Raw genomic sequence first — 57,671 nt, forward strand, 5'->3', positions numbered from 1 at the left:
GGGCTCGTCGGCGTCGTTCAGCAATTGCTCGACCGACTCGCGTTCACTCTCGGTGAGTGCGTCGAGGGCGTACGGGTACGCCAGCTCGAGCAGGTCGTCTTCGTGGTGCTCAGGCATCGTTCATCGATCCTGCCAAACAGTTCCGCAGTCGTTTCAGACCATCACGGATGCGGGTTTTGACGGTGGACAGGGGAATGCCGAAGTGGTCGGCCACCTCGGCATAGGTGCGCCCGCCGTAGTAGGCGAGCGCCAGCGCGTCACGCTGGGTATCGGTGAGCGAGCCCAGGCAGTCGACCACCGCGCGCTCCTCCGAGCGCTGCCCCACGGTCTCGGCCACGATATCGTGGTCGCGACCCAGTTCGCGCTGCCCGTACGCGAGATCGCGTGTGGTGGAGCGGATTTCGAGACGCACCCGGTCGACGGCCCGGCGATGGGTGAGCATCATCAGCCAGCCGATGGGACTGGCGAGTCGTTCGTCGTACTGCGACGCCGTATTCCAGACGTACAGGAAGACCTCCTGGGTGATCTCCTCGGCCGCGCTGTCGCGGCGCAGTACGCGCAGGGCCAACCCGAAGACCCGATCGTGGGTGGATCGGTAGAACTGGGTGAAGGCGTCGCGATCTCCCGAGGCGATATCGGCGAGCAATATCGTCAATCGGTTCGCGACCTCGTCAGCGGTCTGTTGTTCCGCCATCAGCGATGGTTCTCCATGGTTTGTCGCATGCTTCCCGCGAGACTAGTGGTACTCATCGTGTCCCAGGAAGCATCCCAGCGGTATTCAGCGTGGCGGGCGTGGAAAGAAGTAGGCGGTGCGGCGCCGGTAGTCCTGATATCCCGGGCGGTCGCCCATGGTGCGCTCGAGCAGCCGCGCGCCGGTGCCGCGAATCAGAATGTACGACATCAGCGCCGGGCACAGGACGGTGAGTACACCCGGCCAGGCGCTGGCCGCGATCAGCCAGATTCCCCACCACACACAGGCGTCGCCGAAGTAGTTGGGATGCCGGGTCCACGCCCACAGGCCACGATCCATGATCTTGCCGCGATTGCGTGGATCCGCCCGGAATCGCCGGAGCTGCCGGTCGCCGACCGCCTCGAAGAGGAATCCCAGCAGCCAGATGGCCACACCCGCGATCAACACCACCCGGGACAGGCCCCGGGTCGGCCCGGCCACCGCGGACACCTGGATGGGCAGCGAGATCAACCATTGCGACGCGCCCTGGATGAGGAAGATGCGCCGAAAGGCCACCCCGGCCCCGCCGCCGTGCCGCTCCAGCAGTTCGGCATAGCGCGGATCCTCGCCGTGCCCGGCGGTACGGCGATGCATATGCCAGCTCAGCCGTAATCCCCACACGGACACCAGGATCAGCAGTGACAACCGGCGGAACCCATCCCCGTCCCCGAGCACCGCCGCCAGGAGGGCGACCAGGACGAATCCCAGACCCCAGATGACATCGACGACGTTGTACCGCCCGATCCGCCGCCCGATCACATACGTAATGCCTTGCAGCACAGCCAGAACCAGCAGGGCGAGCAGGGCGATCCAGGAGAGGTTCGCGATGCTCATCGGTGCTCCCGGGGACGATCGAGGACGAAATGCCGGACATCGAGGTAACGGGACCGGAATCCGGCCTCGGAGTACGCGAGATAGAACTGCCACACCCGCCGGAAGTACGCGTCGAAACCGAGTGCGTCGACCTCGGCGCGACGGCTGTCGAAGCGTTCGCGCCAGAGCCGCAGCGTCTCCGCGTAGTGCGTCCCGAAGCCGTACTGGTGGCGCACCCGCAGCCGGGTATGCCGGGCCGCGGTGGCTTCGATGGCCGCGGCCGAGGGCAGGAAACCGCCCGGGAAAATGTACTTCTGAATCCAGGTGTACGTGCCGCGGGTGGCGAGCATGCGCCGATGCGGCATGGTGATCGCCTGTAGGGCGATGCTGCCGCCGGGTGCGAGCAGCCGGTCCAGGCATTGGAAATAGGTCGGCCAGTACCGGTATCCGACCGCCTCGATCATCTCCACCGAGACGATGGCGTCGTAACTGCCGTGAATTTCGCGGTAGTCCCGCAATTCGATGCGGACCGTATCGGAGAATCCGGCCGCCGCCACGCGCAGACGGGCCAGCTCCAATTGCCGGGCGGAGAGCGTCACCGAATGCACGATGGCCCCGCGCGCGGCCGCCCGCACACTCAATTCGCCCCAGCCGGTGCCGATTTCGAGTACCCGGCTGCCCGACCGCACTCCGGCGGCGTCCAGCAGCCGGTCGATCTTATGGCGCTGGGCATCGGCCAGCCGCTCCCACGACACCAGCCCGCGCTCGAGCTCGGCGTCCTCGAACAGCGCCGCCGAGTAGGTCATCGTGTCATCGAGGAACAGCTGGAAGAGCTCATTGGACAGGTCGTAGTGGTGCTCGATATTGGTGCGCGCATTGGCCGCGGTGCCTCGTTCACCGGCCGGTGGTGCGGGTAGCAGCGCCCGGAACCGTTGCAGCGGAGCGGGAATCAGCCGGGTGAGATCGGTGGCCAGCACCGTGAGTACCGCCGCCGGGTCCGGTGCGGTCCATTCGCCGGCGGTATAGGACTCGCCGAAGCCGATCAGTCCGTACCGGCCGATCCGGGCGAAGAAGGCGGCCGGATCGCGAATGATCATGCGCGGCAGCGGCTCCCGGTCCGCCTGGGCTCCCAGAACGGTTCCGTCGGGGAGTTCGACCCGCAGCGGCAGGCGGCGCACCGCGCGCCGGAACAGCGCGGCCGTGCCGCCCGCGAGCAGCCGGGCGCACAGGCCACGCGGGACGGGAGGGTGGGCGTCACCGGTGGTGGTGACGAGGCACGAACTGGTCACGGAGCTGTCCTTCGGGTCGATTCGGCGAGTGGTCGCGGTGCGATCGGGACTCCTCGCGCCCACAGCGCGATGCCCTGTCGGCGGATACGGGCCGCGATCAGCCACGGTGCGAGCGGGGTGCGCACCTGGGCGCGCAGCACGGTGCGCGTGCTGACCGGTACTCGGTGGCCGCGCATCGAGGCCAGGAACGGCGGCTGTCCATCGCGTCGCAGCGCGATGGACAGGGCCACGGTGTCGCCGGGCTCGGGCAGGCGCAGCAGGTAGTACCCGTCCACCTCGTTGAAGGGCGATACATAGAATCGCTTGTCCACCGCGGCGCGACCGAGCTCATCGGTGCGCAGCAGGTAGGCGTGGCGTTCGCCGTAGGTGTTGTGCACTTCGGCGATGACACACTGCACTTCGCCCGCGGGGTTATGACACCAGAAGACGGTCAGCGGGTCGAAGACATAGCCCAGTGCCCGCGCGTTCATCAGCGCGGTGATCCGGCCGTGGCAGTGCACCCCGTGTCCGGCCAGGAAGTCGTCCACCCGATCGCGCAGTGTGTCGCCGGTGCCGGGTGTGAGATGGTCGCGGGCGCGGAAGGAGACCAGGGGCCGCAGGGCGATCGGCACCGCGGGTGGGTTCTCGATATCGAAATACCAGCTGTAGCCGCGATATTCGAATTCGTGCCGCACCGGCGCGCGGCGACTGTGCCGAATGCGGGTGAGGTACAGCGCGGGTGCGCCGGTCATCGCGCGCTCACCGTCTCGGCCGCTCGCCCGGTCGCATGCACCGGCCATCGGCCGCCGAGATGTTCGGCCGCGCGCAGTCCGGAGAGCGCGCCGTCCTCGTGGAAGCCCCAGCCGTGATAGGCCCCCGCGAATGCCACGCGCGCGGTGTGGATCTCACGCAGTCGAGCCTGCGCGGCGATCGAATCGAGGGTGTAGATCGGGTGCTCGTAGGTCATTCGCGCGATGACCCGCGCGGGATCGACCAGGTGTTCGCCGCCGAGGGTCACCAGGAATCTGCGATCGGTGATGTGGTCCAGACCCATCAGCCGGGTGAGGTCGTAGGTCACCACCACGCCCGCGGTGGGTTCGTCCGGTACCAGGTAGTTCCAGGCCGCCCGCGCGCGCTGCGAACGCGGCAGCAGCGATTCGTCGGTGTGCAGCTGCGCCGGATTCACCGAATACGGCATGGCGCTCAATACCGCTCGCGTCAACGGCGGTGGATCGGTGAGCAGGGTGAGCGCCTGCTCCGGATGGGTCGCGATCACCGCGGCGTCGAAGCGCCGGGTGGTGGATCGGTCGGTGACCAGCACACCGTCCGCGAGCTCGGTGATCGCGAGTACCGCGGTGCCGGTGCGAATCTCATCGAGCCGATCGGCGATCTTCTCCACGTAGCGGGCGGATCCGCCGACCACGGTGCGCCAGGTGGGGGAGCCGTGCACGCTGAGCATGCCGTGGTGGTCCAGGAATCGGAACAGGTATTCGGCGGGATACGCGCCGGTCATCCCGGGTTCGCAGGACCACACCGCCGCGACCAGCGGGGTCACGAAGTAGTCGGTGAAATAGCCGCTGAAGCGGTGCCGTCGCAGGAATTCGGCCAGGGTGAGCCCGGAGTCGGCCTGCCGCAACACCTCTCGCGCGGCCCGGTGAAACCGCGGCACCTCGGCCAGCAAGCGCAGATACCGTGGTGTCCCGAGCGCTCGGAGCGTCGGGAAGAGTCCCGAGAGCCCGCGGGCCCCGGCGTACTCCAGTGCGGGCGCGTCCGCCCGGACCGACATCGACATCTCGGTCTCGCGGGTCTGCACCCCGAGTTCGGCGAACAGCCGAGTAAGCGTCGGATAGGTGTGGTCGTTGTGCACGATGAATCCGGAGTCCACCCCGACCCGCCGACCGGGTGCGAGCTCCACGTCATGGGTGTGCGCGTGTCCGCCCAGGCGGGTGTCGCGTTCGTAGAGCGTCACCCGATCATGTTTGGCCAGCACGTGGGCCGCCGTGAGTCCGGCGACTCCGCTGCCGATCACGGCGATATCGCGTCTCGAGTCCATACCTCGACTTCGACATGCGCGGGCACCCGGTTTGGATTCGGCCGGAGTTTTTTCGGTGGGGACCAAACCACCGCTCGGGTCTGGGCGAAACCCTTTCGTAGTCGTAGAAGTCAGACGGCTACCGGGGCCCTGAGCCCGCCCCGTGCACGCAGGTCACCGGCCGGTCCAGTCCACCCCGACCCCATCCGGCCGGTGACCGCGTCGGGAGCCGGGGGATCCCGCCGTATCTCTTACTACCCACGCCCGCATACCGGGCCTACCCACGAAGGACACGAACGATCATGAACCTGACACAGCGCACCCTGGCCATGACCATCGCCCTGACCGCCGCGGCCGCGGGCATCTCCGCCTGTTCCAATGACACCTCGGGCTCGGGCGGCAGCTCGACCAGCATCATGGCCCCCTCCGGCTCCGCGGCACCCGCCGCGAACCTGGTTGGCCCGGGGTGCAAGGAATACGCCCAGCAGGTGCCCACCGGCGCCGGATCGGTGAGCGGGATGGCCCAGGATCCGGTGGCGGTCGCGGCCTCGCACAATCCGTTGCTCACCACGCTGGTCTCGGCCGTCTCCGGTCAGCTCAATCCGCAGGTCAATCTCGTCGACACCCTCGACGGCGGACAGTTCACCGTCTTCGCCCCGGTGGATGCCGCCTTCGCGAAGATCCCGGCGGCCACCGTCGATTCGCTCAAGACCGATTCGGCCACCCTCACCAAGATCCTGACCTATCACGTGGTGCCCGGTCAGATCGCGCCCGATCAGATCGCCGGTGCGCACAAGACGGTTGAGGGCGCGCAGGTGACCGTCACCGGGAGCGGGGACAACCTCAAAGTCGGTGACGCCGCGGTCATCTGCGGTGGCGTCCGTACCGCGAACGCGACGGTCTACATGATCGACAGCGTTCTCATGCCGCCCGCCTGATCGGCCGGTGCACCGTCATGGTCGCTCAGATTCATCACGTCGTCAGGAGGCGAGGGGCAGATGTCGACGCCGCGAATTCCGTTCACCCCGGCCGGAACTGGAGGAATAGCGCAGGTGCCAGCGTGACAGAGGAAGAGAATTCGCGAGTCGTACCACTGTTCCGGGACCTGGGCGGCGACTTCACCGCCGGCGATTCCGCGGCCGGGCCGAGCTGTCCCACCGGCGGAATCGCCCGGGACGAACAGCTGACCCGGCGGCTGAGCGGCCTGGTCGTAGCGGTGGGCGGTGGTGATCGCGAGGCCTTCACCGAGCTGTACCGGCTCACCAGTCATCGGGTCTTCGGCCTCGCGCTACGTATGTCGCGCAATCGCGCGACGGCGGAGGAGGTCACGCAGGAGGTGTATCTCCAGGCGTGGTCATTGGCGGATCGCTATGACGAGCGCATGTCGAGCCCGATGGGGTGGCTCATGATGCTGACCCATCGGCGCGCGGTGGACCGCATTCGGGTCGAGCACTCCGCCGCCAATCGTGAACTCGTCTACGGACAACTACATATGGGCCGCGATCACGATGTCGTACTCGAGGCCGTCGAACAACGGATGGACGAGTCGGACGTATTGCGCTGCCTGGCGACATTGACTCCGCTGCAACGGGAGACGATCGCGCTGGCCTACTACGGCGGTCATACCTACAGCGAGGTCGCCGACCAACTGGGCACCCCGGTGCCCACCGTGAAGACCCGCATTCGTGACGGTCTGAAGCGCCTAGCGGCCTGCCTGACAGGAGGTGACCTACCATGAGCGCCATCGAGCGGCCCGGGATCGAGCCGGGCAGCGATCTGCTCGAGCTCGCTTACCCCTATGCGATCGACGCGGTGACCGACGGCGAACGCGCGGAGATCGAGCTGCGCCGCGCCCGCGCCGATCGGCTGACCGTGGCCGAATTCGACGCCATCGTGAGCTGGGTTCGGGAGACCATGGCCGATCTCAGTATCGCCGACTCCTGTTCCGCCCCAGCCGGTCTCGAGGATCGGCTGCTGCGCGCGCTGGACGCCGCCGCGCCGCCGCCCGGGCGTAGCGATCGGCGTCGTACCCTGCCGCATCGAGTGAACTGGCTCGCCGCCGCGGCGGTGGTGATCGTGGCGCTCGGAATGGGACTGGGGTTCCTGGTCTTTCGCTCCGGCGAGCACACCGCCCCCGATGCCCTTTCGGCCGTGCTGATCGATCGGCAACCGGATACCACGATTCGATTCGTTCCGGTCAGCTCCGGAGGCGAACTCGAGATTCACACCTCCGCAACGCTTTCCGCCGCCTCGGTGCGCTTGCGCGCGGTCCCGGAGCCGCCGTCGGGGCACACCTACCAGATGTGGCTGGTGTCGCTCGGCGGTGTTCCGCGCTCCACCGCCGTGTTCGATGCGATCGTCGGCGACCCGGTGGTCATGGCGTTCCGGCCGGTGGACACCCTCGCGGTCACGGTGGAGCCGCTCGGCGGATCACCGCAGCCCACGACCGCCCCGATCGCCAGCCTCAACCTCCTCGCATGAACGCGGTCAGAGGTTATTCGGCCGCGGGCCGCCGACGGCTGCGTGGCGCCGCAGCCGGATTGCTCGCGGCGGCAACGGTATTGGGTATCGGACACCTGGTGGCGGTGCTGATCGATCCGGCCGCCTCGCCGTTCTACGTGCTGGGCGCGACGATGGTCGATCACACGCCACATGCCTTGAAAGATGCTGCGATTCGGCGCTTCGGCAGTCATGACAAGCTCGCGCTGTTCGTCTCGATGGCCGCGGTCATGGCCTTGGGCGCGATGCTCGCGGGCCTGCTGGAGCGGCGGCGGCCGATCGGCAGCGCGCTGCTGATCGGATTGGGCGTGGTGACCGTGGCCGCGGCGATGGCGCGGCCCACCGCGACGCCCTGGTTCGCGGTGCCGACCATAGTCGGCATTCTCGCGGGCATCGTGGCACTGCGCGTACTGACCACCGGATCGCCCACGCTGCGCACCCCAGAGCCGAACTCCCTGTCCCGCCGCCGATTTCTGCTTTCCGCGGCGGCTGTCGGCGCGCTCGCGGTGAGTGCCGCGGCGACCGGGAAATGGCTGGGCACGCGATTGCACGATATCGTCGCCGACCGGGCACGCTTTGTGCTCCCGCGAACGGCACGTCCGGCACCGGCGGTCGCGGAGGCGGTTCAGCCGCCCGTCGACGGGATCACCCCGTTCCTCACCTCCGCCGATCGCTTCTACCGGGTCGACACGGCCTTGCAGGTGCCCGCGCTCAGCAGCGGCGACTGGCGACTGCGGATACACGGAATGACCGATCGCACAGTGGAATTCGATATGGATCGGCTGCGCACGCTCCCCGCGGTCGAGCGCATCGTCACCCTCACCTGTGTGTCGAACGAGGTCGGCGGTGAGCTGGCCGGTACCGCCCGCTGGCTCGGCTATCCGCTGGCCGATCTGCTCGCCGCGGCCGGTGTGCATCCGGACGCCGATATGCTGCTCTCCCGCAGTATCGACGGATTCACCGCGGGCACACCGGTATCGGCCATCCTGGACGGTCGCGACGCCCTGCTCGCCATCGGGATGAACGGTGCGCCGCTGCCGATCGTGCACGGCTACCCCGCCCGGCTGATCGTGCCCGGACTCTACGGCTATGTCTCGGCTACCAAATGGGTGGTGGATCTGGAGTTGACGCGGTTCGACGCCGCGCGCGCCTACTGGACCGATCGCGGCTGGGCCGATCGCGCCCCGATCAAGACCGCCTCGCGCATCGACGTCCCCGCGGCCTTCGCGACCGTCCCGGCCGGACCGGTGACGGTCGCGGGCACCGCCTGGGCGCAGCGGCGCGGCATCGCGGGGGTGCAGGTGCGGGTCGACGACGAGCCGTGGCAGTCCGCGACCCTGGCCGCCGAATATTCGATCGACACCTGGCGGCAGTGGACCTGGCAATGGAACGCGACCCCGGGTAATCACACGCTGCGGGTGCGCGCCGTCGACGGTCGGGGTGAGCCCCAGACCGAGCAGCGCACACCGCCCTTCCCGAGTGGTTCCACCGGCTGGCACAGCCGCGTGGTGACGGTCCGATAATCGCTCTGTTTGTCTGAATTGACCGATTCCCCAACGGATTTCACTTATCGACCAATCCGGCCGTGCGGTCTGGACGACTTCCTCTGGAGCTTTGCAGAAATGTTGCTGCATGCCCTAAGGGCACCGTCCAGATCCTCTATCGGCGATTGGAGTGTTCTATGACCGCACTGACCTCGGAGCCCGCGGGTCGTGACGCATCGGACACCGTCTTTTCTTTTCCCTTGTCCGAAGCGCAAATTGGGATATGGAACGCGCAACACATCGCACCCGACCGGCCCCTGACGGTCGCGCAGTACGTCGCGATCCACGGAGATTTCGATGTGGCGCGACTGGCACAGGCCATGCGCCTGTGTGCTGGCGATTTGCAGAGCCTTCGACTGCGTATCGTCGAGGTGGACGGCAGTCCGCGCCAGCTGGTGGGGCCGGACGAACCGGTCGATATCGCGCGCCACGACTTCCGTTCCTGCGATGAGCCGCGGGCGGCCGCCATGGACTGGATGCGCCGCGATGCCGCCGTCTCGATACCGCTGCTCGGCGAGCGCCTCTTCACCAGTGCCGTCCTGCGCACCGGCGCGGACGAATACCTGTGGTACGCCAAGATGCATCACATCGCCATCGACGGTTACGGCGCCATGCTGCTGGTGGCGCGCATCGCCGAACATTACAACGCGCTCACCGACGGCAGCGCGCCGAGCCCGCTGTCCGCGGGCGAGCTGTACGCCATCTACGAGTCCGAACGCGCCTACCGGGATTCGCCCGATTTCACCGAGGATCAGCGCTACTGGCGCGGGCGTCTGAACGCCATCGGCGCGATCTTCAGCCTCAGCGACCGCTACGGTCCCGCCGAGACCGATCGCCGCATCGAGAGCGGTGTGCTGGATCCCGCTCGTATCGCCGAACTCGATTCGGTGCGTGCCCGATTCGGCGCTTCCCGCCCCGCCCTGCTGACCGCCGGCGTGGCCGCGTACCTGGCCGCGGTCACCGGACGCTCGGAGGTCACCCTCTCTCTGCCGGTCACCGCCCGTACTACGCCGGAGCTGCGTATGTCCGCCGGGTACGTCTCGAATGTGGTGCCCGTGCGGGTCGAGATCGCCGCCGAGACCACCGTGGCCGAGTTGGTCGGCGCGGTCGATCCGAGCATTCGTGACGCGCTGCGGCATCAGCGCTATCGGCACGAGGATATGCAGCGAGATCGGGGCGTGGCGGGGGAGCACCGCAGCCTGTTCGGTCCCGTAGTCAATATCATGCTGTTCCACAACGGAATTCGCTTCGGCCCCGCCGAGGCGACCATGCATCTGCTCTCCACCGGTCCGGTGGAGGATCTCTCGATCAATATCTACAACGGCGCCGGACCCGGCGAGCTGCATATCGACTTCATCGGCAACCCCGCGCGCTACACCGCGGACGAACTGCGTGCCCACCACCGCCGGTTTCTGGACTACCTCGCCGAATTCCTCCGCACCGCACCGGAAACGAACCTCTCACGGGTGACGGTCATGGGTCCGGCGGAACGTGAGCTGGTACTGCGGGATTGGGCGCTCACACCGTCGCTGGTGCGCGATGGCGACCAGACGCTGGCCGATCGATTCGACGCGACGGTCGCCGAGCACGGCACCGCGACGGCGGTGCGCTGTGACGGGGTGGGGCTGAGCTACCGGGAACTCGATGAACGGGCGAATCGACTGGCTCGCACACTGATCGAGCACGGGGTCGGCCCCGAAGCCCTGGTCGCGGTGGCGCTGCCGCGTTCGCCGGACCTCATTGTCGCGCTCTTGGCCGTGGTGAAGGCCGGTGGCGGTTATCTGCCGATCGATCCGGCCTATCCGGCGGACCGCATCGCGTACATGCTCGAGGACGCGCGGCCCGCGTGCGTGATCACCACCGCGCAGCTGCGAACGGGATTCCCGGCGGGACTGCCGCTGATCGACGTGGCGGCCGTCGACCAGACCGCGAACGGCGCACCCATTACCGCCGCCGAGCGCACGGGCGCACTCACACCGGGCAATATCGCCTATGTCATCTACACCTCCGGCTCCACCGGCCGCCCCAAGGGTGTGCAGATCCCGCACGCCAATGTGCTGACCCTGTTCGGAAATACCGCCGCCGCTTACGAATTCGATCGGCACGACGTGTGGACCCTGTTCCACTCCTACGCCTTCGACTTCTCGGTGTGGGAGCTGTGGGGCCCGCTGTTGCACGGCGGCACCCTGGTGGTCGTGGACTACGAGACCTCGCGCTCGCCCGAGTTGTTCCTGGCGCTGTTGCGGCGCGAGCGCGTGACCGTGCTGAACCAGACACCCTCGGCGTTCGCCCAGTTGGTGGCCGCCGACCGGATCGAGGCCGAGCTCGACCCGCTGGCGCCGCCACTGTCGTTGCGCTACATCATCTTCGGCGGTGAGGAGCTGGAGCCGCGCCGCTTGGCCGACTGGTATCGGCGGCACGACGGACCCGGCGCGCCGCGCCTGATCAACATGTACGGCATCACCGAGACGACCGTGCACGTCACCTACCGCGCACTGGACCGCGCGGCGGCCAACTCCGGAGGCGGCGGAATCGGCCGTGCCATACCGGGACTCGGCATTCTGCTGCTGGATACCCGATTGCGGCCCGCGCCGATCGGGGTCGCGGGTGAGATCTACGTCAGCGGTGCGCAACTCGCCCGCGGCTATCTCGGCCGGCCCGCGCTGACCGCGGCGCGTTTCGTGGCCGATCCGTACGGGGCGCCGGGCACACGCCTGTACCGATCCGGCGACCTCGGCCGCTGGAGCGCCTCCGGCGAACTCGAATACCTCGGACGCGCGGACGATCAGGTGAAGGTGCGCGGTTTCCGCATCGAACTCGGTGAGATCGAGGCCGCGCTGCTGGCGCTGGAGCAGATCCGCCAAGCCGCGGTGATCGTGCGGCGCGGTGACGCCGGCGCGGCCGATATCGTCGCCTACCTGGTCACCGAACCCGGTGCGGCCCTGGATATCCCGCAACTTCGCGGTGCCCTCGGGCAGCATCTGCCGGAATACATGGTGCCCGCGGCGTACGTGGTGCTCGAGGCGTTGCCGCTCACCGCCAATGGCAAACTCGACCGGCGGGCGCTGCCCGAACCCGTCGCGGTGACCGCCGCGTACCGGCCCGCGCGCACCCAGGCCGAGCGTACGGTGGCCGCGGTGCTGGCCGAGGTGCTCGATATCGCGCGCGTCGGTCTGGACGACGGTTTCTTCGCCCTCGGCGGCAACTCCCTGAGCGCGACCCGGGTGGCGGCGAGGATCGGCGCGGAAGTCGGTGTCGCGGTACCGGTTCGACTGGTGCTCGAGGAGACCACGGTGGCGGGACTGGCGGCCCGGGTGGCGCTGTTGCTGCCCGGGACCGCCGGTGCCGAGTTGAGCGCCCGTCCGCGGCCGCCGCGCATTCCACTGTCCCCGGCGCAACAACGAGTGTGGTTCATCAACCGTTTCGATCCGGACGCATACACGTACAACATTCCGTTCGCGGTGCGGATGCTCGGCGAACTTGATTGCGACGCTTTGGGTTCGGCGGTGGCGGACCTCATCGAACGCCATGAGCCGCTGCGCACCGTGTTCCCGGAGGACGTGGACGGCCCGCACCAGGTGATCCGGTCCGCCGCCGAGGTCCGCACCGACCTGACTCCGGTCGAGGTGACCGCGGCGCGCCTCGATGATCACCTGCATGCCTTCGCCTCTCGGGGTTTCGAGTTGACCACCGAGACCGCGCTGCGGGTTCGCCTGGTGCGGATCGGCGAGCGCGAGCATGTGCTGGCGGTGGTCATCCATCACATCGCAGGTGACGGCTGGTCGCTCGCCCCGTTCTTCGCCGATCTGTCCCACGCCTACGCGGCGCGATCGAAGGGCCACGCCCCCGAGTGGACGCCGCTGCCGGTGCAGTACGCCGACTACAGCCTCTGGCAGACCGAGACGCTCGGTGATATCGCCGATCCGTCCAGTCCGGCCGCGGCGGAGCTGGATTACTGGCGCACCCAGCTCGCGGAGCTGCCCGATGAGCTGTCCCTGCCCTACGATCGCCCGCGCCCGCCGGTGCAGTCCTTCCGGGGCGCGAAGGTGGAGTTCGCGGTGGACGCGCGGGTGCACGCGGACTTGCTGCGGGTGGCGCGCGCGGCCGATGCGACCCTGTTCATGGCGGTGCACTCGGCGTTCGCGGTCCTGTTGGCCCGGCTCTCGGGCGGTCTCGACATCGCGGTCGGCACCCCCGTGGCCGGTCGCGGTGAGCGGGGCCTGGACGGGTTGATCGGCATGTTCGTCAATACCGTGGTCTTCCGTACCCGGCCCGATCCGGGCGAGTCGTTCCGGGACCTGCTGGTGCGGCAGCGTGCGGTCGATCTCGCGGCGTTGGCGCACGCGCGGTTGCCGTTCGAGCGTTTGGTGGAGGAGCTGAATCCGGTTCGCTCCACCGCCCGGCACCCCCTGGTGCAGGTCGGTTTCTCGTTCCAGAACCTGGGCCGGATCGACGTACGATTGCCGGGAGTCACGGTGCGCGGCAGCGAGATCGAGACCGGCGTCGCCCAATTCGATCTGCAACTGGTGCTGACCGATCACTATGACGAATCCGGTGCGCCGACCGGAATCAGCGGGCATTTCGTCTATGCCACGGACCTCTTCGATCAGGCCACGGTGGCCGGGTTCGCCGATCGCCTCATCCGGCTGCTCACCGAGATCGCGGACGGCCCGGATCGGGCGATCGGTGATATCGACCTGCTCGAGCACGCGGAGCGGCAGCGTATTCTGCACGGCTGGAACGACACCGGACATCCGGTCGATCCCCGGCAGACACTGGCCGCTCTCTTCACCGCCCAGGCGGCGCGTACCCCGGCCGCGGTGGCGTTGATCGCGGATCGGGGCCGCGACCTCGAACCGGTGACGGTGACCTATCGGGAACTTTCCGAACAGGTGAATCGACTTGCCCGCCATCTGATCTCCCTCGGGGTCGGCCCGGAGGTCCGGGTCGCCCTGGCGGTACGCCGCTCGGCCGAGCTGCTGGTAGGCATGTACGCGGTGACCGTCGCGGGTGGCGTCTACGTCCCGGTGGATCCCGATCAGCCCGTCGAACGCGTGGCCGATATTCTCGCCGCCGCCGCTCCGCGCTGCGTGCTCAGCACCCGCTCGGACGCGCTGGATCTGCCGTCGGCGACGGTTCCGGTGCTCGAGCTCGACGCACTGGATCTGTCGGCGCTGCCGCCGTACCCCGTACTCGACCGGGAGCGCACCGCAGCGCTGCGCGCGGAGCACACCGCGTATGTCATCTTCACCTCCGGATCCACCGGTCGCCCCAAGGGCGTGGCGGTGCCGCACCGGGCGGTGGTGAACCAATTGCTGTGGAAGCAGCAGACATTCGGGCTGGACAGCGACGACACCGTGCTGTTGAAGACGGCCGCCACCTTCGACCTGTCGGTGTGGGAGTGCTGGTCGGGTGTGCTCGCCGGCGGCACGACGGTGATCGCGACCCCGGACGGGCATCGTGATCCGGCGTATCTGGCCGCGTTGATCCGCGAGCGGCGGGTGTCGGTGCTGCATCCGGTGCCCTCGCTGCTGACGGCATTGGCGTCCGCGCCGCAGCCGGAGCTGCCGGCCACCCTGCGGCTGGTGCTCGCCATCGGTGAGGCATTGCCCGCCGCGACCGCCCAGCGGTTCCGCCGCGCGAATCCGCATACCGCGCTGTGGAACCTCTACGGTCCGACCGAGGCCGCGGTCTCGGTGACCGCGCATCGGGTGGACGATATCGATACCGGTGGCGTCCCGATCGGCAGGCCGGAGTGGAACTCCCGGGTCTACGTGCTCGACGCCCGGCTGCGGCCGGTGCCGCCCGGTGTGGTCGGCGAGTTGTACCTGGCCGGAATCCAATTGGCGCACGGCTATCTCGGCCGAGGCGGGCTGACCGCCGAGCGGTTCGTTCCGGATCCGTTCGCTCTCGGTCCGGGCGAGCGCATGTACCGCACCGGCGATCTCGCGTCCTGGACCGCCGCGGGGGAGCTGGAGTACCACGGCCGCACCGATTTCCAGGTCAAGGTGCGCGGATTCCGCGTGGAGCTGGGCGATATCGAGGCCGCGCTGCTGGCGCGGTCCGCCGTCGACAGCGCCGTCGTGGTCGCGCATTCGGATGCGCGCCGCGGTGATCAGTTGATCGCGTATGTGGTTGCCGCACAAGGTCATACGGTCGAACCGGACAACCTCCGCGCTCGTCTCGCAACCGTGCTGCCCGCCTATATGATTCCCGCCGCGGTCATGGTGCTGCCCGAACTGCCGATGACCGCCACGGGCAAGGTGGATCGCCGGGCGCTGCCCGAACCGGTATTCCCCGTGGCGAGTTTCCGCGCGCCGGTCACCCCCGCCGAATGCGCGGTGGCCGAGGTCTTCTCGGACGTGCTGGGCGGCACGCCGATCGGCCTCGATGACGACTTCTTCGCACGCGGTGGCAACTCCCTGCTGGCGACCAAGGTCGCCGGGCGGCTCGGCCGCCTGCTGAACACGCAGGTCGAGGTGCGGGCGCTCTTCGAAGCGCCGACGGTGGGCGCGCTGGCGACCCTGCTGGCGAACCTCGCCGACGCCGCCCCGCGACCGGCCCTGACCGCCGCGCCGCGACCGGAGCGGATACCGCTGTCCTCGGCCCAGCGCCGCCTGTGGTTCCTGAACCGTCTCGACACCGACTCCGGGGTGTACAACATCGCGGTGCGCCTGAGTTTGTCCGGGCCGCTGGATGTTCCGGCGCTGGAGCGGGCGCTGGGCGATGTCGTCGCCCGGCACGAGGCGCTGCGCACCCGCTTCCCCGAGGATGGACAGGGCCCGCATCAGGTGGTGCTGCCGCCGGACGTCACGGTGCCGTTCGCACACCTGGTCACCGATCCGGAGGGCGTGGACGCCGATGTCCGGGATTTCGCCGCCACCGGATTCGACCTCACGGCCGACACCCCGCTGCGCGCCGCGCTGCTGCGCCTGGCCGCCGATGAGCATGTACTGGTGGTGGTCGTCCATCACATCGCGGCCGACGGCTGGTCGCTGACCCCGCTGGCCGCCGATCTGGTGTCCGCGTATTCCGCGCGCCGCGCGGGGGCCGCGCCGGGCTGGCGGGCGCTGCCGGTGCAGTATCCGGATTTCACCGTGTGGCAACAGGATCTGCTCGGCAGCGAGCAGGATCCGCTCAGCCCGGCCGCGCGTCAACTCGCCTATTGGCGCGAGCGCCTCGCCGGGTTGCCGGAGTGCCTGGAACTGCCCGCGGATCGCCCCCGGCCCGCGACCGCCTCTCGGCGCGGCGGGACCGTTCACGCCGAGCTGGACCTGAATCTGCATGCGGCACTGGGGAGTATCGCGCAGCGCCACGGCGCGAGCCTGTTCATGGTGTTGCACGCCGCACTGGCCGGTGTGCTGGCCCGGCTCGCCGCCACCGCGGACGTGGCCATCGGCACCCCGGTCTCCGGCCGCAGCGATCCCGCGCTCGACGATCTGGTCGGCATGTTCGTTGGCACCCTGGTGCTGCGCACGGCCGTCGACACCGGTGCGCCCTTCGCGCAGCTGCTGGATGCGGTGCGCCGTACCGACCTGGACGCCTTCGCGCACGCGGAGCTGCCCTTCGAGCGTCTGGTGGAGGTCCTCGAACCGGTCCGCTCGGCCGCGTACCATCCGCTGTTCCAGGTCATGCTCTCGGTGCACAGCGATGTCCCGGATGCGGTGGAACTGGACGGATTGCGCTGCACCACGGCCGCGGTGAACACCGATGCGGCGCGCTGGGACCTGGAGTTCACCCTCGTCGAACGGCATTCCCCACACGGCGATCCCGCGGGCGTCGAGCTCGGACTCACCTATGCCACCGATCTCTTCGACCGGGACAGCGCCGATCGCATCGTCCAGCGCCTGCTCCGGGTGCTCGCGGCGGTGGCCGCCGATCCCGAGGCGATCGTGGGCGAGCTGCCACTGCTGGACTCCGCCGAAATCGCCACGCTGGCACCGGTATCGGGACCGACCGCGGCACCGGTCGGCACCCTCGCCGAAATCTTCGACAATGCCGTCGCCCTCGATCCCGGCGCGATCGCCGTGCGCTGCGGTGACCGCGCGCTGACCTACGCCGAACTCGACAGCCGCGCCGATCGCCTGGCCCGCCTGCTGATCGGGCACGGGGTCGGTCCGGAAGATATTGTCGCGCTCGGCATTCCGCGCACCCTGGAGTGGGTGTGCGCGACGGTGGCGGTCGCGAAGGCGGGTGCGGCCTTCCTGTCGATCGACCCCGCCTATCCGCTCCCGCGCAAACAACATATGGTGACCGACTCCGGGACCCGGATCGGGCTCACCCTCGGTGCGCATCGTGGCGAACTGCCCGCCGACGGGATGAACTGGCTGGTGCTGGACGATGCGGAGACCCTCGCGGCCGTCGCGGCTCTGCCGGACGGACCGATCAGCGATGCCGATCGGCGCGCACCCTCGCATATCGGGCACCTGGCCTACCTCATCTACACCTCCGGATCGACCGGAACACCCAAGGGCGTTGCGGTCACGCATGCCGGCATCGGCAATTTCGCCCGGTCAATGGCCGAGCGCTGTGGCCTCGAATCCGGGGACCGCACACTGCTTTTCGCCTCGCCGAGCTTCGACGCCTCGATTCTGGAACTGCTGCTGGCCTGGTGCGCGGGCGCGACCGCGGTGGTGGTCCCGCCGCAGGTGTACGGCGGCGACGAGCTGGCGGAGCTGCTCGAACGCGAACGCCTCACGCACGCCTTCCTTACCCCGGCGGCGCTGGCCAGCCTGGACGCGGGCGCTCGGGCACTGCCCGACCTGCGCGGACTGATCGTCGGCGGTGAGGCGGTCGGTCCGGAGCTGCTCGAGCGCTGGGCGGACCGGCACCGGATGTTCAACGCCTACGGGCCTTCCGAGGCCACCATCGCGGTGGCGATCTCGAATGCCCTTGCCCCGCAGCAGCGAATCGTCCTGGGCGGGCCGATCCGGGGTGCGGAGCTGGCGGTGCTGGACAGCCGACTGCGCCCGGTCCCGGTGGGCGTCATCGGTGAGCTGTACATCGGCGGCGCGGCGCTGGCGCGCGGCTATATCGCGCGACCGGGCCTGACCGCGACACGCTTCGTCGCGGACCCGTTCGGCGGCCCCGGCGCACGCCTGTATCGCACCGGCGATCTGGTGCGCTGGACCGCGGAGCGCGAACTGGTCTTCGTCGGCCGCGGCGATGATCAGGTGAAGGTACGCGGTTTCCGCATCGAGCTGGGCGAGATCACCGCGGTGCTGGCCGGGTTCGAGGGCGTCCGGTTCGCGCACACCGAGGTTCGCCAGGACGAGAGCGGCCGGGCGCAGCTGGTGAGCTATGTGCTGGGAACGGACGATGCGCTCGACACCCGGGCGCTGCGGGCGCGGGCGGGGGAGCGGCTGCCCGCCCATATGGTGCCCGCCGTCATCATGCCACTGGCCTCGATTCCCCTGTCGCCCAGTGGAAAACTCGACCGCCGGGCGCTGCCGGACCCGGTGTGGGACCGCGGCGTCGAGGGCCGGGAGCCGCGCACGCCGACCGAGATCATGGTGGCCGCCGAGATGGCGGGCGTGCTGGGCCATGACCGGGTCTGCGCCGATCACAGTTTCTTCGAGCTGGGCGGCAATTCACTCGCGGCCACCACGCTGGTCTCCCGGATCGCCTCGGCCGGTGGACACCGGCTCGCGGTGCGCGAGGTCTTCGAATACCCGACACCCGAGGGCCTGGCCCGGTTGGTCGACGCGGCCGCGGGAACCGCGGCCCCGGACCGGCCACGACTGGCCGGTCGGGAGCGGCCCGCGCGCATTCCGCTCTCCTCGATCCAGCGCCGACTGTGGTTCCTCAATCAGCTCGACACCGGCTCGGGCAGTTACAACATCGCCATCGATGTGCGCCTGCGCGGCGTCCTGAACGAACCCGCGCTGCGGGCCGCGCTGGCGGATCTGCTTGCCCGGCACGAGATTCTGCGCACCGTGTACCCGCAGGACGAGCTGGGGCCGCATCAGGTGGTGCGCCCGGTGCACGAGGTGCCCTCGGTGCTGGAGCCGCTCAAATCCTCCCCGCTGGAGTTCGCCCTGCACCTCCAGGTGGCGGCCGCGGACGGCTTCGATCTGACCCGGGATCTGCCGGTGCGAGCCGTGCTGCTGCGCACCTGGGGCGAGGAGTACGCGCTGCTGCTGGTGGTGCACCACATCGCCATGGACGGCGCGTCGCTGGCCCCGCTGGCGGCGGATCTGCGGACCGCCTATACCGCCCGCTGCGCCGGACAGGCCCCGGAGTGGACCGAACTGCCGGTGCAGTACGCGGACTTCGCGCTCTGGCATCGGGAGCTCCTCGGTGCCGAAGATGATCCGAACAGTGTTGCCGCACAACAGTTGAAGTACTGGCGGTCGCGGTTGTCCGGCCTGCCGGACTGCCTCGAACTGCCGACGGACCGGTCGCGTCCGGCCGTCGCGACCCAGCGCGGCGATTCGGTGCGGATGCGGGTGGATTCCGAACTGCACAGGCGGGTCACGGCATTGGCACGCCGCCACGGGGCCAGTGAGTTCATGGTGCTGCACGCGGTGCTGGCGGTATTGCTGTCCCGGCTCGGCGGCGGCGGCGATATCGCCGTCGGGACCGCGATCGGCGGGCGCGGTGAACCCGAGCTGGACCGGTTGATCGGCGCGTTCGTCGGCACCGTGGTGCTGCGCACCGCCGTCGATGTGCGCACGCCCTTCGCCGAGCTGTTGCGTACGGTGCGCGATCAGGACCTGGATGCCTTCGCGCACAGCGAGATCCCCTTCGAGCGACTGGTCGAGGTACTCAATCCGGTGCGCTCGACCGCGCACCATCCGCTGTTCCAGGTCAGTCTCTCGGTGGACGATTTCGGCTCGGCCGCACCGCGATTGCCCGGGCTCGAGGTCGAGGTGCACCAACTCGACTCGGTGGTGGCGAAATTCGATCTGCAATTCGCCTTCACTCCGGTGGCCGAGGAGGGCGCGGGGCTCGAACTGTGCCTCATCTACGCCACCGATCTGTTCGACGAGGAGACCGCGGCCGAGTTGACCCGCCGATTCCTGCGCGTGCTGAGCGCGGCGGTCTCCGAACCCCGCAGTGCGGTAGGCGATCTGGAGCTCCTCGCGCCCGCCGAAGCACGGGCGCTGGCCCCGGTGCGGGGGCCGGTCGCCGATCTGGTGTGCACACTGCCCGAGCTCTTCGCGACCGCCGCGGCCGATCCGGACCGGACCGCGCTGAGCACCCCGGGCCGTACCCTGACCTATCGCGAACTCGACGAATGGTCGAATCGGCTGGCGCGCACCCTGATCGCACAGGGCGCGGGGCCGGGCGAGATCGTCGCCCTCGGCCTGGCCCGCTCGGTGGAGTCGGTGGTCGCCACGCTCGCGGTCGCCAAGACCGGTGCGGCGTACCTGCCGGTGGATGTCCGGCATCCGGCCGACCGAATCCGGCATATGCTCGCCGACTCCGGGGTCCGCATGGGCCTGACCACCGCGGCCGATCGTGCGCTGCTGCCCGGCGATCCGGCGGTGCGCTGGCGGCTGGTCGATGACATCCCGCCGGGCGAATCGACTGCGCCGGTGACGGATTCGGACCGAACCCGGACACTGACCGTCGACGATATCGCCTACGTCATCTACACCTCCGGCTCCACCGGCGTTCCCAAGGGCGTCGCGGTGCCGCATCGCGGTCTGGCCGCGTTCGCCAGGGAGCAGCGGGACCATTACGGTCTGGACGCCCGCAGTCGCACCATGCATTTCGCCTCGCCCAGCTTCGACGCCTCGGTGCTGGAATTGCTGCTGGCATGGTGCGCCGGGGCGACCATGGTGGTGATCCCGTCCGAGGTTTACGGCGGCGACGAACTCGCGGTCCTGCTCGAATTCGAAGCCGTGACACACGCGTTCATCACCCCCGCCGCGTTGGCCAGTATCGATCTCGTGCGCTGGGAGCTGCCGGAGCTGCGCTGCCTGGTGGTGGGCGGCGAGGCGGTCGGCGCGGATCTGGTGGCGCGCTGGGCAGTCGGCCGGGACATGTTCAATGCCTACGGGCCCTCGGAAGCGACTGTGGCACCGGTCCTCTCGCGGGCGCTCGCCCCGCACCGGCCGGTGCTGCTCGGGCGTGCGATTCGCGGCGCCGAGCTGGCCGTGCTCGATACCCGGTTGCGGCCGGTGCCGGTGGGTGTGGCGGGTGAGCTGTATATCGCGGGCGCGGGTCTGGCACGCGGGTATCTCGGCCGGGCCGGTCTCACCGCCGCGCGGTTCGTGGCCAATCCGTTCGCCGCGCCGGGGGAGCGGATGTATCGCACCGGTGACGTGGTGCGCTGGACCGCCGCCGGCGACCTGGTCTTCGTCGGCCGCGGCGACGATCAGGTGAAGATCCGCGGGTTTCGAGTCGAGCTCGGTGAGATCAGCACCGTGATGGCGGGTCTGGAGGGAATCCGCTTCGCCCACACGGAGATTCGGCAGGATACGGCGGGGACCCCGCGCATTGTCAGCTATATCCTGCCCGTCGAGTCGATGGAGCCGGATGTGCGGGCTCTGCGCGCTGAGGCGGCGCGGCGACTGCCCGCCTATATGGTGCCCACCGCCGTCGTCCCGTTGGCGGCCATCCCGCTCTCGCCCAGCGGCAAACTCGATCGGCGCGCACTGCCCGAGCCCAGTTGGGATCTCGGCGAAGGACGCGCACCCCGGACGCCCAGCGAGATACTGGTGGCGGCCGCGGTCTCCGAGGTGATCGGCTGCGCATCGGTCAGTGCCGATCACGACTTCTTCGAACTCGGTGGCACCTCGCTCACCGCGACCCGGCTGGTGGCGCTGCTCGCCGCCCGGACCGGACGCCGGCTCGGCGTGCGCGCGGTCTTCGAACACCCCACCCCCGAAGCTCTGGCGCGCGTCGTGGACGAGATGCTGGCACAGGATGATCCGGATCTGCCGGAACTGTCCGCGGTACGGCGTCCCGAGCGGATCCCGCTCTCGCCCGCACAGCAGCGGCTGTGGTTCCTCAATCGATTCGACACCGATTCGGGCGCGTACAACATTCCGGTGGCGCTGCGGCTGGACGGCGCGCTGGATACGGCCGCGCTCGGTGCGGCGCTGCGCGATGTGATCGAGCGGCACGAATCGCTCCGGACCGTCTTCCCGCGCGATGCCGACGGCCCGCACCAGGTGGTGCTGGCGATGACGGCGCGCGAGATCGAGGCGGGGGTGCGGCTGCCGGTGGTGCGGGTGGCCGCCGATGCGGTCGGTGATCGGTTGTGCGAGTTGGCCGCCCGCGGTTTCGAACTGGCCACCGAACCGCCGGTGCGCGCGGAGCTGTTGTGCGTGGATGAGCACGATCACGTGCTCGTGGTGGTGCTGCACCATATCGCCGCCGACGGCGGGTCCGCCGCGCCGCTCGCGGCCGACCTGGCGACGGCCTACACCGCCCGCCGCGCCGGTCGTGCGCCCGAGTGGACCGAACTGCCGGTCCAGAACGCCGATTTCAGTGTCTGGCAACACGAATCGCTCGGCGACGAGGCGGACCCCGACAGTCTCGCGGCCCGGCAGCTGCGGTACTGGACACAGCGTCTGGCGGGGATCCCCGAATGTCTCGAGTTGCCCGCCGACCGGCCCCGTCCGGCACTGCGATCGCAGCTCGGCGCCTCGGTCTCGACCCGGCTCGACGGCGCCTCCCATGCCGCGCTCGTGCGCCTGGCCCGCGATCACGACGCGAGTCTGTTCATGGTGCTGCACACCGTGCTGGCGGTATTGCTGGCGCGGCTGACCGGCACCGCCGATATCATGATCGGCACCCCGATCTCCGGTCGCGCCGATGCCCGGCTGCACGCGTTGATCGGGATGTTCGCCGGCACGCTCGCACTGCGCACGCGGGTCGACCGGGCCGTACCGTTCGCCGAATTGCTGGCGACGGTGCGCGATCACGACCTGGATGCCTTCGCGCACGCGGAGATTCCCTTCGAGCGTCTGGTCGAGGCCCTCGATCCGGTGCGCTCCACCGCGCACCATCCGCTGTTCCAGGTGATGCTCTCGGTGCAGGACGCCCTGCCCGAACTGCCGCGACTGGACGGCGTGCGGGTGGCCGTCGAGGAGATCGCGCTGGAGATCGCGAAATTCGATCTGCATTTCACCTTCACCGAATTCCGTGGCGCGCAGGGCGATCCGGACGGCCTCGACATCCGCCTGACCTACGCGACCGATCTCTTCGACCCGGAGACGGCCGAATCGCTCAGTGCGCGGTTCGTACGGCTGCTGGCCGGGGTGGGCGGGCGGCCGCAGATTTCGGTGGGCGATATCGATCTGCTCTCGGTGCCCGAACGCGCCGCGCTGGCCCCCGCGCGCGGTGTGCACGGCCCGGTTCCGGCCACCCTGCCGGAGGTGTTCACCGCCGCCGCCGTCGATCGCGAAGCGATTGCGCTGGTATCGGATTCGAGCACGCTGACCTACGGCGAACTCGATGAGCGGTCGGACCGGATCGCCCGCGCGCTCATCGCGCTGGGCATCGGTCCCGGGGATATCGTCGCGCTCGCACTGCCGCGTTCGGCGGAGTCGGTGCTGGCCACGGTGGCGGTCATGAAGACCGGGGCGGCGTTCGTGCCGATCGACACCCGCTATCCGGCCGAGCGGATCAGCCATATGCTCACCGATTCCGGTGCGCGACTGGGCATTACCGCCGACACCGCGGGGACCGCGCTGCCCGCCTCGCTGCGCCGGGTCACCCTCGATGCCCTCGAGCGCTCCGAATCGGCGGTACCGCTATCGGATTCGGATCGACTGCGCTGGCTGGGCATCGACGATATCGCCTATGTCATCTACACCTCCGGGTCCACCGGCAGGCCCAAGGGCGTCGCGGTCACCCATCGCGGCCTGGCCGGGTTCGCCGCCGAACAGCGTGCCCGCTACGACGTCGACTCATCCTGCCGGACGCTGCATTTCGCCTCTCCGAGCTTCGACGCCTCGGTACTGGAGCTGCTGCTGGCCTGGTGCGCGGGGGCGACGATGATCATCGCGTCCCCCGATGTCTACGGCGGTGACGAACTCGCCGCGCTGCTGGAGCACCAGGGCGTGACCCATGCGTTCCTCACCCCGGCGGCGCTGGCCAGTATCGACGCCGCGAAATGGCCGCTGCCGCGGCTGCGCGTGCTGGTGGTGGGCGGTGAGGCGGTCGGCGCGGAGTTGGTGGCGCGCTGGGCCGCGGGCCGGTCCCTGTTCAATGGTTACGGACCCACCGAGACAACCATTATGAGCGCGATCTCCGCACCGCTGCGCGCCGCCGAACAGGTGGTGCTGGGCGGCCCCATACGCGGTACCTCCGTCGTGGTGCTGGACGAGCGGTTGCGCCCGGTTCCCCCGGGCGTGGCCGGTGATCTCTGCATCGGCGGTGAGGGTTTGGCGCGCGGCTACCACGCGCGGCCCGGGCTGACCGCGCACCGTTTCATCGCCAATCCCTATGCGACGGTGCCCGGTGAACGCCTCTACCGCACCGGCGATGTGGTGCGCTGGACCCCGGCCGGTGAACTGGTCTTCGTCGGCCGCGGCGATGATCAGGTCAAGATCCGCGGCTTCCGCGTCGAACTGGGCGAGATCACCGCGGTCGTCGCGGAGGTGGAGGGAATTCGCTTCGCGCACACCGAGATCCGCTCGGACGCGGCTGGACGCCCGGCCATCGTCTGCTACGTCGTACCGCGGGCGCGCACCACACCGCCCGACCCGGTGCGCCTGCGCGCCCTCGCCGCCGAGCGGCTGCCCGCGCATATGGTGCCCGCGCTGTTCGTGCCACTGGAGTCGATTCCGCTGTCGCCCAATGGAAAACTGGATCGTCGCGCCCTGCCCGAACCGGTCTGGGGCGCGGTGGCGAGCGGTCGTGCACCGCGTACACCCAATGAGAAGCTGGTGGCGGCGGTCATGGCCGAACTGCTCGGTCATGACCGGGTCGACGCCGATCAGGGCTTCTTCGATCTGGGCGGCAATTCGCTCTCCGCGACCCAGTTGGTCGCGCGGATCGCCGCGGCCGGTGGTGCGCAACTGCCGGTGCGCGCGATCTTCGAACACCCGACACCGGCGCGGCTGGCACTGCTGCTGGACGGCGGGAACGGCGTCCGCGATGCCGGCCGTCCCGCGCTCACCGGTGGTCAGCGGCCCGCGCGGGTTCCGTTATCGCTTGCCCAGCAACGCCTCTGGTTCCTGAACCGTTTCGATCAGGGCTCGGCGGCCTACAACATTCCACTCGGCCTGCGGCTGGTCGGCCCGCTCGACGCCGAGGCCATGCGGGACGCGGTCTCGGATGTGGTCGCCCGGCACGAGGTGCTGCGGACCGTCTTCCCCGAGGACGTCACCGGTCCGTATCAGCAGGTGCTGGCCGAACCCGTGGTTCCGTTCGCGCGGATCGTCTCCAGCCCGCGCACGGTGGACGCCGACGCGTACGAGGTGGCGCAGGCGGGATTCGATCTCGCCGTGCAGATTCCGATCCGCGCGACCCTGCTGCGGGTCGGGCTCGACGAGCATGTGCTGGTTGTGGTGCTCCATCACATCGCCGCCGACGGCTGGTCGCTGACCCCGCTCGCCCGGGACCTGGCCACCGCCTACGCGGCGCGCTGCGCGGGTACCGCCCCGGAGTGGTCGCCACTTCCGGTGCAGTACGCGGATTTCAGTGTCTGGCAACGGGAATTGCTGGGCAGCGAGGACGATCCGGAGAGCCGGACCGCCGAACAGCTGCGGTACTGGACGCACCGCCTCGCGGATCTGCCGGAGTGCCTGGAGCTTCCGGCCGACCGCCCGCGCCCGGTGGTGGCCTCGCATCGCGGTGCCACCACCTCGGTCCGGATCGACGCCGAATCCCATGCGCGCCTGGTTGACTCGGCGCGCGCCCACGATGTCACGGTCTTCATGGTGCTGCACGCGGTGCTCGCGGTGCTCATCGCCCGTACCAGCGGCAGCGGTGATATCGCCATCGGCACGGCGGTGGCCGGACGCGGGGACGCGGGCCTGGACGAGCTGATCGGCATGTTCGTGGGCACCCTGGTACTGCGTACCCACGTCGATACCGGCGCGGGTTTCGGCGAGGTGCTCGCGGCGGTGCGCGATACCGATCTCGACGCCTTCGCGCACGCCGATCTGCCCTTCGAACGACTGGTCGAGGTACTCAATCCGGTGCGCTCGACCGCGCATCACCCGCTGTTCCAGGTGAGCCTGTCACTGACCAATATGGGCACCCCGAGCCTGCGGTTGCCCGGTATGACGGTGGAGGGCTTCCCGGTCGATCCGGGCCTGGCCAAATGCGATCTGCAATTCACCTTCACCGAAGCGGTGACCGCACAGGGTGATCCGGACGGGATCGAGATGTGCCTGGCCTACGCGACCGATCTGTTCGACGCCGCGACCGCGGACCGGTTGAGCCGTCGCTTCGTGCGCCTGCTCGCGGCCGTGCTGGCCGACCCGGACCGGCCGGTCGGTGACGCCGATGTGCTGTCCGCGTGGGAGCGTTCGGTACTGGCCCCGGCCCGGGGCGCGCGTGCCGCCGCGCCGATCACCCTGCCCGAACTCTTCGCACATGCGGTGGCGGCCGATCACACCGCTCTGGTCGCCGATGCCCGGACGCTGACCTACGGTGAGCTGGACGCCTGGTCGAATCGATTGGCGCGCATGCTGATTGGGCACGGGGTCGGGCCGGGCGAGGTGGTGGCGCTGGGGCTGGCCAGATCGGTCGAGTCGGTGGTGGGATCACTGGCCATCGCCAAGACCGGCGCGGCGTTCCTGCCGGTGGACGTGCGCCATCCGATGGACCGGATCCGGCATATGCTCACCGACTCCGCGGTCCGCTTCGGGCTCACGGTGCCGGTCGATCGTGCGGCGCTGCCGACCGACCTCGGCATCGAATGGCTGCCGGTGGACGCGGTGACCGAGCTGGCGTCGGACCCGCTCGCGGTCGGCGAACTGGTTCGGACGCCGCGGCTGGACGATATCGCCTATCTCATCTACACCTCGGGCTCCACAGGTCTGCCCAAGGGCGTCGCGGTGACCCATCGCGGCCTGTTCAATTGCGCGCAGGTGCAACGGCTTCGGTTCGACGTGCGGCGTTCGTCGCGGACCCTGCATCTGGCCTCGCCGAGCTTCGATGTGGCGGTGCTGGAACTGCTGCTCGCCTGGTGCGCGGGCGCGACCATGGTGATCGTGCCGATCGACGTCTACGGCGGCGATCCGCTGGCCGAGCTGATCGAGGCGCACGGCGTGACGCATGCGGTGATCACACCGGCCGCGCTGGCCAGTATGGACGCCGGTCGCTGGCCGCTGCCGCGGCTGCGCACCCTGGTGGTGGGCGGCGAGGCCTTCGATCGGGATCTGGTCGAACAGTGGGGCCGCGACCGTGATCTGGTGAACGGGTACGGACCGTCGGAGGCGACCATCGCCACCACCTTCTCCGAACCCCTGCACCCGGACCGGCCGATCGTGCTGGGCCGCCCGATGCGTGGGGTGACCGCGGTGGTGCTCGACGCGCGCCTGCGCCCGGTGCCGCCGGGGGTGATCGGTGAACTGTATGTCGGCGGAATCGGTGTGGCGCGGGGCTATCATCGCCGGCCCGCGCTGACCTCCGAGCGTTTCGTGGCCAACCCCTACGGTGCGGCCGGTGAACGGATGTACCGCACCGGGGATCTGGTCCGCTGGAACACCGAGGGCGAACTGGTCTTCGCCGGTCGCGCCGACGACCAGGTCAAGGTCCGCGGCTTCCGCGTCGAATTGGGGGAGATCACCGCGACCATCGCGGCCTGTGCCGGAGTTCGCTTCGCGCACACCGAGGTTCGCGAGGACGCCGGAGGGCGGGCGCAGATCGTCTGCTATGTGGTGGCCCTGGACGGGCATTCGCCCACCGATCGCCAACTGCACGACCTCGCCGCCCAGCGCCTCCCGGCGCATATGGTGCCCGCGGCCTTCGTCATGCTGGAGGCGATTCCGCTCTCGCCCAATGGGAAACTGGATCGGCGCGCATTGCCCGCACCGACCTGGACCGTGCTCGATACCGGCCGCGCGCCGAGCACTCCCGCCGAGATGGTGGTGGCCGCGGCCATGGCCGAGGTGGTCGGCCATGAGCGAATCGGCGCCGACCACAGCTTCTTCGACCTCGGCGGCAATTCGCTCTCGGCGATCCAGTTGGTGGGGCGGATCGCCGCGCTGTCGGGCTGCCGACTCGAGGTGCGCGCCGTGTTCGAACACCCCACGCCCGCGAAATTGGGTGCGGCACTGGAACGGATGCTCGGCGCCGGGGGCTCGGACCGTCCCGCGCTGATCGCCGGTCCGCGTCCGGAGCGGGTGCCGCTCTCCGCCGCACAGCAGCGCCTGTGGCTGCTCAACCGTTTCGACACTGCCTCGGGCGCGTACAACATCCCGCTGGTGTTGCGGCTGCGCGGTGAGCTGGACGCGGATGCGCTGCGGCAGGCGGTCGCGGATGTGGTTGCCCGCCACGAGGCGCTGCGCACCATCTTCCCCTCGGATTCGACGGGTCCACATCAGCGCGTACTGGGCATCGCCGAATCGGTGCCCCGGGTACCGCTGCGCGATATCGACGCCGCAGCGCTGCCGGAGTTCATCGCCGACTGCACCGGCGAGGGATTCGATGTGGCACAGCAGATTCCGGTGCGCGCCGCACTGCTGCGGATCAACCCCGAAGAGCACGTGCTGATTCTGGTCATGCACCATATCGCGGCGGACGGGGCCTCGGCCGCGCCGCTCGCGGCGGATCTGGCGGTGGCCTACGGTGCCCGGCACTCCGGCGGTGCACCCGAATGGTCCGCGCTGCCGGTGCAATACGCCGATTTCAGTCTGTGGCAGCATGCGGTGCTCGGCCGGGTGGAGGATCCGGGCAGCCCGGCCGCGCGTCAGCTGGCCTACTGGACCGGCAAGCTCGCCGACGCGCCCGACTGCCTCACCCTGCCGATGGATCGGCCGCGCCCGGCGATCCCGTCCCAGCGCGGTGCGTCGGTCCGCACGCGCATCGACGCACCCCTGCACGACGAGCTGATCGAATTGGCGCGCTGGCACGGCGTGAGCGTGTTCATGGTGCTGCACGCGGTGCTGGCGGTGCTGCTCGGCAGGCTCGGCGGCACCGAGGACGTCCTGGTGGGCACGCCGATCGGCGGCCGGGTCGATCCGCAACTCGACGCGCTGGTCGGAATGTTCGTGGGCACATTGGTGCTGCGCACCCCGGTCAGCGGCGGCGGTTCCTTCTCCGAACTGCTCGATATCGTCCGCGAAACCGATTTGGACGCCTTCGCGCACGCGGACATTCCGTTCGAGCGACTCGTGCAGGCGCTCGATCCGACGCGTTCGGCGGCGCATCACCCGCTCTTCCAGGTGATGCTGTCGGTGCACAACTCGGTGCCGGAGTTGCCGGCGCTGGCCGGGGTAACCGTCACGGTGGAAGATCCGGGATTCGAGGTGGCCAAGTTCGATCTGCAGTTCACCCTCACCGAATGCCATGCCGCGGACGGAGTTCCGGACGGCATCGAGGTGTGCCTGACCTACGCCACCGATCTCTTCGACGCCGAGAGCGCGCGGCGGCTGTGCGGACGCTATGTGCGCCTGCTCACCGCCGCGGTCTCGGATCCGGCGACCGCGGTCGGGGACCTGGACCTGCTCGAGCCGCGGGAACTGCGGGCGCTGCTGCCGGTTCGTGGTCCGGAAGCGGGTGTGCCGCAGACCTTCGCGGCACTGTTCCAGGCGGCCGTGGCCGCCGCGCCGGGTACGGTGGCGATCTGCGATCGCGAGATGCAGATGACCTACGACCAGCTCGACCGTGCCACCAACCGGCTGGCGCGGGCGCTGCTGCTGCACGATGTGGGCCCGGAAGACTATGTGGCGCTGGCTGTTCCGCGCTCCCTGAGCTCCATCCGGGCCATGCTCGCGGTGCTGAAGACGGGCGCGGCGTTCGTACCGGTGGATCCGGACTATCCCGACCGGCGCAAGCGTCACATGCTCGACGATTCCCGGGCTCGTCTCGGCATGACCGTCACGCGCTGCCGGGACAGCCTCCCCGAGGGGACGCGCTGGCTGGTGCTGGACGAGCCGGGCTTCCTGGCCGAGGTGCGGGCGCAATCGGATGCGCCGCTCACCCCGGGCGAACCGTACGGACCTGTGCACCTGGGCAATCCGGCCTACCTGATCTACACCTCGGGATCCACCGGTGAACCCAAGGGCGTCACCGTCACGCACGCGGGCCTGGCCGACTTCACCGCGGAGCTGCTGCATCGCGGTGGTGTCACCGGCCGGTCGAGGGTGCTGAATTTCGCCTCGCCGAGTTTCGACGCCACGATTCTCGAGATCCTGCTGGCGCTGGGCTCGGCCGCCACGCTGGTGATCGCCGATACCCGCGTGTACGGCGGCGCGGATCTGCGGGAACTGCTGCGGATGGAACGGATTACGCACGCCTTCGTGACACCGGCGGCCCTGGCCACGGTCGAACCGGAGGCGCTGGACGACCTCGAGATGATCATGGTGGGCGGCGACCGCACCGGACCGGAACTGGTCGAACGCTGGACCGCGGGGACGCCGTGGCGCACCATGCTCAATGCCTACGGTCCTTCCGAGGCCACCGTGGCGGCGGCGATCAGCGCACCGCTGCGGGCGGGGGCGCCGGTGACCATCGGGGCTCCGCTGCGCGGCTTCGGGCTGGCGGTGCTCGATGGCCGACTGCGGCCGGTGCCGGTCGGGGTGCCCGGTGAATTATATTTGGCCGGAACGGCTTTGGCGCGTGGCTATCATCGCCGACCGGGGTTGACGGCGGTGCGCTTCGTCGCCGATCCGGGTGGGCGGCCGGGTGAGCGCATGTACCGCACCGGTGATCTGGTGCGCTGGTCGGCCCGGCCGAACGGGCTGGAGCTGGAGTATCTCGGTCGCGGTGACGATCAGGTGAAGATCCGTGGCTTCCGCATCGAGTTCGGCGAGATAGACGCCGCGCTGGTCGCGCATCCGGGGGTCCGGGCCGCGGTCACCATCGGCTATGAGATGGCCAGTGGGGCAACAATTCTGGCTTCCTACGTATGCTGTGCCGAGGCGGCCGCGCCGACCGCCGAGGAGTTGCGCCGACAGGTGGCCGCGCTGGTCCCGGGATATATGGTTCCGCAGGCGATCACGCTGCTGGACGCGCTGCCGCTGACCCCGGGCGGCAAGCTCGACCGGGCGGCCCTGCCCGAACCGGAGCTGCTCGCCGCGTCGGACTATCGGGCGCCGGGCACCATGGCCGAGGAGCTGATCTGTGCCGCCTTCGCGGCGACACTGGGTCTGGATCGCGTCGGCGTCGACGACGGATTCTTCGAACTCGGTGGAAACTCGCTGCTGGCAACGCGATTGGTCGCCGATATCCGGGAGCGGTGCGGAGTCGAGCTGCCCATGCAGGCGCTGTTCCTGGATCCCACCCCGGCGGGCTTGGCCGCACGGGTCGGCGAGCCGGGGACCGGCTCCCGGGTCGCCGTGGAGGCGACCCTGCGCCCGCTGCTGCCCATTCGCGAGAACGGTTCGCTGCCACCGCTTTTCTGCGTGCACTCGGCGGGGGGCGTGGCATGGAGCTACACCGGGCTGCTGCCGCATATCGAGCCGGAGCGGCCGCTGTACGGCCTGCAACTGCCGCACCTGAGCGAGCGGGTCACCGACCTCGACACCGTCGAGCAGGTGGCCGACCGGTATATCCGCGAGCTGCGCGGTGTCCAACCGCACGGCCCCTACCATCTGCTGGGCTGGTCGCTGGGCGGTCTGATCGCCTATGCGATGGCCGCGCGACTGCGTGCCGCGGGCGAGACCGTGGGTCTGCTCGCGCTGCTGGACAGTCGGGTGCTCGCCGGGGAACCGCGGGTCGCCGATCCGAGTGCGGGTGAACTGCTCGCCGCGCTGCTGGGTGATGCGAGCCTGGCCGCCATGGAGATCACCGCCGAGCGCGCCGCCGAACTGCTGCGGGAGCGGCAGGGGCCGTTCGGTGCGCTCGACGCCGAGCATGTGGAGCGGCTCTACGCGGGCTATCTGGCCGGGACCGCCATGGGCTATCGGTTCCGGCCCGGCCGATACGACGGTGATCTGCTCTATTTCACCGCCACCGAACCGGATGCACCCGCCGCCGGAGGTCCGCCCGCGCCGATCGCGGGGGCGGAGCCGTGGCGGGCGCTGGTCGGCGGCACGGTGCGCGAGCACTTCGTGGCCTGCGCGCATATGGATATGGGCTCGCCCGGGGCACTGGCCGAGGTCGGGCCGGTACTGCGCGATCATCTCGGCGAATATGACTGTCTCACAACGAGTTCCCCGCCGGCCGGTACCGACCGGAACCGGCTGTACACCCGGAAGAACGAAGGAAAGGACGGCGAATGAGCGACACCAATCCATTCGACAATGCGGAGGGCCGCTTCGCGGTGCTGGTCAATTCCGAAGGCCAGCATTCACTCTGGCCGGACTTCGCGCCGGTGCCGGACGGGTGGCAGTCGGTGTACGAGGGCGATCGATCGGAGTGCGTCGACTACGTCGATCGGCACTGGACCGATATGCGGCCGAACAGCTTGATCGCCGCCATGCAGGGTGACCCGCTCCGATAGCGTCGGCTTGCGGCCGCCATCGTCTCCGATGGCGGTCGCGGCGAGGGAGCGCTAGGAGATCGTGGGAAGCGGCCGGAGCCGTTCGATGCAGTCGCGCAGGCGCAGAGCGATATCGGCGGACGAAAGCCCCAGCTGTTCGGCCACTTCCGAGTAGGTCCGGCCGCCGTAATAAGTGAGAGAGAGGGTTTCGCGCTGTGCCGCGGTGAGCGCGTCGACATTCGGCATGCGCCGTCGAGAACGCGGTGCTGCCGCGGCGGGCCACGCGTCGATGCCCGAGAGGCGGTGCTGCGGCGGTACCGCCCCCGCGCACGAACGGGATTCGCCACGCACCCGATCCACCGCCCGGCGATGGGTCAGCGCCACCAGCCATCCGATCGGACTGTTCGCCCGCCGATCGTATTGGCCGGCGATCTCCCAGACCTGAAGGTAGACCTCCTCGGTTACCCGCTCGGCCGCCGCCCGCGTCCGCACAATGCGCAGCGCCAATCCGAACACCCGGTCGTGCGTGGAGCGATAGAAGCGCACGAACGCCTCACGGTCACCGTGTGCGATGGCCGCCAACAGCCCGATATGCGCAGCATCATCGTCGATCGCCTGAACGAGCTGTTCATCTGCCATAGAGTGCTTTCTCCGTGGGTTCGTGGGTTGGGAGATCGATCCGCCGCGGTTCCTGACTCGGGATTCAAGGCTATCCGCGCACCCGAAGCCCACCGTTCCCGGGGCGCGGTGCCGCCCACCGCACGTGCTGATTCCGGTGGGTTGCGGATGACCCAGCGAGTGGGTCATCCGTCTCCGAACCGAGGAGCCGGGCGGAGTGCTACGCGGCGGCCTTGTTGTACGCGGCGACGACCTGCGCCGACACGCGTCCGCGGCTGGAGACGTCGAATCCGTTCCGGCGCGCCCAATCCCGAATGGCCTGGGTCTGTTCGCGGTCGGCTGCCGGACGGGGCTTGGCGACCTTCTCACGGGACGTACGGGACACCTTGCGGGCGTGCGGCGTCCACTGCTCGAATACCCCGCGCAGCGCGGCCGCGTTGAGCGTGGACAGGTCGATCTCGTAGTCGGTGCCGTCGAGGGCGAACTGCACCGTCTCGACCGCGATGGACGTTCCGTCGTAATCGTCCACCATCTCGACGATGACCTTGCGTGCCATGTAGACAAGCCCTTCTTGTATGGGATCCTGCGAACGACGCGAATCGTAATGCCCACCGCGCCGATGGTCCGACACCGGAGTGTTCGCGGGGGTGCGGGTGTCGCCGTGGACCTGTTCCCCTCGGCCGCATCGCCATGCGATGCGGCCGAGATTCGGGCTGGGTGTTGTTGTATTACCGCCGTATCGGAGTGCCGGCGGTGAAGGTGGCGTCGGCCCGGCCCGCATGATCCTGCCAGGCTCTGATGTAGTCGGCCGAGAAAATCGGGCCGGTGAGGTCCGGGGTGTCGAAGGCGGCGACGAGGGCGGGTAGGTGCGCGATGAGCAGGGCGTGATGGTGATGAAGTTCGGTGGTCAGCTGCGCTGCCCGGTGCGGTGGTATCAGGTCATGGGCTGCGTACCACATCGCATGGACCCGCGGTGATGATGGCTTCGAGGTTGCCGATCCAGTCCGTGAGGCGGTTCACGCGCAGCGCCCCCTGGGCCGCGGCTCGTTGGCGGCAGGTCATCAGCACCCGGTGGGCGGTGTTGGACAGCAGGGGTTTTGCCAGCATCGACCAGAGTGCGTCGCCGGCATCGGAATTGGATTGATCCGCGCGCATGTCGCGGATCTGGCGACCGAGCACGCTGGCGGCGTAGACCGCGACCAGCGCACCGACCAGATCCTGTTGCACCGCATCGCGATCGGCCATGCGCATTCCGGCTCCCGGACGGCGCTGGCGGCTGTAGTTGACCAGTCCGGCGAGTCCCGCGCGGGCGCTGGCGATGGCGGCGTTGGCCAGATCGAGGCGTCCATTGCCCAGCACACTGATCGCCGCGTGGAATCGTCGGCGGGGCGGGAGTGCGCACTCGAAGTGCCCGTCGGCCTCGATTCGAGCCCAGTCACCGCCCAACAGCGCGTCGACGGGAAGCCGGACCCGATGGAAACGCACCATGGCATGGTCCATGGGGGCGGAATCCTTGTCGGGCAGCCTGACCACGTCCACGCCCTCGGCCAGACCGTCCGCGGTGCGCAGCCGGAGTAGGAACGGCAGGACGCCTTCGTCACGCCCGTCCCCGAGCAGACGTGCGGTCACGACAACGGTTTTGGGTACGGTCGGGTCCGCGACATCGGGCATGAATTCGATCGCGGCGGGGGAGGGCGTGGTCAGGATGAACTCCGCGGATTCCGGATCCCAGGTGGCGGTGGTTTGCTGGTCCGCGCCGTTGGTGCCGCCGAGTTCGGTGAGCATCAGCGCACCGAGCGCGGCTCCGGTGTCGAGTTCGTCCAGACAACTCCGCTGGTAGCGCGAGCCGTTGCCGAGAGCGAGGACCGCGCCGATCGCGAGGTCGAAATGTCCGGTCAGGATGAGCAGCAGCCGTGGCGCGGCGACCTGGGCCCAATCACAGAGCGCGCCACGCAATTGCGGATCCGCGGCGATCTCACGGGCCGGATGCCCGAGTTCCCGGATGACCGCGCGCAGGAGGTCGTGGGCGTTCTGTGTCTGCTCCGCGTACGTGGCTCGCTGCGGTAGCGGGCGTGGGTGGGGCCGTCCGAGCGCAATGCGTTGGGCCGCCATTCGACCATCGGCAGCATCGGCAGATCGGCGGGCACCGTCCGCTGCCAGGTCCGTGGATCGGCGGGAAAGTGCACCGGATCGTTCAGGATTCGCACCGCGGTGTGGAAGTTGATGACCAGGGTCGCGGGCACACCCGGAGCGAGCTCGACCGGCACCAGAGAGCCGTAACCCGCGCGCATGCGGTTGTATGCCCGGTGCGTTCACCGGGGTTCGGCTCCTTGCAGGAAGGTCAGGGGCGGTGACGGCGGAAAGGTCACCGGTACGGCCACCGGCGCGCGGTGGAAAGTGCTGGGGTGCCAGGACAATTCCTCGATCGGTACGGCGAGAGCGATCTCGGGCAGAGCGTCCAGGAGTTGATCGATCGCCTCCTGCGCGATGAGAGTGGCGACCGACTGAGCCGGACAGCTGTGCTCGCCCGCGCCGAAGGCCAGGTGTGATCGGTTTCCGGCACGGTCACCGCCGACCGCGGGATCGTTGTTGCACGCGGTCAGGCTGATCACCACCGGCTGATCCGCGGGCAGCCACACATTTCCGATGATCTGCGGTTGGCGCGGAAAGCGCGGGCAGCCGTTGCGCACCGGTGGGTCCAGGAACAGCACCGCGTCGATGGCATCGCGGACCAATAGGGTTCCGCTGAGCAGGTCATCGTGGAACTGGGGATCGGTGGCCATCGACAGCAGCGCGTTGACGATCAGATTCCATGTCGGCTCGGACCCCATCACGTAGAGTTCGGCGACCTGCTCCACCACCTCGGCGTCGTCGAATCCCGCAGGGTGCGTGAGTAATCGCGAGATCATGTCATTCGCGGGAGCATGTCGTTTGGCCGTGACGATCTCCCCGACCGTTTTCCGGATGAGCTGCTCGCCCTGGTTGGCGATCTCCGGATCGGCCGTCTCGGTGAGCACGCTCATCGCGGTGTGGATCATGCGCCGCGAGTCCGGGGGAAACCCGAGTAGTTCGTCCAGCACATGTGTGGTGAGCGGGCGGGCATAGCTGCCGAGCAGGTCGGCCGAGCCCGAGCCGCAGAAACTGTTGATCAGTGGGACCGCGGCCGCCTCGACGGCGGCTCGCAGCGCGTGTAGATCGATACCGTCGATAGCGGTGAGGTAGGCGCCGCGGGTGCGGGATCGCTCGTCGCTATCGCTGTTGGCGGGTCCCCACTCCATTATCGGGAGCACCGGGCAGTCGTCCGGGAGAGCGGACTGCCAGGCTCGATGGTCGGTGGGGAAACGATCGGAATCGCTCAGGACATGTAGCGCCTCGCGGTAGCCGATCACCAGTGTCGCCGGGACTCCGGCGGCGAGGTGGACCTGGGCGGCCGCGCCGTGCTGCCCGCGCAGGTCGTCGAAGTACCGGCGCGGCTCGGCCGCGAACTCCTCCGTGTACAGCCTCATGTGAGTAGGCAAGGTCGTGCTCCTGTGGACAGTGGGAGCGGAACAGTGAATAACGCATGGCCGCGGCCGGTTTCAGGCGCGCAACACCCGGACCGACCGCGGCCGACCTGGAGCTAATGGTTCAGGTCGAAAATTGTCTGAAAGGTACCGATTGCTCTTCGGATGCAGAGAGAGTGAACGTTCCCTTTGTGCCGCAGCGGAATACGGCTCCTCAACTCCTCGACCCGAAACAGCCCTGTTGGCGGCGTGAATCCACGGGTGCGCCGGCGAGGATTCAAACATGTTCCGCTGTAACACGTTTCGTCCACCCGATGATGATAGCTGTGAGTTGTTGCCCACGCAGTACGAATGTGTGCACAGCGTCTCAACCACGGTGAGCGCCCGCGGGTCCGCAACGTTCCAGCAGGGTTGCCGATGGTGGATCGGTCTCGGGCCGCGTCCCGCCCGGCCGTCCCGGTGCCGAGACGCGGTCGACTGGAACCGGTTGCTGAACCGCTCGGTTTCCGGCCGGGTGGACCGGGCGCTCAGTCCTTGCGGGTGGGGCGGCTGACCGGGAGGGCGCGGCCGGTCTCCAGGAGGGATTTGAGGTCGCTGAGCATGAAGGGGTAGCCGCCGCCGAAGCCCTCGGGTTCCAGATCGCCGGAGATGAGGATCGCGATGAGGGGGGCGCCGGCCACGTCGTGGATGACGGTGAGGGCGCAGGTGCCGTCGCCGCGATCGCGAATCTCGTAGCGCAGGTGGGTTTCCGGTTGGGCGAGGAGGTTCTCGTCGCCGAGGAAACGAATGCGCGCGCCGAAGTGGGTCGGTGGGTCATAGGCGGTGACCGTGCCGCGGATGATGATGTCGGGGTCGGCGTCCAGGGCGCGGGGGCCGGAGGGGGCGAAGACCGTGAACGCGCCGCCCACCCGGGGTGCGATCACGCTGCGGCCGCCGAATCCGTAGCGCACGGTCCATTCGGGATCGGTGACCGCCGCCCAAACGCGCTCCGCCGGTGCGGCTATGACGATGCGGTGGATCTGCCGGGTCTCCGGGCGCGCCCGGGAGAGGATGTTCTCGAGGCTCACGATTCCAGATCCTTCTTCAGATCGGTCAGGGCAGCGATCCGCTGTTCGGTGAACTTGTCGATCCAGCGGTCGTGAATCAGCCGGATCGGCACGGGATTGAGGTAATGCAGCTTCTTGCGCCCGCTGCGCACCGCGGTGACCAATCCCGCTTCCTCGAGCTGGCGCAGATGTTTGCTGATGCCGAATCGCGTCATCTCCAGCCCGGATTCCAATTCGGTCAGCGTCTGGCCGTCCCGGATGAACAACGCGTCCAGCAGATGTCGCCGGGTGCGATCGGCCAGGGCTTTGAACACCGCGTCCTCGTCCACACCGATCACTTTATACGAGACCTATCGGTCACATGATCGTTGACATGTGACCATTTAGTCACCTATCTTCGAATCATGAAACGGTACATAGTCCTCTACCTCGCACCCCTCTCGGTCGCCGAACGATTCGCCCGGGCCACACCCGAGGAAGCCGCGAAAGGCATGGAACTGTGGGTGGATTGGAGCAATCGAATCGGCGCCGGGCTCGTGGACGGCGGCAAACCGCTCGGCAATGCCCGCCGGATCACCCCGACCGGCATCAGCGAAACCGATAGCGGCGTCATCGGCATGTCCATCCTCCAGGCCACCTCCATGGACGAAGCCCTGACCATGGTCGGGGACCACCACCACCTGCACTGGGCCGAGCAGTGCGAGATCGTCGTCCTCGAGGAACAGCCCATCCCCGAGCTACAGACGGCTCGGATCGATTCGCCCCGTTGACCTTCCACCGGCACATGGTGGAATACGGGTATGAGCTTTTTCGTGCGAGCCCGATTCGATATTCACGACGGCCGTCAGGCCGACTTCGAAGAGGCCGCGCTCGCGCTGCGGGCGCAGGCGGCCGAGGAGCCCGAGACGCTCCGATACCGCTGGTTCTCGAACGCGCCCGGTAGTTATGTGGCGATCGAGGAGTATGTCGACGCCGATGCGGCAATGACCCACAACGACCGTGGCGCAAAGCATTTGGAGCGCATTTTCGAATGCGCCGAATTGGTCTCCGCCGAGATCTACGGCCCGATCGGCCCCTGGGTCCGCGAGTGGGCCGACACCCGCCCCCAGGTCACCCTCTACGCGGACTTTCCCGACCCGGACCAGCCCAGCGGGCAGATCAGCCTGCGCCAGGACACCGAATCGCCCGCGTAGGTCGAGAGGATTCGGGCGTCACAGGTGGAACCCCGCGCCCGGTCCGCCGCGGCGATCGAGGTCTTCCAGAATCGCGGTGATGCCGGTGCCCGCACCCCAGGACCATTGATTGCCGATCAAGGTTTCGCCCATGACAACCGGGGAACCGGAGTCACCGGGGTACGCGGAGACGGTGGTCAGCAGGTAGGGCCCCGCCGTGCCGAGGGTGATCCCGCAGGTGCGAGCACTGGTCATACCCTGTTTGCAGACCGGCGTGCCGTCCGGCGGCGGTGCGCCGATCGCCCGGACGGTCGTCTCCCCGACGGTCGTGACCGGTTCCACGGTCGATCGATCGAAGACGATGACCGCGTAGTCCAACCCCGGACCGTTCGGCCCGGGCACGACCGGATTGCCGCCGCTGATAAAGGCGACCCGGCCCAGTAGATGCAGATCGGGCACGGTCGCGCCCGGGGCGAGGGCCTCCGATTGCAGCAGTACCAGATCGCCGAGCCACTGCTGATCGCCGTCGTATTCGCAGTGCGCGTTGGTGAGACCGATGAGGTCGCCCCGCGCATCGTGACCGATCGCGGTGAGCGTGCACAGGTAGATGACGGAGTGGTCGGTCAGCGCTCCGCCGCGCAGCACCGCCAGCCCGGTGCCCGCGCCGACCTGCACCCGTGCCCCGATGACGGTCAGACGGCCGTCATCGCTGAGTGACGGGGTTCCGGCGAAGTCCCGGCCGGGACCCGGCCCGAGATCGGCGAGCAGGCGCACCGAGCGGCGATCACGGATGTCCCACAGCTCGATTCGACCGTCCACCACACTGGTGGTCATGGTGCCGACCGCGCTGATGGCACCGGAGTTGGCGGACCAGCCGATTCGGCCGCCGATCACCGCGGGCGGAAGCGACCACAGCCGCAATCCGCCCTGCGTGCCACCGACGGCGACGGTCTGCCCGTCCGCGGCGAAGGCCAGCGCGCCGGGGCTGTCCCGGCAGGGCTGAAAGCTGTTGGCGTCCGGGCACGGTGGTGACGGCGCGGCCAGCGGCTCACCGAGCCGGGTCGGATGCGCGCGGTCGACAATGCTCCACAGGGTGATGCTGTCGCGGTCACCGGTGGCCAGCATGCCGCCCTCGGGATCGAAGGCCAGCGAACGCAATTCGGATTTGCTGGCCACCACCAGTGGACTCCCGATCTGCGCCGGTGGTCGTTGCGCGGTCAGATCCCAGAGGGTGACGGTGGCATCGGCGGCGCCGGTCGCGACGAACGCGTCATCGCCGCCGCCGACCGCCAGCGTCGCGCCGTCGCGGCTCAGGGCCATGGCCTGAATCCGCGGACCCGGCACCGTGATCGGGTCGCTCACGGCCGCCGGTGTCGCGCCGGACGAGAACAGCTGAACGGTGTGCGCACCCGCGACCGCCAGTTGACGGTCCGGCCCGAACGCGATGGTCGACACCGGCCCCGCGCCCGGCAACCGAGCGGATCGCCGTGGTGCGCCGGGGTTTTCGATTCCCCACAGCGTGACACTCGAACCGTCGGTGACGGCGAGCGACTTTCCGTCCGGAGCGATCGCGAGCGCGCTCACCGTTCCCGCTTCGGATGCGGAGAGCTGTTCGGGTCGGGCGGGATCGGCCACATTCCAGATCCGAATCTCGGTACCGCACGCGGCGGCGAGCAGCGTGCCGCTCGGGCTGAATACCGTTGCGGTCGCGGGGTTCCCGCAGTCCAGCGGTGATCCCAGCGGTGCGGCGTGCGCGATATCGGCGACATTCCACAGCCGTACCGCGTGGTCCTGTCCGGCCGAGGCCAGCACCCGCCCGTCGGGTCGATACGCCACCTGATTCACCGCACCGCGATGCCCGGCCAGCGGCGCGGCCAGCGGCAGGTTCTGGGTGCGCAGCAGGCGCGAACGGATATCCGGATCGCCCGGCCGCAGCCGGTCCGCCACCAGTTCCAACTGAGCGGACAGCGACGGATCGCTCGCCCGGACACTATCCCGCCTCGGCCAATGTCGCGACCAGATCGGCATTCTCGCGCTCCTGCGCCGAAAGCCTGGTCTGGGCGTAGGCGGCGATACCGAGCACCAGCACCCCCACGCCCAGCAGCGCCAGCACGCTGCGGGTGGCCAGGGCGAGCCGCCGGGTCCGGGCGCGGGTGGTCTGCGCGGCGGTGAGGAAATCGCCGATGACTCCGCCCGGGTTCCCGCTCACCTGCTCGGCGGTGGCGAGCCGCGCCCCCCGATACAGCAGGGCCGGATCCCGCTGTGCCGCCGCCCATTCGGCGGCATCGAGTTCGAGCCGCTGGCGCATCAGTTGGTCGACCCGGCCCGCGTCGATCCAGGCCCGCAGGCGCGGCCACGCGTCCAGCACGATTTCGTGGGTGAACCAGACGATTTCGCGCGCGGGCCCGCCCTCGGGCTCCGCGCCGTCCGGCGCTGCGCCACCGGCCACGCCCACCGAGTCCGCGGTGATCAGCCGTGCGTCGATCAGACGGTCCAGGACCGCGGCCGCCGCATCGGAATCACCTGTGCGCGTGAGCAATTCCGCGCGCGGCACCCGCCGCCGGGTATCGCGGCTGTCGACCCGACGGTGACCAGATGAAGCAGCAGTTCCCTGGCGGCGGCCTGTTCGGCGGGATTGAGTCCCTGCCACGCCTGTTCGGCGGTGGCGGCCACCGATCCGGCGACGCCCCCGGCCTTGCGATAGCCCGCCACGGTCAATCGAGCGCCCGACCGGTGCTCCCAGGTGGCGGCCATGACATGGGAGAACAGCGGCAGTCCGCCGGGATCGTAACTGCGCCGATCATGTCCCGCGCCGAGACCGCACAGCTCGGTGACGACCAGTTCGGGCAGCCCCGGTTCGAGATTCAGACCGGCCGCTCGGGCGGGTCCGGTGACGGCCTCGCCGAGCTCCCGCACGCGCATGGGGCCCAGGGCGTAACAGCGCGTGTTGATCGCGTCCTCGAGCACCGGATAGGCGAGGCAGTGCGGATAGAAGTCCGCGCGCACCGCGAGAACAGCCGTGGTGCGGGTGTTTTCGTGCAGGGTGGCGAGTCGGCTCAGGAATCGCTCGCGTTCGGGTTCGTTCTGGCAGAGGGTGAACGTCTCCTCGAATTGGTCGATGACCACGAGGTCGGGGCGTTCCGCGTTCTCCTGCGCGGGCTCCAGCAACTCGGCGAGGGTTTCGGCCGGTCGATTGCCCGGGGTCATGGTGGCGACGCTGCGGTCCCGGTCGGCGCGCAGGGCCGGGATCACGCCCGCGTGCAGCACCGAGGATTTACCTGCGCCCGAGGCGCCGAGGACGATGACCGGACCCGCGCCGGGGCCGTCCATCGTCCGGCGCAGCAGTTCGGTGATCTCGGCGGTGGCTCGGGCCCTGCCGAAGAACCATGCGCTGTCGTCCGGTCCGAAGGCGGCCAGGCCCGGATAGGGGCAGGCGATGTCGGCGTCGCCGCCGCGGGCCTGGGCCGCGCGCCAGATCGCGCGCCACGCGGGCAGTTTGATCAGTTCGGGCGCGGGTGCGCCCGCCTCGGTGGCCGATTCGATCAGGGTGAGCAACACCGGCAGCAGCGAATCGAACTCGGCGGGAACGGCTTTACCGGCCCGCCAATCGCTGATCCGCTGCACGGTGGCCGTGGTGCTCGCGCCGGTGGCCGCCATCCGCGCGGACGCGGCGGTCGCGACCGATCGCAGGGTCGGGTTTCCGGCCGCGTCGAACAGCGCCGTCAACCTCTCGGCGAAAACCCTGCGCGGCGGGACATTCGCCCGCCGTCTCGGGACCTCGCCCGTACCGCTCGACACGCGCCCATGATCTCCCGAAATCCGGTCTCGACCAAACCGCTGGTCAGCGGCGGGACATCGCGGAGCGCGGTGCGCCGAGGCGGCGTGTCGCGTCTACGACTATTGAGTCGGCGGTACCCCCGCGGCAAGGCCGAGACCGCCGAACTGTTCCGCGGCACCACCCTCATCGAGCCCGGTCTGGTCCCGGTCGCCACCTGGCGTCCCGAACTCACCGATCGCCCGATGGCGGTGGCCGAGGCCGAAAGCGCGTGGTGCTGGCGGGAATCGGCCGCAAGTCCTGAGCCGGCGAGCGGTTCGGATCAATTGACGGTGAAGGCGGATCGAACGAATTCGTCCCGCTTCACCGCCTCGACGAACGCCGAGTACTCATGCTGGTCGAACCGGAGCCGCGCGGTGCCGGCGGTCGGCGCGTACTCCGGCGCGGCGCGGAATTCGTAGTGCCCGTCGGTGGTGTGCGCGATCAACAGGATGCGCCGCACGGGCGTGCCCGCCCGGATCGCCTCCTGGATGACCTCGAATTGGTCGTGGTCGAAGCTCAGACATTGGTCGAGCGGGACGCTGGTGTGCGCGGTGTCGACAGTGGCGAGCTTGTCGTCCCAGACCAGGGTGCGGTGGTCGTCCCGGTAGACCATGACGCATGCCTGTTGCGGAGAGCTGGAGCTGGCCTTGCGGAATTGTCCGGCGGTGGGTGTCGACGGCATGGAGGATCCTTTCGAACTGCGCGGACGACAACCGTTGTCGCCCGCACATCTATCTGTTCGCGCTAGGGGAGGGTTCCGATAGCAGCGAAGTTGCATGGACGGGCGTAATCGGTGGTGTCCACCGGTTGGTCGGGATGCCAGTCCGTGGCGTAGGTGATGCCCGGTTCGACGAGTTTCCATCCGTCGAAGAAGGTTTCGAACTGTTCGCGGGTCCGCAGGGTGACCGGCGTGCTGGTGTCGCTGAAGACCGCCGCACCGGCGGCGACCTGCTGTTTGATCTCCATGCCCGCGTCCTGGAGGGATACGTGCGTCATGGCCAGCGCACTGCCGGGTACGACCGCGGTGCGCAGCCGGGCCAGCAGCGCCGCGGGCTCGGCGGCGTCGGGCACCCAGGGCAGCACCGAAACCAGGAGCAGCCCAACCGGTTCGGAGAAATCGATCAGCCGCCGGGTCTCCGGATGTTCGAGAATCCGTGCGGGATCGCGGAGATCGGCGTCGAGCATGACGGTGCTGTCGAGCAGGTCGTTCGCCCGCAGCAGATCTCGGGCCCGATTGATCGCCTCCTCGTCATTGTCGACATAGACCACGCGGGCGTCCGGGGCCAGTTCGCGGGCGACCTCGTGGGTATTGCCGCCGGTCGGCAGTCCGGAGCCGATATCGAGGAACTGGCGAATGCCGCTGTCGATCATGTATCGCACGGCGCGAGTGAGGAATCGGCGATTGTGCCGCGCCCACAGCGGATAGAAGGGAATCTCCTCGTAGAGCCGGTGGATGAATGGCAGATCCGATTCGAAGATCACCTCACCGGTGATCATATGGTGGTAGATACGCGCCGGACTCGGCTTGTGGGTGTCTATCGGACGGGGCTCGAAGGCATTGCTGGACATCGTGTTTCCTCTGCGATCAGGGCTGGCGATGAACGGTGGGGCGGCTGCGCAGGCCGCGAACGAGGTGTTCCATGAACTGACGGGAATCGGCCGGGCCCAGGGCGGTCATGGCCAGGCGGTTGAAGATGCGGTCCCGGATGCCGACCGCGGGTTTGTCATCGATGTAGCGGATCTCGCCCTGCGCCTCCACGACCACCATCTCGAGATCACCCGCGGTGCCGGGGGAGGGCACCCGGACCAGGATGTAGCGGTCCTCCATCCCCGCACCGGGGGCCTGATGGGTGAACGGCATGACCTGGAGCTGGATATTGGGCCGATGGGACAGCTCGATGAGGTGGCCGAGCTGATCGAGCATGACGCCGTCGCCGCCGTAGGTCCGGCGCAGACAGGATTCGGAGAGGATGGCATGGAATTCCGGTGCGCCGCGCTTGAACAGGATCTGCTGGCGCGCGGTGCGGGCCTGTACGTAATCCTCGACCGTCACCGCGTCCGGATCGCCGGGATCGGGCTGGAAGGGCTCGTGCAGTGCGCGGATATAGCTCGGATGCTGGAGTAGTCCGGGCACGATCTCCGCGCCGGTCTCGCGCAGTCGATCGGCCACATTCTCCAGATCGACCAGGAGCCGGAGTTCCTCGATATAGGCGCGGCGATATCCCGAGTTCCAGAACCCGCGGCGGTGGCTGTCCTCCTGCAGGTCCAACAGGATTCGGATGTAGTCCTCATCGGAGATGCCGAGCTTGCGGGCCAGGGCTTCCAGTGCCTCGGCGGTGAGATTGCCGGTGCCCGCGATCGCGGCCGCGATACGGGATTGACTGACCCCGATCAGCTTGCCCGCCTCGGCCTGGGTGGTGCGGGCACGCCGCAGCATCGCGTCGATCTCTCGGCCCAGCAGCACTTTTCGCGCGGTTCTCGCCATGGCTCCCCACCGTATCGGGCCGCTTCGCACAGAGCCGCTTCAAGTTTCGCAAATCTGATTATCAGGATAGATTATCGGGCACGATTATTACGCGGAAGTGGCCGAGCGTGATTCCGAACCGTGACCGGCCGGTTACGCGTGAGCTAGCCGAGAAGGGCGGGGCCGCAATGGATGTCACCGACCCCGAGGCCGGGCACGGCGCACCGCGAACCGGGGGCGACTGGGCCGGGCGGCTGCGGGCGTACCGGCGTACTCGATTGGGGCTCAGCCGTGCGGATTTCGCCGAGCTGGTCAATGCGCAGGCGCGCCGGCTCGGTATCAATGCCGCGTGTTCGGAACGGCATATCGCGCGCTGGGAGCTCGGCGAGGTGCGGCGGCCGAACAAGACCTATCGGGATTTGCTGGCCGCGGTGGGTGCACCGGATCCCGATGCCGAGATCCTCGCGCCGAGTGTCCGGTCCGAACCCGCGCCGATGTCATGCGCCACCGACGCCGCGCCCGGAACCGATGTGCGGGAGGCGGATCCGACATTTCTGGAAGCGCTCGCCAGCGCCGTGGTCGGCTCGCCCGACGTCCTGATTCCCTGGCTGCCGACTCTCGGCGAGCCCGCACCCGAGACCCCCTTCGCGGGCCCCGAACCCGATCACCATTTCGTGCGCGACGCCACCGCCCGATTGCGCGAGATCGATCAGCGGCACGGTGGTTCCGCGGTCGCGGACGCCGCCACCAACCTGCTGAAACTCGCCACCACACTGCTTGCCCGCTATCGCGGCGAGGCCCGCGAGCATGCGATGCTGATCGCCGCCGCGGATCTGGCGCGCCTGCTCGGCTGGGCCTGCCACGATGTCGGCGATCAACATCGCGCCCGCCGATACGCCACCATGGCACTGCTTTTCGCGCGCCGGGCCGGTGCGGACAGTCTGGTCGCCTCGACCCTGTACGTGCTGGGCCGGATCAGTCTGATCGAGCACGATCCGCGCACCGCGCTGCGCATGTTCCAGCTCGGTCAGTTGCCCGCCCAGGACGCCGCCAATGGCGGGGAATCGGCCCGCCTGTACGCGAACGAGGCATGGGCGCACGCCATGATGGGTGATGCGAGCCGCATGCAGTTCGCGCTGGCCCGCGCCGAGGACGAGATCACCCGCGTCGGGGATCTGGTGGATCCGTGGACCCGGGTCTTCTTCAGTCCCGGTGAGTTCACGGGGATGCAATCGGTGATCTACAACGAGTACGCGCTCACCGCGAGCGGCCGGGCCGCGGAGGAGTACACCGTCAAAGCCGTTGCCAGCGCCCGGGAATCGCTGGCCGCGTACGCGCCGGGACGACCGGCTCGCAGCATTCTGTTCGACAACATCACCATCGCCACCGGGGCGTTCCGCCTGCGCCAGATCGATGAGGCGATGACATTCGCCAATGCCTCGCTCAGGTTGACCAGCGAGGTCGACAGCGGGCGGGTCGCCGATCGGCTCGGCCGGATGGCGCACGTGGCCACCCTGACTTCTCCGCGCTCGGATGTCCGCGATATCTGTCAGGACATTCGTCAGGTCCTCGATACCGCACCGCACCGGGCGCGATCCCCGATCGAACCCCGGCTCGCCTCGGCCTAGCACCTCGCCATCGGTCCAACCTGACATTTTCCGTCCAACCTGACATTTGTCGAATGTCAGGTTCGGCGCGGCGGATGTCAGGCCCGCCGCCGCCCGCACGTGCATCTGCCCTGTCGAATGTCATTGCCGCAGAAGCCATTTCCCGGTTGACTCGATATATGACCACAGGTGCTGCACATACCCCCCGCCCGGGCATGTGACGCTCGGCCGGAACAATCGCGGGAGCGCTCTCATGTGGTTCGGATACGCCCGGGTGGATCTGCTGTCCACCGACCTGCGGCGCGGTGTGGCCTCGATGATCCACGACTACGCCGACCATGCCGGATTCGGCGAGGGCACAGTCGTTTTCGAGCCGATCGCCGCGGAGGTGCTGCTGCGCGATATGCTCGCCGAACTCGATCGCGACGATCCGGCCGCGACCACGCAGCGCCGCCTGGTGGATATCGCGCGGTCGTGGCGGGTGGATCTGGAACAGCTCTTCAATCCCTGGCCGCGCGCGGAGGTGCTGTGGCAGATCATCGAATCCACCGCGGGCGTGCCGGGTGCGCACCTGATCGTGCCCGCGCGCGCGCACCTGACCGACCTGGGCGCCTCCGGGCGCGCCGCGGTCGCCGAACTCGCCAAGGCGCGCATCAGGATTCACCACCTCGACGCGATCACCGAGGAGGACGCCGAACCGCTGTTCCCCTCCTATTCGGAGGTGCGGGTACTGGTGGAGTCCCGGCTCGGGGCCATTCCGGCCGTGGCCCAGCTCGACGCGGCCACCGAACTGTTCCGCCTCGGCCGGATCGCGGCCATCCAATCCGTCGACTCGATCTACGCGGCGATGATCAACGACCCCACCAGGCCGACCGCCGGTGTCCTGGAATTCCCGTCGGACGTCTCGCCCGCCGTCATCCGGCTCCTGGGTACCGCGACCGGCCAACTCGTGGTCGAACTCGAGGAGCCGCATCCGCGCGCGGACGAGATCGCGGCCGCGCTGACGGTCCTGTGTGAGAGTACCCAGCGTTTCATCGACGGCGGCCGCACCTTCACGCGGTGCGTGCTGCCCCTCGAAGCATCGGATATCGGTCCATGACAATGAAATCGAGCGCCATCGTGCGCCGGGGAGCGACCGCCGCCCCCTCCACCGACCGCGAATCCCGCGGCGATCGGCACGGCACGGCCGAGGGCCTGCTCGAGGCGCGCCAACTACTGCTGGCCATCGCGGGCACCCTGAGCGGCGGCTCCCCGCTGATCGAGTGGGCCCGCGAACTGGCGGACCTGCATGCCACCCTCATCACCGTCGCGATCTCGGCCACCCGCCGCCCGGCCGATTTCGACGAGACCGACACCCGCGCCCGGGTCAGCGCGCTCATCGGCCGTATCGACGAATGGTCCGCCTTCCACCTCCCGCGCCCCGCCACCGGCCGCCGCCACACTCACTCCCTGGGCGAGGTGATCAGCCATATCGCCGGCACCTACGCCCACATGCAATGGACCCTGCGCCACAGCGACAGCGCCCAGCACCAGCACGACGCCGCGCTGCGCTTCGCCCAGGTCCAGGAGGGCTATGCCGATCTGGTCGACGAGATCCGCTCCCTGCGCGTCCTACTTCCCCTGGGCTGGAACGGAATCGGGCCGAGATAGGTGGGTGGCGCACCGGAATTCAGGACTGGGGCGGGGCGACCAGTGGCGAATTGAGTTTGTTCACCAGCCAGTGGTCGCCCGAGCGCTCCAGGCGCATGACCATCGAGAGTTGCCCCGGGGCCGGTTTGCCCTGGGTGCCCAGACTGGTGATGGTCTGGCCGATCACCACGATGGCCTCGGCGGAGTTCTCATCGCCGGTGCGAATGGCGCACTGCACCTCATTGGCCTTGGCTACGACCTGGCCCTGGGTGAGGACATCGCGCAGATCCCTGCTGGTGTTGTCGAATTGGGTGCGCCACTCACCGGTGGCGCCCGCGAGAACGGCACCGAAGTAGGCGTCCAGGTTCTTGGCGTCGTAGGTGACCAGCACCGGTGCGTACTTGCAGGCCGCCGCGCGCGCATCCTCCTGCGCGGCAAGCAGATTCGCATCGTGAGTGCTGCGCTGGAAGTAGAAGACGGTCGATCCGACGGACGCGGCGAGTACCAGCGCGGCGGCGGCGCGCAGGGCGATCCGGCCGCGACGGCCGACCGAGGGCATCGACAACCCCGACGGCATCGACAGTCCGGACAGCACCGGTCCGCGCGACTTCTTCTCGCCCGCAGCGGATTTCGCGGGCTCGGCGGCCGTATCGGTCGTCTCGATATCGGCCTCTGCCTCGGGCCCGATGTCCGGCTCCGATACCGCGGCCGCTGTCACCTCGGGCTTGTCGTCCTCAATATCTGTGTCGCTCATCGTTTCTCCTATCGGCCGGGGACGGGTTGGGACAGTTCGTTTCCGGTCACACCCGGCGGCGCGCTCGCGCCGTTGTCGGTGACATCGGGTCGCGGGGCGTTGGCCGAGCCGCGGACCTGGATGGCCGGATTATTGGTCAGGCAGTAGTTGTAGAGCCGGGTTCGGGTGTCCTGGGTCCGGGTCGGAACCACGGGGATGGTGTCGTAGTCGCACCACGGGCGCGGCCAGATATCGACCAGCGTGTGATATCCGCCGTCGTGCGCGGGAATGCCCAGTGCCTCCGAACCGGCCCGGATGGCGGGGAACAGAGCCTCGATGGCGGGTGCGCGCAGCTTGGCGGCCTTGGTGATGGCGACGAAGTTGGTGACCAGATCGGTGATGGGATCCTGTGTCTCGGAGACGAATCCGCTAATGGTGGCGAGCTGATCGGGTGCGGTGCGCAGCAACTGCCGGACCTCGGCGTCGGCGGCGGTGAGTTGCTGGAACAGTGTGGTGCCCGCGGCGGTGATGGTGCCCAGATCGGGCTGGGCGTGCGAGGTCGTCTCGCCGATGACGCTGAGATTCTCCAGGAGCTGTTTGGTCTGGGGGAGTAGATCGTCGAGCCCGGACATGGCCCGGCTGATTCCGGAAACCATATTGCGCAATCGATCCGGACCGCCGGCCAACGCCTTGTCCAGCTCGTCCACGATCGAGGTGAGCCGGTCGGCGTTCATACCGCCGATGAAATCGCTGAGGTTGGACAGCACCGATTGGATACGCACGGGCGTGGTGGTGCGGGCGCGGTCGACCACCGCGCCGTCGGAAAGGTAAGGGCCGCTGTCGGACTCGGGCCGGAAGTCCAGGAATTGTTCCCCGGCGGCCGACAGCCGCCCGACCGCGACGGTTCCGTCCAGGGCGATATGCGCGCGGTCGTCGATCTCGGCGACCGCGGCGACACCGTCGCCCGCCACGGTGATCTGGGCGACGCGGCCCACGCGAGAGCCGCGGAAGGTGACGTCATTGCCGGTCAGCAGACCGCCGGAGGTCGGCAGCAGCACCGTCACCCGGTAGGTGTGCGGAATCGGGTTGAACCGCAGCACATTCGACGCGATATATCCGCAACCGAGTACCAGCACCACGATCAAGGCGAGGTTCGCGACGGCGATGCGCTGCCGCACCACCCATTGCCACAGGGGAGGATTCATCGTCCACCCTCCCGGGTGTCCGGAGCCGGGGCGGGGGCCGGTTGTGGGGGGCTGGTCAACCGGCCGAAGACCTTCTCCAGCACCTGCACGAAACTGCCGATGAACGCGGGCACATCGCCGAGTTCGGGCGGGCGACTACCGCTGGGATCGGTCAGCGCGCCGATGCTCAGGAACGACACCGTCGCCGAGACCGCCAGGGCCGGACCGCGGATGCTCGCCTGGACCGCGGGAGTGATCTCATGCAGTGCGTCCAGCGTGGCCGTCAGATCGGTGGACTGCGCGAATCCCGACATCAACTGCTGAATACTGGTGAACAGGCTCACGAAATCCGCACCGGAAGTGTCGCTGAAGTCGTGCAGCGCCGCCATGGTGGTGGAGACCTTGGTCAGCAGGTCCACGATGCGCTGGTTGTTCTCGGTGAACAGTCCGATCAGGCCGGGGAAGGTGTCGGCGGCCCGGCCGAGTTCGACCTTGCGGGCGGCGAGGTCACCACTGAGCGTATTCAGTCCGGACAGCACATTGTCGATATCGCCGGTGCGCTTGTTCAAGGCTTCGATCACCGCGGTCAGCTCCGAAAGCAGATGCGCCAGTTGGGGTCCGCGACCGGAGAACATGGAGTTCAATTCGGTGGTGATCTTCGCGGCCTGATTGATACCGCCGCCGTTGATCAGCATCGAGACCGACATCATCAACTGCTCGACCGATGCGCCGGTGGCGGTGTGATCGGTGCCGATGGTGTCGCCCTCGCGCAGTTGCGGACCGGCGTCCCGCGCGGTGGGCAGGGTCAGGGCCACGAACACATCGCCGAGCGGAGTGGCCTGGCGCAGTTCGACGGTGGTGCCCTTGGGCAGTTGGATGTCCTGGCGGATCAGCATCCGCACATCGGCGAGGAAGTTGGTCGTGCTGATCTCGGTGACCACGCCGATATCGCTGCCGCCGACCTTCACGTGCGCGTGATCGGGCAGATTCAGAGCATCCCGGAAGGTGGCGTGGATGGTGTAGCCGGGTCCGCCGATTCCGGGTTTGGGCATCGGCATGTTCTGCACCGTGACCGCGCAGCCGGTGCTCGCGGTGAGCGTGGCGGCCGTAATGAGCGCCGCCGCAAGGGATCTTGTTGGTCTGCTCATTTCATCTCCGTGATGCCCAGCAGGGCGGCGGTGAGCCCGAAGTCGGGGCCGAAATCGGCGATCTTGCCGGTGCGGCAGCCGTCCAGGCGCAGGGCGATGCGCTCGCAGAACTGGGACAGGATCTCGCTGTCCAGGACGCTCTTGTCGAGCAGGCCGTGCAGGCGCAGCGCCTGATGTTCGCGGCTGGTGGCATTGGACAGGTTCTGGAACATGAGCGGGCCGATATCGACGATCTCGGTCAGCTGACGCGCATTGGCGCGCATCTGCGCGGAGATGTCCACGAATCGCGAGAGGGCACCGGAAAGTTGATCCTTGTTATCGCCCACCAGCGCCGCGGTGTTGTTCAGAAAATCGTTGAGCTGGGTGAGTGTCGCCTGCAGGCCGGGGGCCTGCTGTCCGAGCAGATCCACCAGCTGGGTCAGCGTCCCGCTGAAACCGCGCACCGTCTGATCGTTCGAGGCGATGATCTGGGTGATGTCATTGAGTTTGACGATGGTGTTGGCGATCTGGTCCTTGTTGGCCAGGGTCACCTCGAATGCCGAGGACAGCGAATCCAGGGTTTCGCGCAGCCGATCACCATTGCCGTCGAGCAACGGGAACAGTACGCGGCTGGCCATCGGCCCGGTTTCGTTGTCGCCCTTCAAGGCCGCGCCGAGTTTGTCGAAGTTCGCCAGAATTCGATCGAGTTCGACCGGAACCCGGGTGCGGGGGAGCGGTATATGCGCATTGGGCGCGAGCGCGGGTCCGTCGCCGGTGTAGGCGGGGGTCAGCTCCACGTGCCGGTTGGTGATGAGTTGCGGATTCACCAGCGCCGCAATGGCATCGGCGGGAATCTTGACCGTGGCGTCGACGCTCATCACGACTTCCGCATATCCGCCGCGCGGTGTCACCGATTCGACCGTGCCGATCGGCACCCCGAGTACGGCGACCTCATTGCCCGCGTACAGCCCCGCCACGCTCTCGAAGTCGGCGCTGATGCGCATGGTCCTGCCCAGAATCTGATCGGGCAGTGCGGTCACACTGTCCGGCAGCAGCCCGCATCCGGCGGTGAACGCGGCCGCGCAGCACAGCGCCGCCAGCTTGGCGAGAATACGGTTCCTCATTACTCGCACCCCTGAACGACCTGCGCGAAACACAACCAGTTGTCCGGGAAAAGCCACGGCGCGTACACATTTCCGTACGGCCCGTCACCGAGGACATTGTTGAACTGCCGCAGCGTGACCGGCATGATCTCGTAGAGCCGGTCGAGGTTGTCCCTGTTCTTCTCCAGGCCCTGCGACATGGTGTTCAGGTCGGTGATGAGCGGTCCGATCTGGTTGTTGTTCTCCGCACCCATGTCCTGCAATGTCTTCGACAGCGACGCCACATTGTCCAGCAGCGTGCGCAGCAGAACCTGCCGCTGCTGCACCGCGGTGCCGATCGCCTGACCCTGGGTCAACAGCAGCAGCACGCTGTTCTGATTGTCCGCGGCCAATTGCGAGACCTTGTCCATGCCTTTGAGCAGGCTGTCCACCGAATCGCGCCGGTCGTCGATGACCTTGGCGAGCGCGCCGATGCTGTCGAGGGCCTGCACCGCCAGCTGCGGGGAATCGCCCATCTGCTGGTTGACCACATCCAGGGCCTGCCGGAGTTTGGCCGGGTCGATGCCCTCGATACGCTCGAACTGGTTCTTGTACTGCGGATCCTGGACCACCTTGCCCAGGTTGTACGGGACCGTCGTGTGGTCGAGCCGAATGATATTGCCGGGCAATCCCTTCCGGTCACCCGGGGTCAGCTCGACGTGAAGTCGGCCCAGGATGGTGGAGAGTTTGATGCCCGCGGTCGCGTCCGCGCCCAAGCGGAGGTCGTTGCGGACCTTCATCTCCACCAGGACCTTGCCGTCGTCCAGCTTCACCGAGCTGACCTGACCTACATCGATGCCCGAGATATCCACGGTGGCACCGGATTTGAGCCCGGCCGCCTGCGCGAACTCGGCCGAGATGGTCTTATCGCCCAGACGTGCCTGTTTGATCGCCGTCGATCCCGCCAACAGCAAAGCCACGGTCAGAGAAGCGATCACGCCGGTGCGCAGGTATCGGTTGCGCCAGGCCGCGAAGAGCATGTCACGCGCTGCGAGGATCATCGGCACACCTGCGACTGCGCGGGTCCGCCGACCTGGGAGAACAGACCCGGCGGCAGCAGTACGCCCCAGAGCGAGACGTCCAGGCGGCAGATATAGGCATTGCCGTACGCGCCGTAGCCGGAGAACCGCGCCACCGAATTCAGCACGGCCGGGAGTTCGACCGCGGCCTTGTCCAGGGACGCGCCATTGAGCAGCAGCAATGCCACACCGGCGGTCGCGTCGTTCTGCGCGCGGGCCAATCCGGGTTTGACCGTATCGATGATTCCGACCAGGGAATCGGTCGCGTGGGCGACCTCCTCGACCGACCCTTTGAGCGCCTCGCCCTGTGCGTACAGGCCCTGCATCAGGCTGCGTGCCTGGGTGATCAGGGTCTCCAATTCATTGCTGCGATTGGCCAATCCGGAGATGACGCTGCTCAAATTCGTCAGCACATCGCCCAGGATCTGATCGCGCTGCCCGAACGTGGTCGCCAACTGCGCGGCCTGGGTGATGAGGGCGCTCATCGACACGTCATTGCCCTGCAGGGCCTGAATCAGCGTCTCGGACAACGAGTTCACCTGATCGGGTTGCAAGACGCCGAACAGCGGTTCGAAGCCCGACAGCATGGCCGAGACATCGAAGGACGGTTCGGTGCGGGTGATCGGTATCCGGTCACCCGGTCGCATCGGTGTGCCCGGATCCTTGCCCGGGATGAGCGCGATATAGCGCTGTCCGATCAGATTCTGGTAGCGCACAAGAGCTTTCGTGGTGTCGGTGGGGTGCTGGCTGTCTTCGATGCGGAAGTCGACCCGGGCCTTGTAGTCGTCGGTGAAGTCGACCTTGTCGACCCGCCCGACCCGCACCCCGGCCATCCGGATGTCATCGCCGACCCGCAGGCCCAGCACATCGGAGAACACCGCCGAATAACCGTGTGTCCCACCGGCAACCGCCCTGCTCAAGGTCGACCAGATGGTGTAGGTGAGCACGACCGCGACGATCGCGAACAGGCTGAAGCTGATGGTCGCTTTAGTTGATCGCATTGTTATGCACCACCTTTCCCGCTCGAAAGTTCGACATGACCACCGGCGAGCGCGGGGCCGAGTAGGAGCAGCTGCGCCATATTCGGCTCGCCACCGACGACCGCGGCGACCGCGTCCTTGCCGCGCAGGGCGGCCGGGCCCACCGTGATGTCGGCTCCCGGGGTGGTCGACTGCGCGGCCGGTGCGGTGATGCCCGGAATCGAGGGCAGACCCGGAATCGGCACGGTCGGAGGACCGGGGCTGGTGATGGTGCTGGGGGCCTGCGCCTGCGGCGCCGGTCCGGCCGCGCTCAGGCGCTGTGGCAACAGCTGGGCTGGAAACTCTTGCGCCGGAGCCGAATCCGCCACCGACGGGGTGCCACAGCGCGGGCCGTAGAGGTTTCCGTAGTGCGGGCAATCCTTGGCCACGTACTGCTGGAACGGGGTCAGGCTCACTTCCATCGTCCAGTTCATCTGCCGCTGCGGTCCGAAGGTGAAGACCGTCCGCAACCGGCGCAGCGCGGTATTGAGATTGCTGATCGCGTACGGGATGGCCTGCGGATCCTGGGCGAGGCTGCCGAACAGCTCGTCGAGTCCGGAGACCAGGAACTTGCCCGAATCCGGATTCGCCGCGAACAACGTGTTCACCGCGTCGACCGCGGTACCGCCGTTGGCCAGCAGCGCGACCAGCGCCGAACGCTGGTCGGTCAGTGTTTTGGCGGTGGTCACCGATTGCGAGAGCACCTCGACCAGCTGTGGCGCGGACCGGCTCAAGGCCGTGGCCGCGCGCCCCAGATTCCCCAGCAGGTCACCCATTTCGGGCAGCGCGTGCACCTGGGTCATCCAGTTGTCGAGTCGTTCGATGGTCGAACCGGGCACGCGCGCTTCGGGATCGAATGCGGCGGAGAGCGTGCCCAGCACCCGGCCCAGCTTCTCGGGCTGGATATTGGACAGTACGGTGCGCAGCACATTGAGTGTGCTCTGCAACTGCACCGTGGCCGCGCTGGTGTCCTCGGCAATGGTCGCGCCCGCCCGCAGCGTCCGCGTGGTGGGTACGGTGTCGACCAATTCGACGGCGGTGACGCCGAAGATATTGTTGGGAATCACCCGCGCGGTCACCGTGGCCGGAATCGTCTCGGCGACACCGGGTTCGAGCCACAGCGAGGCATTCTGGCGGTCGCCCTTGGAAACGATGTCGACACCCGCGACCCGCCCGACGATCATGCCGCGGAACTTCACGTCCGCATTGGCGGGCAGTCCATCGCCGGTGCTGGTCAGGGTCGCGACGACGGGCACCTTGTCCTCGAAGTCGCCGTGGTAGCGCAGCGCCAACAGGTACAGCAGCAGCGCGAGGGTGCTCAGCACGGCCAGGCCGATGGTCGACAGTTGGCGGGCGGTGGGTCCGCGACCGCTGGGATCCAGAAGCATTCGGCTCACCTACCCCGAGATCCGGAATCCGGGGTCGATGCCCCAGATCGCAAGGGTCAGCAGCAGATTCACCGACACCATGACCACGATGACCATTTTGATCGCGCGGCCGGCCGCGACGCCCACCCCTTCGGGGCCGCCGGTGGCGGTATAGCCGTAATAGCACTGGATGAAGGTCGAAAGCAGCACGAAGACAATCACTTTGAGTAGCGACCAGAACACGTCCGGGCCGATCAGGAATTGGTAGAAGTAGTGGTCGTAGGTGCCCGCGGTGGTGCCGCCCAGGAACAGCACCGACAGTTTCGTGGCCAGGTACGCCACCGCCAGCCCGACGCTGTACAGCGGGATGATGGTCAGCGTCGAGGCGATCATCCGGGTGCTCACCAGGTACGGAAGCGGCCGGATGGCAATGGATTCCAGCGCGTCGATCTCCTCGGAGATGCGCATGGCCCCGAGCTGTGCGGTGAACCGGCATCCGGCCTGAATCGCGAAGGCCAGCGTGGCGATGATGGGAGCGAGTTCACGGGTGGTGGCGAAGCCGGAGATGGCGCCGGTGAGCGGGCTCATGGTGAGCAGGTTCAGCGCGGTGAAGGACTCCATGCCCACGGTGACCCCGGCGAATCCGCACAGCATGATCACCACGCCGATGGTGCCGCCGCCGACCACCAGTGAACCATTGCCCCAGCCGACATCCGCGGTCAGCCGCAGCACCTCCTTGCGATAGTGCCTGAGCACGAACGGCACCGCGATGATCGTCCGGAAGAACGTGTACGCCTGATGGCCGAGTCGCTGATTCGCGCGCATCGGGGCCGCGACCGCGCCGGTGACCAGGCGCACCGGTTTGAGGGCCGCGGGAGTGTAGGTGCTGCCCACCTCAGATCACCTTCGTCGGTAGCAGAGTGTTGTAGAGCTGGGTGAGGATGACATTGGTGGCGAAGGTCATCAGCGCGGCGGTGACCACCGCCGAGTTGACCGCATTGGCCACCCCGCCCGGACCGCCCTTGGCGTGCAAGCCGATATCGCAGGCGATCACCGCGGTGAGCAATCCGAAGATCGCGGCTTTGACCAGCGCGATCACCAGATCGTTCGCCACCGCGAAGGACGCGAACGAGGAGATGAACGATCCGGGCGTGCCGGATTGGGCGTAGACATTGAACAGGTAGGCGGTCGCGAATCCGACGAATACGATGAACCCGCACAGCAGCATGCTCACCAGCACCGCCGCCGCCAGCCGGGGCGCGACCAGGCGGCGCACCGGATCCACACCCATCACCATCATCGCGTCGATCTCCTCGCGAATGGTGCGCGAGCCCAGATCCGCCGCGATGGCCGAGCCGACCGCACCGGCCATCATCAGCGAGGTGACCAGCGGCGCACCCTGGCGGATCACGCCCAAACCCGCCACCGCGCCGATGAATGTGGTCGCACCGACCTGATTCACCAACGCGCCCAACTGAATCGACACCACCACCGCGATGGGCACCGCCACCAGCACGGTGGGAATGGCCGAGACGCTGGTCATGAACGCGCACTGCTTGATGAACTCGCGATACGGGAAGCGCCGCTGCACCATCGATACGACCAACTGCCGCAGGGCATCTCGACCCAGACTCACCTGGCGGCCGAGGGTCTCCAGCGATCGCTGCGGATGCTCGCGCCACAATTCGCCCGCGACCGCACCGAGCCTTTCCAGCTCGCCCGATTCCGGGGCCCGCTCGACCCGCACTCTCTCCGATGTGGTGGTCACAGCTCGCCCATCCCTTCCATCGGGCCGGTGAGGTGGTGCTCCAGGACCACCAGCCCGACGCCGACCGCCG

The 57,671-nt window shown here is 68.4% G+C and carries 38 protein-coding genes and 2 pseudogenes (2 of these 40 running past the window's edge); 11 read left to right on the forward strand and 29 right to left on the reverse strand.

All coding sequences use genetic code 11. From position 1 onward, the window contains the following. The 6 genes from NA10_RS06910 to NA10_RS06935 all read right to left on the reverse strand — a co-directional run. Nucleotides 1-117, reverse strand: the 5' end (the start) of a protein-coding gene (locus NA10_RS06910; RefSeq protein ID WP_067564755.1) for an anti-sigma factor. 594 nt of this gene lie to the left of the window's left edge; the window shows 117 of its 711 coding nt (coding positions 1-117); it begins with the start codon at nt 115-117; its stop codon lies off the left edge, out of view. Continuing rightward, a complete protein-coding gene (gene sigK / locus NA10_RS06915) occupies nt 110-694 on the reverse strand; it encodes an ECF RNA polymerase sigma factor SigK (protein WP_084514375.1) in 585 nt (194 codons plus the stop codon). The genes NA10_RS06910 and sigK overlap by 8 nt, the downstream gene beginning before the upstream one ends. Before the next feature lie 84 nt (nt 695-778). Next, on the reverse strand, nt 779-1,564 hold the full coding sequence (locus tag NA10_RS06920) for a DUF1295 domain-containing protein (RefSeq protein ID WP_067564757.1): 786 nt from the start codon (nt 1,562-1,564) through the stop codon (nt 779-781). After that, entirely contained in the window at nt 1,561-2,832 is a 1,272-nt protein-coding gene (locus NA10_RS06925) for a class I SAM-dependent methyltransferase (protein WP_067564759.1), read from the reverse strand. The genes NA10_RS06920 and NA10_RS06925 overlap by 4 nt, the downstream gene beginning before the upstream one ends. After that, the gene (locus tag NA10_RS06930; protein ID WP_067564920.1) at nt 2,829-3,563 is read right to left on the reverse strand and encodes a DUF1365 domain-containing protein; all 735 of its coding nucleotides are present in this window, start codon (nt 3,561-3,563) and stop codon (nt 2,829-2,831) included. The genes NA10_RS06925 and NA10_RS06930 overlap by 4 nt, the downstream gene beginning before the upstream one ends. Continuing rightward, nucleotides 3,560-4,864, reverse strand: coding sequence for an NAD(P)/FAD-dependent oxidoreductase (locus NA10_RS06935; RefSeq protein WP_067564761.1), 1,305 nt, complete (start codon nt 4,862-4,864; stop codon nt 3,560-3,562). The genes NA10_RS06930 and NA10_RS06935 overlap by 4 nt, the downstream gene beginning before the upstream one ends. 281 nt (nt 4,865-5,145) lie before the next feature. Between NA10_RS06935 and NA10_RS06940 the strand changes: the two genes are divergently transcribed. The 6 genes from NA10_RS06940 to NA10_RS06965 all read left to right on the forward strand — a co-directional run bounded on the left by NA10_RS06940 (nt 5,146) and on the right by NA10_RS06965 (nt 32,407). After that, a complete protein-coding gene (locus NA10_RS06940) occupies nt 5,146-5,781 on the forward strand; it encodes a fasciclin domain-containing protein (protein WP_067564763.1) in 636 nt (211 codons plus the stop codon). A gap of 122 nt (nt 5,782-5,903) precedes the next feature. After that, entirely contained in the window at nt 5,904-6,581 is a 678-nt protein-coding gene (locus NA10_RS06945) for a sigma-70 family RNA polymerase sigma factor (RefSeq protein ID WP_307188380.1), read from the forward strand. After that, entirely contained in the window at nt 6,578-7,324 is a 747-nt protein-coding gene (locus tag NA10_RS06950) for an anti-sigma factor (protein ID WP_067564765.1), read from the forward strand. Before NA10_RS06945 ends, NA10_RS06950 begins: the two co-directional genes overlap by 4 nt. After that, nucleotides 7,321-8,865 (forward strand): molybdopterin-dependent oxidoreductase, encoded by a 1,545-nt coding sequence (locus tag NA10_RS06955; RefSeq protein WP_067564767.1) that lies wholly within the window; start codon nt 7,321-7,323, stop codon nt 8,863-8,865. The genes NA10_RS06950 and NA10_RS06955 overlap by 4 nt, the downstream gene beginning before the upstream one ends. Before the next feature lie 221 nt (nt 8,866-9,086). Beyond that, on the forward strand, nt 9,087-32,186 hold the full coding sequence (locus NA10_RS06960) for a non-ribosomal peptide synthetase (protein ID WP_169812539.1): 23,100 nt from the start codon (nt 9,087-9,089) through the stop codon (nt 32,184-32,186). After that, the gene (locus tag NA10_RS06965) at nt 32,183-32,407 is read left to right on the forward strand and encodes an MbtH family protein (protein WP_067564771.1); all 225 of its coding nucleotides are present in this window, start codon (nt 32,183-32,185) and stop codon (nt 32,405-32,407) included. The genes NA10_RS06960 and NA10_RS06965 overlap by 4 nt, the downstream gene beginning before the upstream one ends. Before the next feature lie 51 nt (nt 32,408-32,458). On the opposite strand, the gene NA10_RS06970 is transcribed toward NA10_RS06965, so the two are convergent. From NA10_RS06970 to NA10_RS07000, 8 genes and pseudogenes are all read right to left on the reverse strand, one after another. Then, nucleotides 32,459-33,025, reverse strand: coding sequence for a sigma-70 family RNA polymerase sigma factor (locus NA10_RS06970; RefSeq protein WP_169812540.1), 567 nt, complete (start codon nt 33,023-33,025; stop codon nt 32,459-32,461). A 199-nt stretch (nt 33,026-33,224) separates the two neighbouring features. After that, on the reverse strand, nt 33,225-33,560 hold the full coding sequence (locus NA10_RS06975) for a histone-like nucleoid-structuring protein Lsr2 (RefSeq protein WP_067564773.1): 336 nt from the start codon (nt 33,558-33,560) through the stop codon (nt 33,225-33,227). Between the two features lie 172 nt (nt 33,561-33,732). Further along, nucleotides 33,733-33,963: a hypothetical protein gene (locus NA10_RS06980; protein ID WP_067564775.1), complete on the reverse strand. Its 231-nt coding sequence runs from the start codon at nt 33,961-33,963 to the stop codon at nt 33,733-33,735. Beyond that, a complete protein-coding gene (locus NA10_RS39350) occupies nt 33,944-35,116 on the reverse strand; it encodes an acyl-CoA dehydrogenase family protein (protein WP_067564777.1) in 1,173 nt (390 codons plus the stop codon). The genes NA10_RS06980 and NA10_RS39350 overlap by 20 nt, the downstream gene beginning before the upstream one ends. Further along, nucleotides 35,065-35,313 (reverse strand): annotated as a pseudogene (locus NA10_RS39430) (cytochrome P450); the annotation flags it as partial. The pseudogene NA10_RS39430 and the gene NA10_RS39350, both read right to left, overlap by 52 nt. A gap of 3 nt (nt 35,314-35,316) precedes the next feature. Further along, nucleotides 35,317-36,510, reverse strand: coding sequence for a cytochrome P450 family protein (locus tag NA10_RS06990; protein ID WP_157556149.1), 1,194 nt, complete (start codon nt 36,508-36,510; stop codon nt 35,317-35,319). A 524-nt stretch (nt 36,511-37,034) separates the two neighbouring features. Continuing rightward, nucleotides 37,035-37,574 carry an SRPBCC domain-containing protein gene (locus tag NA10_RS06995; protein ID WP_169812541.1) on the reverse strand — a complete coding sequence of 180 codons (540 nt, stop codon included), beginning with the start codon at nt 37,572-37,574 and terminating at the stop codon, nt 37,035-37,037. Then, the gene (locus NA10_RS07000; protein WP_067564924.1) at nt 37,571-37,882 is read right to left on the reverse strand and encodes an ArsR/SmtB family transcription factor; all 312 of its coding nucleotides are present in this window, start codon (nt 37,880-37,882) and stop codon (nt 37,571-37,573) included. The genes NA10_RS06995 and NA10_RS07000 overlap by 4 nt, the downstream gene beginning before the upstream one ends. 75 nt (nt 37,883-37,957) lie before the next feature. Here NA10_RS07000 and NA10_RS07005 point away from each other — a divergent pair, with 75 nt between their 5' ends. Both NA10_RS07005 and NA10_RS07010 read left to right on the forward strand, forming a co-directional pair. After that, a complete protein-coding gene (locus tag NA10_RS07005; RefSeq protein WP_067564780.1) occupies nt 37,958-38,323 on the forward strand; it encodes a YciI family protein in 366 nt (121 codons plus the stop codon). Between the two features lie 30 nt (nt 38,324-38,353). Continuing rightward, nucleotides 38,354-38,746: a putative quinol monooxygenase gene (locus tag NA10_RS07010; RefSeq protein ID WP_067564796.1), complete on the forward strand. Its 393-nt coding sequence runs from the start codon at nt 38,354-38,356 to the stop codon at nt 38,744-38,746. A gap of 18 nt (nt 38,747-38,764) precedes the next feature. Here the strand turns inward: NA10_RS07010 and NA10_RS07015 are convergent, their stop codons facing one another. The 5 genes and pseudogenes from NA10_RS07015 to NA10_RS07045 all read right to left on the reverse strand — a co-directional run bounded on the left by NA10_RS07015 (nt 38,765) and on the right by NA10_RS07045 (nt 45,027). Beyond that, nucleotides 38,765-40,672 (reverse strand): hypothetical protein, encoded by a 1,908-nt coding sequence (locus tag NA10_RS07015; RefSeq protein WP_169812542.1) that lies wholly within the window; start codon nt 40,670-40,672, stop codon nt 38,765-38,767. A gap of 43 nt (nt 40,673-40,715) precedes the next feature. Beyond that, a pseudogene (locus tag NA10_RS39435) lies at nt 40,716-42,382 on the reverse strand (nSTAND1 domain-containing NTPase). A gap of 440 nt (nt 42,383-42,822) precedes the next feature. Beyond that, the gene (locus NA10_RS38525) at nt 42,823-43,224 is read right to left on the reverse strand and encodes a hypothetical protein (RefSeq protein ID WP_067564805.1); all 402 of its coding nucleotides are present in this window, start codon (nt 43,222-43,224) and stop codon (nt 42,823-42,825) included. A gap of 62 nt (nt 43,225-43,286) precedes the next feature. Continuing rightward, a complete protein-coding gene (locus NA10_RS07040) occupies nt 43,287-44,111 on the reverse strand; it encodes an SAM-dependent methyltransferase (RefSeq protein WP_067564809.1) in 825 nt (274 codons plus the stop codon). Between the two features lie 16 nt (nt 44,112-44,127). Beyond that, nucleotides 44,128-45,027: a helix-turn-helix domain-containing protein gene (locus tag NA10_RS07045; RefSeq protein ID WP_067564811.1), complete on the reverse strand. Its 900-nt coding sequence runs from the start codon at nt 45,025-45,027 to the stop codon at nt 44,128-44,130. A 167-nt stretch (nt 45,028-45,194) separates the two neighbouring features. Between NA10_RS07045 and NA10_RS07050 the strand changes: the two genes are divergently transcribed. The 3 genes from NA10_RS07050 to NA10_RS07060 all read left to right on the forward strand — a co-directional run bounded on the left by NA10_RS07050 (nt 45,195) and on the right by NA10_RS07060 (nt 48,263). After that, a complete protein-coding gene (locus NA10_RS07050; protein ID WP_067564813.1) occupies nt 45,195-46,634 on the forward strand; it encodes a helix-turn-helix domain-containing protein in 1,440 nt (479 codons plus the stop codon). 232 nt (nt 46,635-46,866) lie between these two features. Continuing rightward, nucleotides 46,867-47,712 (forward strand): hypothetical protein, encoded by an 846-nt coding sequence (locus NA10_RS07055; RefSeq protein WP_067564815.1) that lies wholly within the window; start codon nt 46,867-46,869, stop codon nt 47,710-47,712. Then, nucleotides 47,709-48,263: a hypothetical protein gene (locus NA10_RS07060; RefSeq protein WP_157556159.1), complete on the forward strand. Its 555-nt coding sequence runs from the start codon at nt 47,709-47,711 to the stop codon at nt 48,261-48,263. The genes NA10_RS07055 and NA10_RS07060 overlap by 4 nt, the downstream gene beginning before the upstream one ends. Before the next feature lie 19 nt (nt 48,264-48,282). On the opposite strand, the gene NA10_RS07065 is transcribed toward NA10_RS07060, so the two are convergent. The 10 genes in view from NA10_RS07065 to NA10_RS07110 are tightly spaced (at most 50 nt apart) and all read right to left on the reverse strand, a layout consistent with a single transcriptional unit that may run on beyond the window. Further along, nucleotides 48,283-48,996: an Rv1363c family protein gene (locus NA10_RS07065; RefSeq protein WP_067564819.1), complete on the reverse strand. Its 714-nt coding sequence runs from the start codon at nt 48,994-48,996 to the stop codon at nt 48,283-48,285. Nucleotides 48,997-49,004: 8 nt separating this feature from the next. After that, nucleotides 49,005-50,180, reverse strand: coding sequence for an MCE family protein (locus tag NA10_RS07070; protein WP_067564821.1), 1,176 nt, complete (start codon nt 50,178-50,180; stop codon nt 49,005-49,007). Further along, nucleotides 50,177-51,307 (reverse strand): MCE family protein, encoded by a 1,131-nt coding sequence (locus tag NA10_RS07075; RefSeq protein WP_067564823.1) that lies wholly within the window; start codon nt 51,305-51,307, stop codon nt 50,177-50,179. The genes NA10_RS07070 and NA10_RS07075 overlap by 4 nt, the downstream gene beginning before the upstream one ends. Continuing rightward, nucleotides 51,304-52,410, reverse strand: a complete 1,107-nt coding sequence (locus tag NA10_RS07080; protein WP_067564825.1) for an MCE family protein — start codon at nt 52,408-52,410, stop codon at nt 51,304-51,306. Before NA10_RS07080 ends, NA10_RS07075 begins: the two co-directional genes overlap by 4 nt. After that, nucleotides 52,410-53,429, reverse strand: a complete 1,020-nt coding sequence (locus NA10_RS07085; protein ID WP_067564928.1) for an MCE family protein — start codon at nt 53,427-53,429, stop codon at nt 52,410-52,412. The genes NA10_RS07080 and NA10_RS07085 overlap by 1 nt, the downstream gene beginning before the upstream one ends. Then, the gene (locus NA10_RS07090; protein ID WP_067564828.1) at nt 53,426-54,448 is read right to left on the reverse strand and encodes an MlaD family protein; all 1,023 of its coding nucleotides are present in this window, start codon (nt 54,446-54,448) and stop codon (nt 53,426-53,428) included. The genes NA10_RS07085 and NA10_RS07090 overlap by 4 nt, the downstream gene beginning before the upstream one ends. Nucleotides 54,449-54,450: 2 nt before the next feature. Then, nucleotides 54,451-55,854, reverse strand: a complete 1,404-nt coding sequence (locus tag NA10_RS07095; protein WP_067564830.1) for an MlaD family protein — start codon at nt 55,852-55,854, stop codon at nt 54,451-54,453. A gap of 9 nt (nt 55,855-55,863) precedes the next feature. Beyond that, complete coding sequence (locus tag NA10_RS07100) at nt 55,864-56,727, reverse strand: ABC transporter permease (protein WP_067564831.1); 864 nt, start codon at nt 56,725-56,727, stop codon at nt 55,864-55,866. Between the two features lies 1 nt (nt 56,728). Beyond that, nucleotides 56,729-57,547 (reverse strand): MlaE family ABC transporter permease, encoded by an 819-nt coding sequence (locus tag NA10_RS07105; RefSeq protein ID WP_067564930.1) that lies wholly within the window; start codon nt 57,545-57,547, stop codon nt 56,729-56,731. 50 nt (nt 57,548-57,597) lie between these two features. Further along, on the reverse strand, nt 57,598-57,671 hold the 3' end of the coding sequence (locus NA10_RS07110; protein ID WP_373862342.1) for a hypothetical protein. The gene runs 145 nt beyond the window's last position; 74 of the gene's 219 nt are visible here — the last part of the coding sequence; its start codon lies off the right edge, out of view — the gene reads right to left on this strand; the stop codon is at nt 57,598-57,600.

Origin of the sequence: Nocardia acidivorans NBRC 108247, assembly GCF_001625085.1 — a bacterium.
GTDB classification, from domain to species: Bacteria; Actinomycetota; Actinomycetes; order Mycobacteriales; family Mycobacteriaceae; genus Nocardia; species Nocardia acidivorans.

What these genes read in the sequence shown, in the direction of transcription:
- sigK (WP_084514375.1), bottom strand. Translation starts at nt 694, where the DNA reads ATGGCGGAACAACAGACCGCTGACGAGGTCGCGAACCGATTGACGATA.
- NA10_RS06920 (WP_067564757.1), bottom strand. Translation starts at nt 1,564, where the DNA reads ATGAGCATCGCGAACCTCTCCTGGATCGCCCTGCTCGCCCTGCTGGTT.
- NA10_RS06930 (WP_067564920.1), bottom strand. Translation starts at nt 3,563, where the DNA reads ATGACCGGCGCACCCGCGCTGTACCTCACCCGCATTCGGCACAGTCGC.
- NA10_RS06935 (WP_067564761.1), bottom strand. Translation starts at nt 4,864, where the DNA reads ATGGACTCGAGACGCGATATCGCCGTGATCGGCAGCGGAGTCGCCGGA.
- NA10_RS06940 (WP_067564763.1), top strand. Translation starts at nt 5,146, where the DNA reads ATGAACCTGACACAGCGCACCCTGGCCATGACCATCGCCCTGACCGCC.
- NA10_RS06950 (WP_067564765.1), top strand. Translation starts at nt 6,578, where the DNA reads ATGAGCGCCATCGAGCGGCCCGGGATCGAGCCGGGCAGCGATCTGCTC.
- NA10_RS06955 (WP_067564767.1), top strand. Translation starts at nt 7,321, where the DNA reads ATGAACGCGGTCAGAGGTTATTCGGCCGCGGGCCGCCGACGGCTGCGT.
- NA10_RS06965 (WP_067564771.1), top strand. Translation starts at nt 32,183, where the DNA reads ATGAGCGACACCAATCCATTCGACAATGCGGAGGGCCGCTTCGCGGTG.
- NA10_RS06970 (WP_169812540.1), bottom strand. Translation starts at nt 33,025, where the DNA reads ATGGCAGATGAACAGCTCGTTCAGGCGATCGACGATGATGCTGCGCAT.
- NA10_RS06975 (WP_067564773.1), bottom strand. Translation starts at nt 33,560, where the DNA reads ATGGCACGCAAGGTCATCGTCGAGATGGTGGACGATTACGACGGAACG.
- NA10_RS06980 (WP_067564775.1), bottom strand. Translation starts at nt 33,963, where the DNA reads ATGTGGTACGCAGCCCATGACCTGATACCACCGCACCGGGCAGCGCAG.
- NA10_RS39350 (WP_067564777.1), bottom strand. Translation starts at nt 35,116, where the DNA reads ATGGCGGCCCAACGCATTGCGCTCGGACGGCCCCACCCACGCCCGCTA.
- NA10_RS06990 (WP_157556149.1), bottom strand. Translation starts at nt 36,510, where the DNA reads ATGAGGCTGTACACGGAGGAGTTCGCGGCCGAGCCGCGCCGGTACTTC.
- NA10_RS07005 (WP_067564780.1), top strand. Translation starts at nt 37,958, where the DNA reads ATGAAACGGTACATAGTCCTCTACCTCGCACCCCTCTCGGTCGCCGAA.
- NA10_RS07010 (WP_067564796.1), top strand. Translation starts at nt 38,354, where the DNA reads ATGAGCTTTTTCGTGCGAGCCCGATTCGATATTCACGACGGCCGTCAG.
- NA10_RS38525 (WP_067564805.1), bottom strand. Translation starts at nt 43,224, where the DNA reads ATGCCGTCGACACCCACCGCCGGACAATTCCGCAAGGCCAGCTCCAGC.
- NA10_RS07040 (WP_067564809.1), bottom strand. Translation starts at nt 44,111, where the DNA reads ATGTCCAGCAATGCCTTCGAGCCCCGTCCGATAGACACCCACAAGCCG.
- NA10_RS07045 (WP_067564811.1), bottom strand. Translation starts at nt 45,027, where the DNA reads ATGGCGAGAACCGCGCGAAAAGTGCTGCTGGGCCGAGAGATCGACGCG.
- NA10_RS07050 (WP_067564813.1), top strand. Translation starts at nt 45,195, where the DNA reads ATGGATGTCACCGACCCCGAGGCCGGGCACGGCGCACCGCGAACCGGG.
- NA10_RS07055 (WP_067564815.1), top strand. Translation starts at nt 46,867, where the DNA reads ATGTGGTTCGGATACGCCCGGGTGGATCTGCTGTCCACCGACCTGCGG.
- NA10_RS07060 (WP_157556159.1), top strand. Translation starts at nt 47,709, where the DNA reads ATGACAATGAAATCGAGCGCCATCGTGCGCCGGGGAGCGACCGCCGCC.
- NA10_RS07065 (WP_067564819.1), bottom strand. Translation starts at nt 48,996, where the DNA reads ATGAGCGACACAGATATTGAGGACGACAAGCCCGAGGTGACAGCGGCC.
- NA10_RS07070 (WP_067564821.1), bottom strand. Translation starts at nt 50,180, where the DNA reads ATGAATCCTCCCCTGTGGCAATGGGTGGTGCGGCAGCGCATCGCCGTC.
- NA10_RS07075 (WP_067564823.1), bottom strand. Translation starts at nt 51,307, where the DNA reads ATGAGCAGACCAACAAGATCCCTTGCGGCGGCGCTCATTACGGCCGCC.
- NA10_RS07080 (WP_067564825.1), bottom strand. Translation starts at nt 52,410, where the DNA reads ATGAGGAACCGTATTCTCGCCAAGCTGGCGGCGCTGTGCTGCGCGGCC.
- NA10_RS07085 (WP_067564928.1), bottom strand. Translation starts at nt 53,429, where the DNA reads ATGATCCTCGCAGCGCGTGACATGCTCTTCGCGGCCTGGCGCAACCGA.
- NA10_RS07090 (WP_067564828.1), bottom strand. Translation starts at nt 54,448, where the DNA reads ATGCGATCAACTAAAGCGACCATCAGCTTCAGCCTGTTCGCGATCGTC.
- NA10_RS07095 (WP_067564830.1), bottom strand. Translation starts at nt 55,854, where the DNA reads ATGCTTCTGGATCCCAGCGGTCGCGGACCCACCGCCCGCCAACTGTCG.